The sequence below is a fragment of the Streptomyces sp. NPDC001933 genome (genome assembly GCF_042890955.1).
Classification (GTDB): domain Bacteria; phylum Actinomycetota; class Actinomycetes; order Streptomycetales; family Streptomycetaceae; genus Streptomyces.
In genome coordinates this window covers 1-53,264 of sequence record NZ_JBIASS010000006.1, presented here as the reverse complement: position 1 = coordinate 53,264, position 53,264 = coordinate 1, and the positions used below count along the sequence as shown (strand labels likewise).

Sequence of the window (53,264 nt, the reverse complement as noted above, 5' to 3'; positions counted from 1 at the left end):
GCTCGATCACCGAGAACGTGACGCGCTCCCGGCGCATCGCCGAGGCCTGCGCGCGCAACGGCGGAGCGGTGCTGCGGAGCCTCACCACGGCCAACGAGGTGCGGGACATCGACCGCTTCCGGCAGGCGCTCGGCGAGGAGAAGCTGTCGGCCTGGGGGATCTCGTACGGCACCTACGTCGGCGCCGTGTACGCGCAGAAGTACCCGCAGCACACGGACCGTTGGGTGCTGGACAGCAGCGGCGACCCGAACCCGTCACGCGTCGCGCAGGGCTGGATGGCGAACATGGCGGTGGCGGCGGAGGACCGGTTCCCCGACTTCGCGCGGTGGGCCTCCGACCCGGCCAGGGACGAGGAGGGGCTGCGGCTCGCGCAGCGGGCCGAGGACGTACGGCCGCTGGTGCTGGGGCTGGCGGCGCGGCTGGACCGGGAACCGAGGGAGTCCACCACGCCGGGCGTTCCGCTGACCGGCAACCGGCTGCGCCAGGCGCTCCAGATGGCCATGTACGGCGACGATGCCTTTGCCGGTTTCGCGGGGCTCGTCCAGGCGGCCCGGAGCACCTCGGTGAAGCCCGTGCTGCCTGCCGCCCTCGCCGGGCCGCTGCCGGACGCGGACGCGGCGGTCTCGATGGCCGTGGTCTGCAACGACGTGCGCTGGCAGGGCACCGTCCCCTCGTACCGGCGCGCCGTCGCCGCCGACCGCGCGAAGCATCCGCTGACCGCCGGGATTCCGGTGAACGTCACCCCGTGCGCCTTCTGGAAGGACGCCCCCGCCGAGCAGCCGACCAGGATCACGGACGAGGGACCGTCCAACGTTCTGATGATCCAGGGCCTGCGCGACCCGTCGACGCCGTACTCCGGCGCGCTGAAGATGCGGGCGGCCTTCGGGGACCGGGCCCGTATGGTCGCCGTCGACCACGGTGGGCACGGCATGTACCTGGGCAACGGGAACGCCTGCGGCGACGGCGCGGTCACCACGTTCCTGAACACCGGGACGCGGCCGGAGCGGGACGCGTACTGCGCGGGCTGATCGCGACGCCGGGCCGTGGCCGAGCGGGCGCCCCCGCTCAGTCGCAGCCCGGCGTCACATGTCCGCTGTTCCGGGCCTGTGCCAGCAGGGAGACGACCTCCTCGTCGGAGGTCTGCGTGAAGTCCCGGTACCACTCGCCGACCGCGTAGAACAGGCGCGGCACCGACAGGCACACCACCTCGTCCGCGCTCCGGCGCAGCCGCACGACCGCGTCCGGCGGCGCCACCGGGACGGCCGCCACCACGCGCGCCGGCTGCTGTGCCCGCACCACCCGGCAGGCCGCCTCGGCGGTCGCGCCGGTCGCGATGCCGTCGTCCACGACGATCACCGTCCGGCCTGCGAGCGGGGTACGTACCCGGCCGGCCCGGTACACCTGCGCCCGCCTCACGAGCTCCGCCTCCTCGACCCGTTCGACCGCCGCGAGATCCTGCTTACCGGCCCGCAGCCGGGAGGCGACGTCGTCGTTGATGACCCGGACCCCGCCCTCGCCGATGGCGCCGAACGCCACCTCCTCGTGGTGCGGCACGCCGAGCTTGCGGACGACGATCACATCGAGTTCGGCACCGAGTGTCTGGGCCACCTGGAAGGCCACCGGGACTCCGCCGCGAGGCAGTCCCAGTACGACGGGGTTCTCCCGTTCGAGGTGGCGGAGCGACTCGGCCAGCTGCTGGCCCGCGTCCTCGCGGTCGGCGAACAGCACGGTGGTTCACCCCCAAGCAGGCTTCCCTACCTTCGAAACAACCCCATGTGCGGCACCCCCGCAACTCGGGCAAGGTCGGTTGTATGCGACGAATCGGAGCGGTTCTGATCGATATCGACGGAGTGCTCACGGTGGCGTGGAAACCGCTGCCCGGCACCGTTGCGGCGATGCGGCGCCTGCGCGAGGCGGGTGTCCCGCTGGTCCTGGTCACCAACACCACCTCCCGCACCCGCGCCTCGATCGCCGCGAAACTCGCGGGCCAGGGTTTTCCCGTCACGGCCGAGGACATCCTCACCGCCCCCGCTGCCACCGCGGCGCACCTGCGCGAACACCACCCCGGCGCCCGCTGTCTGCTGATCAACTCCGGAGACATCCGGGACGATCTGACGGGCGTGGCCCTGGTCGACGAGGAGGGCGAGGAAGAGGGTGAGGCGCCGGATGTCGTCGTCATCGGCGGGGCCGGGGACGCCTTCGGCTACGCGGAGCTGAACCGCGCCTTTCGGTATCTGCAGCGCGGCGCCCGGCTCGTGGCCATGCACCGGAACCTGTACTGGCGCACGGCCACCGGGCTCGACCTCGACACCGGGGCCTTCCTCCTGGGGCTGGAGCGGGCGGCCCGGACCGAGGCGGAGATCACCGGCAAACCGGCCGGATCGTTCTTCGCCGCGGCCCTGGCCCACCTCGGCGTCACCGCGTCCGAGGCCCTGATGGTGGGCGACGACATCGAGTCCGACGTGCTGGCGGCCCAGGCCGCCGGGCTCACCGGCGTACTCGTCAGGACCGGCAAGTACCTCCCCGAGACGCACCGTGCGGCCGAGGGCACCCCGGACCACGTGATCGACTCCTTCGCCGACCTGCCCGAACTGCTTGAGCGGCAGGCGCCTCCCTGACGGCTCAGGACACCGGCTTCGTCTTGGGGATCTCGCCCTCGGTCGTGTTGACGTCGATGACGGAGAACGCCGCGCCCTGCGGGTCCGTCAGCGCGGCGAACCGGCCGAACGGCATGGTCATCGGCCCGAACCGCAGGACGCCGCCGCGCTCGGTGGCCTTCGCCACCGCCGCGTCGCAGTCGGCGACCGTGAAGTACACGTTCAGGTGCGGCGGGACCTCGGGCGGGAACTCGTCGCCCATCTTCATCCGCCCCATGACGGTCTTGTCGCCGAGGTTGAACATCCGGAAGTCGACGTGCTCGTCCGCCATCTCCACCATCGAGTACGGGAAGACGGCGGGGAAGAACGCGTCGGACTTCTCGGGCTCCCGGGTGAAGACCTCGGCCCAGCAGAACGCGCCGGGCACCGCCTGCGCCTCGAAGCCCTCGTGGGTGCCGGCCTGCCACACGCCGAAGACGACGCCGCTGGGGTCGCGGGCCAGCAGCATCGTGCCGAACCCGCCGACCTGCATCGGGTCCATCAGGGTCTCGCCGCCGTTGTCGCGGATCTTCGCGGCGGTGGCCTCGGCGTCCGGCGAGGCCAGGTACAGACACCAGGCCGAGTGGCCCTCCTGGCCGGGCATCGGGGGCACCACCGCGGCGACCGCCTTGCCGTCGGCGTACGCCTGCGTGTAGTTGCCGAACTCGGCCGAGGACTCGCCGAACGTCCAGCCCAGCACATCACCGTAGAAGCTCTTCGCGCCCTCCAGGTCGGCGAACATCGCGTCGGCCCAGCACGGTGTGCCCTCCGGTTGTACAGCCATGACCCTGACTCCTTCGCGCTCGGTGGGGGGTGGTCCGGCTTTTCACGCTAGCCAGCGGACCGCCTTCCCGCGCGCCGGGAACACGGGCCCCGGGGCTACCCGGGCGTGCCCCGGCCCTGCGGCGGGTCCACCCGGACCAGGCCCGACTGGTAGGCCATGGCGACCAGCTGCGCCCGGTGCCGGGCGCCCAGCTTCGTCATCGCACGCCCCACGTGGGTGCGTACGGTCAGCGGGCTGACGTGCATCCGGGCGGCGATCTCGTCGTTCGACAGGCCCTCGGCGGCCTGCGCCATGACCTCGCGCTCGCGGGCGGTCAGCATGTCCAGGGACTCGGGCGCGGCGACACCGCCCTCCGGGCGGGCCAGGTAGCGGGTGATGAGGGCCCGGGTGGCGGTCGGGGACAGGAGCGTGTCGCCCCCGGCCACCGTCCGGATCGCGTCCAGGAGCTCCTCGGGGCCGACGTCCTTGCCGAGGAAGCCGCTGGCTCCCGCCCGCAGGGCGCCGGCCACGTAATCGTCGATCTCGAACGTGGTGAGGATGAGGATGCGGGTCTGTCGCAGCGCCTCGTCGCGGCAGATCTCCTCGGTGGCCGCCAGCCCGTCCATGCCCGGCATGCGGATGTCCATCACGACCACGTCCGGCGCGGTGGCGCGGGCCTGCTCCACCGCCTCCCGGCCGTCCGCCGCGACACCGACCACCTCCATGTCGTCGTTCGACTCGATCAGCAGCCGGAAGGTCCCGGCCAGCAGCGCCTGGTCATCGGCCAGCAGTACCCGGATGGTCACCGCGCCGTCCTCTCCTCGTCGTCCTGGTGGGGGTCGGGTTCCGCCGTTCTCAGGGCCTCCAGGGGAAGTTCCGTGGTCACTTCGAAACCGCCGCTCGCCCGGTGCCCGGCGGCCAGCCAGCCGCCCGCGGACAGGGCCCGTTCGCGCATGCCGATGAGGCCGTAGCCCGGCTCGCCCGCCGTGCGGGATTCGTGTCCGTCGTCGGTGATGGTGAGGGAGAGCAGCCGGCGCGTGTAGCGGAGCCGGACCGACGCCGTCGCGGAGCCCGCGTGCTTTGTGACATTGGTCAGTGCCTCCTGCACGATCCGGTACGCGGTCAGGTCCGTGCCCGACGACAGGGCCCGCTCCTCGCCCTCCACCGACACCGAGACGACGAGCCCCGCCCGCTCGAACGAGGCGACCAGCTCCGGGAGCTGGGCCAGCCCGGGGGAGGGTTCCAGCGGCGTCTCAGGGTCGCCCTCGCGGCGCAGCAGGCCCACGGTCGCCTTGAGCTCGCGCAGGGCGGAGGAGGTGGTTCCGGCGAGCTGGTCCATCATGTCCTGCGCCTGCTCGGGGCGGCTGCGCAGCAGGTACGCGGCGGTGGCCGCCTGGGCGTGGGCGAGGGCGATGTGATGCGCGACGATGTCGTGGAGCTCGCGGGCGATCCTGGTCCGTTCCTCGCTCACCCGGCGGCGCGCCTCCTCCTCGCGGGTGTGCTCCGCCAGCTCGGCCCGTGCCTCCACGGCGGCGAGATGGTCGCGCCGGTTCCGTACCGACTCACCGACGGCGCCCGCCAGCAGCACGCACGAGAGGGTACCGACCTGGTCGGGCCGCAGCAGCGCGCCGTGGCCCCAGCCGACGGAGACGAGGGCGAGAGCGACGGCCATCCCGGCCGTGTACGTGACGGTCGTGCGCAGGTCCGTGTGCAGGGCCAGGAGATAGAGCGCGACCAGGGCGGCGCCGACGACGCTGGGGCTGGGGTCGAACCCGATGCGGCCCCCCATGACGCCCAGGACGCCGCCGCACACCGTCGTCACCGCGACCACCGTGCGCGGGAACCTGCGCTGCCCCAGCAGCAGAACGGCGGAGGGCACGACGGCGACCAGGGAGAAGTCGAGCGTCGGGACGCGGACGATCCGGGCGCCGGTCAGGGTGCTGGAGAAGACCGCGAGGAGCCACAGCACCACGGCGATCGCCACGTCGACGGCCCGGGGGTGGCGTCGGGCCCACTGCCACCAGTCGGCGAACACGCGGTCTCTCTCTTTCTCTCTCACGGCGAAGGTTCTGTCCGACTACCCATGGTCCTCGACTCGACGGCCCGCGCGGGCATCACCCACCGCGATGGCCCGCGCGGGGCATCACTCACCGCGACTCACGCGCGTACGGGATCGGGGGCGGGTTCCGACGCCGGCGCCGACGGCCCGCCGTGGCCCAGCTTCTCGCCCTCGACGTCCACCTGGGGCACGACCCTCGCCAGCCACTTCGGCAGCCACCACGCCCGGTCGCCCAGCAGGGCGAGCACGGCCGGGACGATCGTCATCCGGACGACGAAGGCGTCGAAGAAGACGGCCGAGGCGAGGCCGAGGCCCATCATCTTGATCATCGACTCGCTCATCCCGATGAACCCGGCGAACACCGCGATCATGATGACGGCCGCGGCGCCGACGACCCGGGCGCTGTGCCGGAACCCGGTGACGATCGCCTCGCCGGGCCGCTCCCCGTGGACGTACGCCTCCCGCATCCGGGTCACGAGGAAGACCTCGTAGTCCATGGCCAGCCCGAAGACCACACCGATCAGGAAGATCGGCGTCATGCTCATCACCGGCCCGGTCTGCTCGACGCCGAGGGCATCGGCGAGCCAGCCCCACTGGAAGACCGCGACGACCGTGCCGAAGGCCGCCGCCACCGACAGCAGGAAGCCGAGTGCCGCCTTGAGCGGGACCAGCAGCGAGCGGAAGACGACCATCAGGAGCAGGAACGCCAGGCCGACGACGAGCGCGAGATAGGGCAGCAGCGCGTCGTTGACCTTCTGCGACACGTCGATGTTCACGGCGGTCGTGCCGGTGACGAGCATCTTCGCGCCGGTCTCGGACTTCAGGTCACGGGCCTCGTCGCGGATGGTGTGGACGAGGTCCGTGGTGTCCGCGGAGCTCGGCCCGGTGGAGGGTACGGCGGTGAGCACCGCGGTGTCACCGGCCTCGTTGAAGGCGGGGGGAGTCGTGGCGACGATGCCGTCGGTGGCGGTGAGCAGCTTCGCGGCCCGTGCCGCGGCGGCCTTCGGGTCCTCGGCGGTCTTCGCGTCGACGACGACGGTCAGCGGTCCGTTGAAGCCGGGGCCGAAGCCGTCGGCCAGGGCGTCGTAGGCGCGGCGCTGGGTGGTCGAGGTGGACTTCGACTCGTCGCCCGGCATGCCGAGCTGGAGATCGAGCATCGGTACGGAGATCAGGCCGAGGCCGAGGACGCCGAGCACCAGGACCGCGAGCGGCCGGCGGATCACGAAACGGGCCCAGCGGGTGCCCAGGCCGGGTCGGCCGTCCCCGGCACGCCGGCCGCCGCTCCCCTTGCTCCCCTTGCTCCCCTTGCGCTGGGTACGCGGCAGGACGGCATCGTGGAAGAAGCCGAGCAGCGCGGGCAACAGGGTCACCGCGACCAGGACGGCGATCACGACGGTGGACGCCGCCGCGAGACCCATCTTGGTCAGGACCGGGATGCCGACCACGGACAGGCCCGCCAGCGCGATGAAGACGGTGAGACCGGCGAAGACGACGGCGGATCCCGCCGTGCCGACGGCCCGTGCCACGGCCTCCTCGGCGTCGTGGCCCTCGGTGCGTTCGGTCCGGTAGCGCGAGACGATGAACAGGGCGTAGTCGATGCCGACCGCGAGCCCGAGCATCAGGGCGAGGATGGTCGTCGTCGTGGACATCCCGATGGCGACGATCGAGCCCACCCCGACGCCGATGCCGATGATCGCGGTGAGCAGCGGGAGGCCCGCCGCGACGAGCGAACCGAAGGTGATGAGCAGGACGACCGCGGCGGCGGCGACGCCGACGAGTTCCGTCGTACCGCCCAGCTCGCCCTCAGGCAGCAGGGCCGATCCGCCGAGCTCCACGGTCAGCCCCGCGTCCCGTCCCTTCTCGGCGGCGTCCTTCAGCGCGTTCGTGGTGGCATCGGTGAGATCGACGTTCTCCACGTCGTACGAGACGGTGGAGTACGCGGTGGTGCCGTCCTTGCTCACCGCCCCGGCCATCTTGAACGGGTCGAGGGCGCCCTTGACCTGGTCGCCGTTTGCCACGTCCGCGACGATCTTCTCGATGGCCGCCTTGTTCGGGCCCGCCGTGACCTTCTGGCCCTCGGGCGCGACGAAGACGATCCGGGCGTCGGCCGCGTTGGAGTTGCCGCCGGGGAAGCGCTGGTCCAGCAGGTCGAACGCCTTCTGCGCCTCCGTCCCGGGCATCGAGAACCCGTCCTCGGGGGCGGCCGGGGCCTTGGCCGCGGCGAAGGCGCACGCGGCCAGGACCACCACCCAGAGCAGGGCGACGAGCCGGCGTCTCCGGAAGGAGAAGCGGCCCAGCCGGTAAAGGAAAGCAGCCACGAGGAGGCGCTCCAGTCTCTCGAAGGAATGCCTCGATCCTTCGCGAACGGGTGCGTCATCGTCGTCGTGCGGCTGCATGGAGTCGTACGTACTGTCGCTGCAGTACGCGGCCGGTCCGCCCTGCCCCCTGAAGAGGACGCCGCCGGCGTGTGCCGTAGGAGATGAGCAGGCCGACGGAGGCCTGGCGGTGCTTCGCGTCCCTCCCGCGTATCACGGCCTTCCCGCGTATCAGGGGCGGAAGGCGTCAGCGTGTGCGGCGGCCCACTGGGCGAAGGTCCGCGGCGGACGGCCGACGACTTCCTCGACCGCTGAAGTCACCCGGGCCACCGCCTCCGGCACGGTCGCCCACATGTGCAGCATGAACTCGATGCCCTCCTCGGGCCAGCCCTCGGCCCGCCACTGCCGACGTGCCTGATCGTCGGTCAGCTCGGTGAAACGGATCTCACGGCCGGTCGCCGCAGCGATGGCGGACACCTTGTCGGCCGGCGTGAGCGCTTCGGGCCCCGACACGGTGAGGCTCCTTCCCGCGTGGCCGCCCCCGGCAAGCACAGTGGCGACGACGTCGGCGACATCCGTCTCGTCCGCCGAAGCGGTCCTGCGATTCGCGTACGGCTCGCGGACCTCCGCCGTATCGCGGATGACCTGAGCCCACCCCAACGCGTTGGACATGAAGTCGATCGGCCGGACGAACGTCCACTCCAGGCCGCTGTCACGCACCGCTTGTTCCAGTTCTCCTTCTTCGCCGGCCGACAGGACCGTCAGGCGCCGTACGCCCGCCTCGGCGGCCATCGCCATGATCTGCGGCCCTGTGCGCAACGGGGCGTGGTCGTGGCCGGTGGCTCCGAGCAGGTGCACGGCGGAGACGCCGCCGAGAGCCGCTGCCAGTGTCTGCGGCTCCGTGAGGTCGCCGCCCACCACTTCGACGTCGCCGGGCAGACCGGCCGCCCCGGCCGGGGTGCGCGTGAGCGCGCGAACCTCCTGTCCGGATCGCCGAAGTCGCTCGACCACGTGGCGCCCCAGATTTCCCGTCGCACCAGTAACCAGAATCTTCACGTTGCTCCTTGCTGCCGTCTGTTGAGGCGGGCACCGATCCGAGCAGCAGTCGGACGTGCCCGACCGCGGACGACGACAGTAGGCGGCATGTAGGTCAGATCTTGTCCCCGATCCGCTCGCCGCCGGCCCCGCCCCTCTGTGCACATCCGGAGCGCGAGGCCGAGCGGCTGCGCACCTGCCGGCCGCCGCCATCGAGGAGGGCCGGGGCCTGTCCTCGATGGCGGCAGCCTGGCCGACCCCGCCTACCGCCTGCTGCGGGCCTGGCGGCCCGGCCTCACTTCAGGTGCCGGGTGAAGAACTGGGCCGCGGCCTCCCCCGCGAATTGCGGGACGCCGGCGTGCCCGCCCATATTGGCGTGCAGCGTCTTCTCCTCGGAGCCGAAGGCGTCGAACAGCTCCAGGGCCTGCTGCCGCTCGTTCCCTTCGTCGTCCCACTGCAGCAGGACGTGCAACGGAATGGTGACCTGCCGGGCCTCATCGAAGATGGTGCGAGGCACGAAACTCCCGGCGAACAGAACGGCGGCCGAGATGCGCGGCTCGACCACCGCCAGCCGGGTCCCGATGGAGATCAGTCCACCCGAGTACCCGACCGGCCCGCCGATCTCGGGCAGCGCAAGGAGGGCGTCCAGGGCGGCCTGCCATTCAGGGACCACCTTTTCGACCAGCGGGAGGACGAGGGCGTCGACGATCTCGTCGCTGACCGGCTCGCCGGCCTCCAGCGCCCGGCGCAGGTCGGCGCGGGCCTGCTCGACGGCGGGCCAACGGGGCCGGTCGCCGCTACCGGGGAGTTCGATGGTGGCCGCGGCGAAGCCGTCCGCCGCGGAGTGCCGGGCCCGGGCCACCAGCCGGGGGTACATCTTGCCCAGCCCGAGGGGAGGGTGGCCGAGCAGGATCAGCGGCGCCGGTGCGGATGAGGACGCGGATTCAGGCGTCCACAGGATGCCGGGGATCTCGCCGAGGGTGAATTCGCGTTCGAGGACGCCGTCGTCGAGACGCTGTTCGGAAGTGAAGTGCATGGTCGTGCCTTTCGGGAGTGCGCTTGGACGGCGCTCCCGGACGACCTGCCTATCGCCCGACCGTGACCCCGGAGGGGAGCACCCATGTCGATACTGCGTTCACGGGTACCACCTCCTCGTTCTCTCGCACGGCCTCCGGAAAACTAGCAGGTGGCCGCCGTGGTCCGCCAACAGGTTTTTGGCTCCGGGACCCGAGGCCCCGCCCGTGTCAGATATCGGCGTCGGCCGGCAGCGTGGGCACGATCGCCCCGCGAGCGCGCCGCTCGCCCTCCGGTCCGGCCCTCATTGCTTAACCTATCGAGATTCGATAGATTTCCATCGTGACTCGATGAGAGGATGGGGCATGGGAAAGCTGACAGTGCGCGCGCTGCGCGCCGTGCTCGTGGTGGTGCTCACCGGCACCGTGTTCGTACAGGCATTGATGGTGTGGGCGTTGGTCAGCGGGAGTGATCCGGAGGACGGGTCGCTCCCACTGACCCCGCTGCGCGTGATCACGATCCTGGGCATCGGGACGGCCCAGGTCGCCCTGGTCTGTGTATGGCGACTGGTGACGATGGTGCGACGCGGAACCGTGTTCTCCCACGCCGCCTTCCGGTACGTGGACGTCATCATCGGCGCGATCGTTGCGGCTGCTCTCGTGTGGTTCGCGGTCACGGCCCTGAATGCGCCCGGCCAGCGGGACGACCCGGGCGTCAGCCTCATCATGGGCGGGATGGGCGTGGCCATTCTGGGAGTCGCGCTCATCGTGCTCGTACTGCGGATGCTGCTTGCCCAGGCCGTCGCCCGCGACGTCGAAGCAGCGCAGATGCAGGCCGAGTTGGACGAGGTGATCTGATGCCGATCGCCGTCGACATCGACGTGATGCTGGCCAGGCGGAAGATGTCCGTGGGCGAACTCGCAGACCGCGTAGGGATCACGCCCGCCAACCTGGCGGTACTCAAGAACGGCCGCGCCAAGGCGGTGCGCTTCGCGACGCTCGCCGCGCTCTGCGAGGTACTCAAGTGCCAGCCGGGCGACCTGCTTCGCTGGGAGGCCGAGGACAGCGCGGGCGAATGAACCGTGCCTGCTGACGCGTCATCGCCGAGAGACAGCGGACCGATTCTGTCCGCCAGAGGTGTCAGGGTGACGCCATGGACGCAAACGAACTCGACTTGAACCGCACGCTGCGCGAGCAGTTGGAGTTCCACTGGAACCACCAGCTCCGGGCCCGGCTGGAGGGCATGACCGACGACGAGTACTTCTGGTCGCCGGTGCCGGACGCCTGGAGCGTGCGGCTGCGCGGCAGCTCGACGGCGCCCGTGCAGCTCGGCGCCGGGGACTTCACGATGGACTACGCCTCCCCCCAGCCGGTACCCGCGCCCTTCACCACGATCGCCTGGCGCCTCGGCCACGTCATCGTCGGCGTGCTCGCCGCACGCAACGCGGCGCACTTCGGCGCGCCGGCGGCGTCGTACGAGACCTGGGAGTACGCAGGCGGCGCGGCCACCGCGCTCGACCAGCTCCGGACCCAGCTCGACATCTGGCTGGAAGGGGTGCGCGGCCTCGGCGACGCCGGGCTCCGGGTCCCGGTCGGGGAGAAGGAGCCCTTCCCCGAGCTGCCCATGGCCGACCTGGTGCTGCACATCAACCGCGAACTGATCCACCACCTGTCCGAGGTCTGCCTGCTGCGCGACCTCTACCTGCACACGAAGCCCGGCACCTTCGGGGAGCGACACATGGCCGCGAGGACGACACACCTCGACCCCGAAGAACTCCACAACAACCCTGCCTTCACACAGGGCGTGATCACACCCGCCGCCGCCCGCACGGTCCACGTCGGTGGCCAGCTCGGCTCCGACAGAACCGGAAAGCTGCTCGACGGCATCGAGGCGCAGAGCATCCAGGCGATGCGGAATGTGCTGACCGTGCTCGCCGCCGCGGGCACCGGTCCCGAGCATGTCGCCAAACTCAACATCTACCTCGTCAACGGAGTCGACGCGCAGGTGGCGTACGCGGCGTCGCTGTCGGTGTGGGGCGATCACCGCACGGCCATCACGGTCGTCTCCACCGCAGGACACGCTCGACCCGGCGCGCTCGTGGAGATCGACGCGGTGGCGGTCATTCCCGAATAGGGGCGGGCCCATGAATTCGAGGGCCCGTAGCCTTCCGCCATGAGTGATCGATCGACCTCCGGCGGAGACAGCACCGGCCGGGCCAGGGGCACCGCTGGGTATGCCGGGGCGGCGGACGCGCTGGCGGTCCAGTACGAGGAAGTCACCTTCGGCGAGGTCCACCGCGACGTGCTCGGCCTCGTACCCGCTGAGCCTGCGCGGATCCTCGACATCGGTGCGGGTACGGGGCGCGACGCTGCCGCGTTGGCAGCCCTGGGACATGACGTCGTGGCTGTCGAGCCGACCGCGGAGCTGCGGGCGCATGGACAGCGCATCCACGCAGGCAGTGCGATCGACTGGGTCGACGACGTTCTTCCTGAGCTGGCGCTGCGTCAGTGCCGCCGCCCAGGACGGTTCGAGGGGATCTTCGCCACTGCGGTGTGGATGCATCTGGACGCGGGGGAGCGCGGACAGGCGATGGCCAGGATCGCCGCCCTGCTGATGCCCGGCGGCCGGTTCTTCGTCAACCTCCGCCACGGACCTGTGCCCGAAGGCCGCCACATGTTCGACGTGTCCGCTGCCGAGACCGTCGAGCTGGGTGCCGCGCACCGCCTGCGGACGGTCCTGAGCAGCGAGCGTGCCGATCTCCATGGCCGGGACAGCGTCCGGTGGAGCTCTCTCGTGCTCCAGGCGGAGGACTCCCGCGACGCACGCGGCTGAGCCCGGCGGCGCGCCGCGCGGCACGCGGGGCTGCCGGGTTCAGCGCGACGCCGTCCCGAAGTCCTGCGTCCAGTAGTTGCCGGACCGGGCGTGGCCCACGCCCATCTCCTTGAACGTGCAGTTGAGGATGTTGCGCCGGTGGCCGGGGCTGTTCATCCAGCCCGCCACGACGCTCTTGGGGGTGGCGTAGCCGTGAGCGATGTTCTCGCCGTACGCATGCCAGCCGTAACCGGCGCGCGCGATCCGGTCGTCCGGAGCCGAACCGTCGGAGCCCGTGTGGGACATCTTCTTGCGCGCTGCCATGTCCGTGCTGTGGGCCTGGGCGGCCTTCCTCAGCTCCGCGTTCATCTTCAGCGGCGGGCACCCCGCCTTGCGGCGCTCCCTGTTGACGAGCTTCAGCACGCGGGCGGGGGCGCCGGACGCCTCCGGGGCGCTCGTGGAAGCGGCGGGCTTCACGGGCGGGGCGTGGCCGCCGGCCATGGCGGCGGTGGGGATGGTCACTGCCGCCGCTGCGACGACAGCGACGGTCATCGTCCGGTAAGGCGTCTTCCTGTGGTGCGTCCTCATGAATGTGACCTCGCTCGAACGCCCCCGGGGCGGGGCAACAGGGGGAGTACTACCCCGGGCCATGGTGCCGCATGGGCCGATGTCACCGGTGGTGGTGAGGCGCCCCGCCACCGGTCGGGGCGCCGATGAGCATTGTCCGTCCCCCTACCGCCGCCGGGTCGCCGCCGCGACGGTGGCCATGAGTTCCGCGTCCAGTACGGACGGGTCGGCCAGCCGGGTCGGGGCGGCGTACGAGTTGAGCAGTGCCTTGGTCACGCGCAGGGCGGCCTCGGGGCGGCGCACGATGGGCTTGGCCCAGGCGGTGACGGCCGCGTCGAGTTCGCTCTCGGGCACGATGCGCTGGAGGACCGACAGCTCGTGCGCCTCGATGGCGTCGAAGGCGCGTCCGGTGAGGATGAGTTCGCGGGCGCGGGCGGCGCCGACCTCGTGGATGAGCCGGGGCAGTACGCCGCCCCAGGCGGTGGGCAGCCCGAGCGCCAGCTCCGGCAGCCGGAAACCGGCGGTGTCGGCGCCCACGCGCAGATCGCAGGCGAGGGCCAGCGCGAGGCCCGCGCCGATCGCCTTGCCCTGGATCCGGGCGATGGTGACGGCCTGGTTGGTGGAGATCGCCTCGCAGACCCGGCGGGCCTTGTCGCCGGCGATCCGGATGCCCCGCCCGGTGGGGTCCTCGTCGAGCCAGTCGGCGAACTCGGTCCGGTCGCCGCCCAGGCAGAAGTCGTCACCGGCCCCGCTGAGCACCAGCACCCGGACATCGGGGTCCGGCACGGCCAGGACCGTCAGCAGATCGTCCAGCATCGCCTCGGTGACCGCGTTGCCGGTCTCCGGGGTGTCCAGCTCCACGCGCAGGACGGCGCCCTCGCGCTCGGCGCGTACCGTGCTCGGCCGCCGGAACGGGGTCAGGTACTGCGGGAGCGAGAGCTTCATATCGCCACGCCCAGCGAGGTGATCCGCCGGAAGACCAGCCGGGAGGCGTAACCGGCCGGCGAGACGGAGCGCAGGGTGGGGAAGCGTTTCAGCAGCTGCGTCAGGAGCGTGCGCGCCTCCAGGCGGGCGAGGGCCGCGCCGAGGCAGTAGTGCACACCGCCGCCGAAGGTCAGGTGCGTTCCGCCGGTGCGCTCTACGTCGAAGGCGTCCGGGTCGTCGTTGCGCCGGGGGTCGTGGTTGGCGGCGCCGTACATGACGTGGACCATGCTGTCCTTGGCGATCGGCACGCCCGCCAGCACGGTGTCCTCGGCCGCGATCCGGGTGTTGATGTGGATCGGCGGGTCGTAGCGCAGGACCTCGTCGACGGCGGCGTCGATGTACCCGGGGTTCTCCGCCAGCCACGCCCACCGGCCGGGTTCCCGCAGGAGCAGATCCACCATGGCCGACAGCAGCGTGGCGGTGGTCTCCAGCGAGGCGATGGTGACGAACATGGTGAGCCGGTAGAGGATCTCGTCCGCCGTGTCGCGGTCGGGCTCCCGCGCGTCCCAGGTGTGGATCCAGCCGGTGAGGACATCGTTGCCGGGGTTGGCCCGGCGCTGCTTCACGAGCTCGGTGAAGTAGCTGCGCAGATGGAGGGTCGCCTCGGCGGAGACGGCGAGCTGGCTCTTGGTGGGCAGCAGCTCCTGGGCGTGCACCTGGTTGTGGGTGATCTGAAGGATGTGGGCGTAGTCCTCGGGCGGTATCCCCAGCCAGGCGCCGATGGTGCTGATCGGGAGCTGCTCGCTGACCGTGCTGACGAGGTCGGCCTCTCCCCAGCGCAGCTTGTCGGCCAGTTCGTCCAGGAGCTGGGTGACATGCTCCTCGACCTGCGGGGTCAGCCGCTCGATGGTCGACCGGTCGAAGAGGTTGCCCAGGCTGCGGCGCTGGCAGGTGTGCTCGGGTGCGTTGAGCCGGGAGAGCGTCTTGGTCATCTCCTGCGTGGCGACGGCCTCCCAGCGCTCGGTGTCCGCCTGGCGTTCCTGCCAGGCGAAGTCGGGCGCCAGCCAGTTGCGCCCGCGCAGCACCTCGCTGCACGCGTCGAAACCTGTGACGAAGTACGCGTCCCAGGGGGCGCGTACGACGTCGCCCATGTTCCTCAGATCGGCCAGCAAGGGGTAGGGATCAGCCTGCCCCTCGGGCGATTTGAGACGTCTCAGGAGGGAGATGAGGGCACGGCGGTCTATGGGGGGCCTGTCTGTGCCACATATAGCGCTCACGCAGAGTTCCTTGACCTGGGCTCATGGTTACCGGCAGAACCTACCCCTCCGCATATGCCAGCCATGCGTGGATCTTTGTTGCCCGTATCACAGAGAAAGCCTGCTTCGGCCCCTTGCCATCGACCCCTCGTGCCCCAACTTCCTCCTGTGTCACTCCAGTTGCGTGTGCGATAGGCCGGGTTATGCGTACAAGTCGTCCGGCGCACCTTGATCATGTCCGGTGCGTCACACCCTGAAGACGTCCAGGAAGGAACTCCACCAGCCCTTGGTCTTCTTCTGCGGCTCCGCGTGGGTGTGGTCGTGGTGCGCGGCCGACGTCTCGTCCGGGGTGACATTCCGGGACGGAACGGGCGACTGCGTCGCCGATGCCGTGGTGGTCCGGCGGGCCGGGGCGGCGGTGAAGTGCACGGGGAGTGACACCAGGGCACGGTGGAAGGGTCCCGGCCGCCATTCGACCGCGGAGGGATGCACGGCGAGGGCGAGGTCGGGCACGGAGTTGAGGATCTTCTCGATCGCGGTGAGGGCGATGAGCTGCGCGGGGGACTTCGCCGGGCAGACGTGCGGGCCGGCGCCCCAGGCCAGATGGGCGCCCTTGCTCAGGGTCTGGCGGGCGTCGGTGAGCGCGGGGTCGCTGTTCGCGGCGGCGAAACTGATCAGTACCGGGGTGTCCGCCTTCAGCGTCACCCCGCCCAGGTCGACGTCCTGGACCGGGTAGTGCGTCGCGTAGTTGGCTATCGGCGGGTTGTTCCACAGCACGTCGTCGAGGGCGTCCTCGACCAGCATCCCGGTACCCCGCCGGTGCGAGCCCCCGGTGTCGCTGGACAGCATGAGGAGCAACGCGTTGGCGATCAGGTTGCGCTCCGGCTCGACGCCCGCACCCATCAGCATGACGAGCTGGTCCTTGAGCTCCTCGTCCCGCAGCCCCGCCGGGTGCTGGATGAGCCAGGAGGTGATGTCCTCGCCGGGCTGGCGCCGCTTGAGCGCGACGAGCTCCATCAGGCACTCGGTCAGCTCGGCGTTGGCCCGGAGCACGTCCTCGCCGTCGAAGATCGCGGACATGCTGCGGGTCAGCCGGTCGCCGATGTCGCCGGGGCAGCCGAAGAGCTGGTTGAACAGCAGCAGCGGCAGCAGCTTGGCGTAGTCGCCGAGCAGGTCCGCGCTGCCCCGCTCGATGAACTGGTCGATGAGGTAGTCGGCTATCCGCTCCACGTCCCGGCTGAGCCGGGTGGTGCTGAGCCGGCCGAGGCTCTCGGTGACCGCCTTGCGCAGCCGGAGGTGCTCGGTGCCGTCCGTGAACAGGCAGTTGGGCCGGTACGCCATCATCGGCAGCACCGGGCTGTCCAGCGGCACCCGGCCCTCCCGCAGTGCCGCCCACCGCCGCGAGTCCCGGGCGAAGTAGGAGGGGTTCTGCAGCACCCGGAGCGCGGCCTCGTGCTGCACGATCAGGGTGGCCTCCACGCCGGGGGCCAGCTCGATCGGAGCGGCGAGTCCGTGCGCCCGGAATTCGTCGTACACGCGCTGCGGGTCGGCGGCGAACTCCGGCCCGTAGAGCGACGTCTGGCGCCCACCGCGCATCGGGCACCCGGTGGGTGCGCTGTACGGGGTGGATCCCGGCGACGAGTCCATGTGTGATTCCTAGGTGTGAACGCGGACCCGAAGGGCCCGGACGGCGGAAGGTGAACGGGCCCGGAAGCGATGGCCCGACCCGGCCCGTGCGTACGGCGGTCGTACGCACGGCGGTCGGGTGACAGCCTCTCAGGCCACGTGTGCCAGAAGGTGCTGGACCAGGGTGATCAGGGCCTGCGCGGACGACTTCTCGTCCCGGGCGTCGCAGTACACCACCGGGGTGTCCGGCAGCAGATCGAGCGCCTCGCGCAACTCCTCCTCGGCATGCCGGGAGTACGGATCGAAGCTGTTGACCGCGACCGCGTACTCCAGCCCGTACGTCTCGACCAGGTCGATCACCGGGAAGGTGTCGGAGAGACGGGCCGGATCGACCAGCAGCAGCGCGCCGAGCGAGCCGCGGGCCATGTCCTCCCACAGCTCGACGAAGCGCTGCTGGCCCGGCGTGCCGAACAGGTACAGCACCAGTTCGTCGCTGAGCGTCAGACGGCCGAAGTCCAGCGCGACCGTGGTCGTCACCTTGTCGGGCGCGCCCCGCAGATCGTCGATGTGCGCGCCGGCCTGCGTCATCCGCTCCTCGGTGCGCAGCGGAGTGATCTCGGAGAGGGTGCCGATGAGCGTCGTCTTGCCCACGGCGAAGTGCCCGACGACGAGAATCTTCGCCGCACGCCGCACCGCGTCCGGCACATAGATGCTGTCAGCCGAACCGGACGTGGAGTCCATGCAACACCTCTTCGAGGATCTTCCTGTCAACGAGCTGAGCCGGCGGTGGCGCCTTGCGGCGCATCAGATGACCCTGTTCCGCTAAGTCGTTCAGCAGCAGCCTCGCCACCCCGACCGGCTGGCCGAGGTGGCCCGCCACCTCGGCCACCGACAGATAGCCGCCGGAGCACAGCTCCCAGATGGCCCGGACCTCCGGGCTCGGGTTCGGGGGCGGCTGCCGGTCGGGTGCGATGGTGACCAGGGTGACGAGGGAGAGGCCCTCCGCGTCGGGCAGGCCGCGCCCGCCGGTGATGACGTAGGACCGGACGAACCCGCTGTTGACCGCCTGCTCCTCGCCCGGCGTCGTCATGCGTCTATTCCCGCGTCCTGGCGGGGAGGTGTGGTCATCGCCTTCCCCAGTGCGGCGACCTGCTGCTGCATGCGGAAGGACATGGCCTCCATGTCGACGTCGGCCGCTGCGGCCGCCGCCAGGTAGGCGCCGGTGCCCGCCGCGATCAGGAAGATCCAGCCGTGGTCGTACTCCAGCAGCGTCTGCCGCCAGCGGCCCGGGGCCTGGGCCCCGATGAAGGGTGCGACGGCCCGGCTCAGCGACTGCATGGAACTCATCGCGGCCGCCACGGTCTCGGCGTCGTCCCGGCCGATCTCGCTGGAGCTGGCCAGCAGCAGACCGTCGGCGGAGACGAGGATCGCATGCCGCGCGCCGGGAACCTGGAGCACATCGTTGAGTACCCAGGACAGATCGGGGTTCACTGGAACTCGGGTCCTTCCATCGTCGTCATGTCACGCCCGGACCGTGTTCCGCGCTGGAACGCGCCCAGTCGGGAAGCGGTCTCCTCGTTGCTGCGCACCGGCTCCGGCTCGGTGGACGGCACCACCGACACCGGGCTCTTGCGACGACGCTTGGGCAGGCCACCGGCGGTGGTGGCGACGGGCCCGGTGGGCTGCGGAGCGGCGATCGGCTGCGCGACCGGAGGAAACAGCGGTGTCGGGGACGGCGCGGGCGCCTGACGCCGGGGGAGCGCCGCCACTTCCGCTTCGTGGTGGGCGGCGACCGGGGGCGGCGAGGGCACATCGCCGGTTAGCAGCTCGTCGGGCAGAAGGACCACCGCGCGTACACCTCCATAGGGCGATACGGAGTCCACCGAGACCCTGAACCCGTAACGGGCGGCGAGCACACCGGAGACGGCGAACCCGAACTGCGGGGGAATGCCCAGGCTGGAGACGCTGATCGCGGCCTGCGGCGCGAGGAGGGCCGCCGCGCGGTCCTTCTCCTCCTGGCCCATGCCGAGACCGGCGTCGTCGACGATGAGGCAGACGCCCGTCGGAACGGCCTGGATGTTGATCTCCACCGGGGTGCCGGGGGCGGAGTAGTTGGTGGCGTTGGCCAGCAGCTCGGCCAGGACGACCGCGACGGGCTCCACGGCCTTGCTGACGACCGAGAAGTTCACCTGCCCGTTGATCCGCACCCGGTCGAACTGCCGGATACGGCCCTGGGCGCTGCGGGCCACGTCGAAGACGGAGGCAACGGTCTCCCGGCGTCCGAGCCAGCCACCGCACAGCACCGCGATGCCCTGCGCCCGGCGGCCGAACTGGCTGTTGGCGTGGTCGATGGCCATCAGGTCGGCGAGCATGCCGGGGTCGTCGCCGTACTTCCGCTGGGCGTTCTCGATGACCACCTGCTGCTCGTCCGCGAGCCCCTGGAGGGTACGCACGGCGGCCTTGAGGACCGCCTTGGTCTCCTCCTCGGCGTCCCTGCGGACGTCGGCCAGCTCGGTGGAGTGCTGATGCGTCAGACCTGTGTGCGCGACATGGAGTTCGTCACGCTGACGCTGCAGCATGTCGCGTTGCTGGTGTAGTTCGGCGTTCTGTCTGCGAAGCCCGATATTGGTCTTGCGAGCCCGCAGAACGGCACCTACGGCGATCAGCGCGACGACAACCAGTGCCCACAGAAGAGGGCCCTGTGCAAATGTCATGAGACTCACTTCAAGTGCCATGGCTATGGATACGGCTTGACGCTCCCTCATGTGCCGCAGGCGCCGGGCCGGTCGAGCCCAAGCTTGCGCCACCCAGGGGAGGCCCCTCCGGATGTGGGGCCGAGGAGTCCATCCCTCCCGGAATGCCCCCATACGCCATCAGCCCACTGGAAGTAAGATGATCTTAACATCGGTCAGGCGGGCAATTGTCAAGACCGACACGCCAGTTGCACTCTTGACGCGGAATGTTCACAAGCAGGCGCCGTGGCGCCCTTGCTACGGGGCCGGGCGACCGGCCCCCGGCCCCGCGCCGGGATCGGCGAACCGGCGCAGATCCGCCGGAAGCAACTCCAGGATGTGAGCGCGCTCCGCGGCGTCCGGTTCCGGCCCCGGATGGGCCTCGGCCGTCTCCGGTACGGAGATCGGCCGCCGGGCCGCGTCGATGCGGGCTCCGGTCGGGGCCGATGTCCTGTCGGCGTCCCGGCAGAGCTCCTGGCGCTCGTAGTGCCGGGGACAGGGGAGACGGGACGCGTCGCATCGCGGGCGGGCCCACCCGTGATGCGACGCGTCAGGTGTCAACGGGTCAGGACTTGACCAGGGTGATCTGGGTGGTGTTGTCACCGGCGTTCACGGTCACCGGGTAGTCCCGGTCGTCCGCCGAGCCGAAGCCGCGGAACAGCGTGGTGCCGGGTCGGAAGACCGACCCGGGTTCCATCGCGGTGGTGGGAATGGTGACGTTCCACGGAACCGGGGCGCCGGGGGTGCAGTCGACCACCCCGCCCTCGTACCTGCCGACCGCCTCGCCGGTCCTCTGGGTCTGGGCGACCAGGCCCGAGAGCGATATGCGGGCCGGCTTGTTGCAGGTGGCGGTGCCGCCGACGGTGACCTGTCCGGTCTTGGTGTCGACCTTGCCCTCGGGGTTCAGTCCGAGCCCGATGGCCAGCTCGGCCGGAGGCTCGGCGGTGCGGGCGTGCACCTCGCCGCGCAGGGGCAACGTGGAGCCGTTGCAGTACTGCTCGAAGGTGGCGTCGAGCTCACGGACGTAGCCGTAGGGGCCGTAGGAGATGTGGGAGACGGTGAACGAACCGGTGCTGGTGGTGCACCACCGGTCGTCGGCCCCGAACTCCAGCTGGGGATCCTGCGGTTGGGCGTCGGGCCAGCGGGAGGCCCCGGTGTAGGTGGCGCCCTCGGTCAGCTTCTGGCCCTCGGGGGCCTGGAGGTGGAGGGACCAGCGCTTGCCCTCGGGGGTGACGATCGTGACGCCCACGGCGCTCTGGGCGGTGGGCCCCGATACGTCGAACATCTCGACCGACCCGGCCGTGAACTCCTGGGACCGACCGTCGGAGACGAACTCACCCGCCTCGCCGCTGAACGCGAGCGAACCCGAGACCGCTTCGTGGGCCTGTGCGGTGCCGGACAGCGGAGCCGCCGCCACTGCCATGGCCATCGCCGCCGTGAGGACGGCCGCCGCGCGGGCCGCCCTGCGTCCGGTCGTGCTGCTCTTCATCAAGGTTCTTCCTCCTGCGGGAGCGTTGCCCGTCCCGGTGAGCCGGAACGGGGCTGCACACGCGTCACCGAATGACATTGCCGGTCAAGCCGGACGGAGGGGGGCGGCTTCGATCTCCTCGGTGACGCAGGCAGGAAGCTAACAGCGCCCACTGACAGCGCTGATGCAGATGCGGTCAGCCGATGCAGATGACGAGCAGGCAGAGCTGGTCCGGCGGTGTCGCCGTGGGGGCGGGATCCTGGGGCGGCGTGTCCGCCGCGGGGGCGGCCGGAGGGGTGGTCGTGCCCGGGGCGCTGGTGGCGGGCGTTTCGGCCGTCGCGGGCGTGGTGCGTGGCTTCGGGGTCGTCGCCGAGGCGGGGCGGGCCGCGACGACGGGCAGCCGCGTGCGCTTCGTGCCGGCGGTGGACACCGCGACGCTGATCCTCCGCGACGAGCCGCTCGTGGTGGCCGGGTGGGTGTCGGTGCCGGAGCTCTGCGGGGCGCGGGTACTCGGCCGGGTGGACGATGAGTCGGTTTCGGTGGCGTTGTCGGTACCGGTACCGGTACCGGGGGCGTCGGCCCGGTCCGGGGCGGTGGCCCTCGGTTCGGGTGTCGTGGCGGCCGCCTGTGCGTCGTGGCCGGTGGACGGCCGCGAGGACGGCAGTACGGCGAGGGTGAGGCCGCCCCCGACGAGCGCGACGGTCGAGGCGAGCACGGCCCGGCGCCGGTGCTTCTTCCAGCGCGCCAGTTGGCGACGCCGGGCGGCGCGGCCCTGAGTGGTGGGCATGGCGGGAGTGGAAGAAGTGGTGGACGCGGCTGGGACGTCGGGGGCGTCAGCGGCGTCAGGGGTGTCGTCGTCGAAGCCGAAGTCGAAACAGTGCGCCGAGTCCGGATAGGCCGCCTGCTCCGGGAACTCCTGCGCGGGCCAGGCCGCCCCCATCGAAGCGACGGTTGCCGGGGCCGCGCTGTGGCGGTGATGGCCGGAAGGGGCGATGTCCGGTGCGTACGCGCCGCAGCCGGGGCACACCAGGGCCCCGTTGAGGGTCCGGCGGCACGAGGAGCAGTAGTCCATCCGCGATCCTTCTGTGCCGACCGCGCCACCAGGCACTCCGGCGACCTGTTCGAGTTCGCACTCCTGACAGAGCGGGCAACAACGTAACGGCACCCACGGGAGGTTGTGCGTAGCAGGTGTGTTGCTCTCGCGAAGATCTCCGCCGGCGCAGGCGCCAGGCCGGGTTCCATTCGGATTCGGCCACAATGCGAGACGAGCTGTCTTGAATCGTGGATGCGATGTCATGGTTGTACCCTGCACACACATCTGCCGGGGAGGCTGCCGTGCGCCGCTGGATGATGCTCGCTCTCGGGACCGCGGCGCAGACCGTCGCCTGCACCTTCCTCTACGGACTCCCGTACACCTCGGAGACGCTGAGGCGGGACAGCGGGCTGACCCTCGGCGAAGTCGGACTGCTGGTCGCCTGCCCCACCTTCGGCCTCCTGCTGACGCTCATAGCCTGGGGAGCCCTGGCCGACCGGTTCGGCGAACGGGTCGTCATCACCTCCGGTCTGGCCATGACCGCCGTACTCCTGTCCCTGGGAGCCACGGTGAACGGCCTGGTCCCCCTGGGCGTGTTCCTGGCACTGGCCGGGGCGGCGAGCGCATCCGTCTCCGCGGCCAGCGGTCGGCTCGTCGTCGGCTGGTTCTCCGCCCGGGAGCGCGGTCTCGCCATGGGGATACGGCAGACGTCGACCCCGCTGGGCATGGGCATCTCCGCTCTGGTGGTCCCCACGCTCGCCGCGCACGACGGAGTCGAGGGGACCGTCCTGTTCTGCGCGGCGCTGTGCGGTGCCGTCGCCGTGCTCGTCGGCTTGCTGACCACGGACCCGCCCCGCGCCGCGCGGCCGGCGGGAGGGGAACCGGCCGCCAACCCATACCGTCACTCCGGCCTGTGGCGCATCCACGCCTCCAGCGCGCTGCTGTGCGTACCGCAGTTCGCGACGAACGCCTTCGCGATGGTGTTCCTGATCGACGTACGGGGCTGGAGTGCCGTGCACGCGGGTCAACTCCTGGTGCTGTCCCAGGTGTTGGGAGCCCTCTCGCGGGTGGTGGCGGGGCGTTGGTCCGACCGGGTCGGCAGCCGGGTGCGGCCGATGCGGCAGCTGTCGGTGTGCATCGCCGTCGTCATGGGCGCCACGGCGCTGGGCGCGCTCTGGCCCTCGCCGCTGACGGATCTCGCCATGATCGTCGCCTGCGGCATCACCGCGAGCACCAACGGCCTGGCCTTCACCGCCACCGCCGAACTCGCCGGAAGCGCCTGGTCGGGACGGGCCATGGGCGTCCAGAACACCGGCCAGAACCTTGCCGCGTCGCTCACACCGCCGCTGCTGGGCGGGCTCATCGCCTCGGCCGGATACGCGCGTGGCTTCATGCTGGCCGGAGCGCTGGCCGTCGCGGCCTGCTTCGTGATCCCCGCACTCAACGGCCCGAAGACTCACTCCTGACCATCGACGCCACCATTGGTGTACGGGGAGACCGGCCGCTCGAAGAGGGTCTCCAGGACCACCGTGGCCCGCGTCCCGTTGACTCCTTCGATCGCGTATATCCGGCGCAGCACGTCCTGCAACTGCTCGGTGGTCGCGGTCCTGACCTTCACCAGCACCGATGCGCTGCCGGCGATGACATGGGCCTCGACTATCTCGGGGAGGGCGGCGAAGTGCTCCGCCGAATCGCCCATCCAGGACGTGGAGTCGACCGTCACGTACGCGAGTACGCCGTGCCCCACCGCCGCCGGATCGACCTCGACCGCGGTGCGCCGGATCACGCCGCGTTCCCGCAGTTTCCGGACGCGTTCATGAGTGGCCCCGGCCGAGAGCCCGACGGACTTGCTCAGCTCGGCGTAGGGCCGGGTGGCGTCCTGCTGGAGCTGCGCCAGCAGGACACGGTCGATGTGATCCACGACTCTCCAATCCATGTTCGGCAGACATGCGCTCGAACCATATGTCATCTTGCGGTCGCTGCTGGATGCCGTAGATTATTCGGCACCTTCTGGGAGGGATGGACACCATGACCAGCGAACGCCCCCTGCTGTACGAGGCCTTCGACGACCGGTTCCGCACCGGGCGGTGCATGAACGGCGATGCGGGTCTTGAAGTCCTGTACACCGGCTGCCGCTGGGCCGAGGGGCCGCTCTACGTACCTGCCTGGCGGCAAGTGGTCTGGAGCGACATCCCCAACGACCGGATGCTGCGCTGGGACGAGGAGACCGGCGCCGTCGGTGTCTTCCGCCGCTCGGCGGGGCACACGAACGGCAACACCCTCGACCGCGAGGGCCGGCTCGTCACCTGCGAGCAGGGCAACCGCCGGGTGACCCGTACCGAACACGACGGCACGATCACCGTGCTGGCCTCCCACTGGCAGGGCAGACGCCTCAACAGCCCGAACGACGCGACGGTGAAGTCCGACGGCTCGATCTGGTTCTCCGACCCGGACTTCGGCATCACCAGCGACTACGAGGGCCATCGCGCCGAGAGCGAGATCGGCGCCAACAACGTCTACCGCATCGACCCGTCCACCGGCGAAGTGCGCCTGGCCGCCGACTGTTTCGGCGCCCCGAACGGCCTGGTCTTCTCGGCCGACGAGCAGCGGCTGTTCGTCTCCGACACCAGGGCGGGCCTCGTCCGGGTCTTCGACGTGCGCGACGACGGCACGCTGTCGGACGGCGAGATCTTCGCCGCGGCCAAGGCCCGCCCGGCGGCCCGCTTCGACAACCTCCGATTCGACGACGACGGCCGGCTCTGGGTCGCCGCGCTGAACGACGGGGTGCACTGCTACGACCCGGACGGCACCCTGATCGGGCGGCTGGTCATCCCCGAGGCGGTGGCCAACATCTCCTGGGGCGGCGCCAAGCGCAACCGTCTCTTCATCACCGCCGAGACCAGCCTCTATTCGGTGGTCATGAGCGTCACCGGCACCCACCCGACGGGCCCGGGGCAGCGTCCCTGGCCGCCCTCCGCCGGGTGAACCGACACCGCCGCGACCACCTGGAACGGCCCGCGTCCCGTCCGCCGTTCCGTCCGCCGCCCGGGGCCGAAGCGGCGGGTGCCCGACGGGCGGTCACGCCGTTGTCGGCGGGGTGAAGATGCGGTCCAGGTGGTGGCGCAGTACCTCGGCGGCCGATTCCGCCGGCCGCTGGCCCACCAGGATGCTGGTCCCCATGCCGGCCGCCATGGCGAGCAGGCTGATGGCCTCCGTGCGGGCGTCCACCCCGGGATCGGCGAGGCCGGCCTCCTGCGCCTGCCGCAACAGGCCGGTCAGGGCGTCCTCGGCGGCGTCCGGGTTCTTGATGAACGGCTGGGCCGCCAAGGCCTCGTCGGTCACGGACAGGATCGCGTACGAGCTGTAGAGGAGGTGGAAGGTCCGGCCCTCCTCGTCGGTCGGGAGAGAGGTCAGCAGTAGCGCCTCGGCGGTTGCGCGCGGGCCCGGAGCCGTCCCGCCGGCCTGCAGGCGGGCGCCCACCCGTGCGGTGAACCGGTCGGTCAGATGCTGGAGCCCGTAGAGCAGCAGCTTCTCCTTGGTTCCGAAGTAGTACTGCACGAGCCGCAGCGACACACCGGCCTCGGCCGCCACTTCCCGCATGCCGACCGCGTGCAGCCCGCGCCGCCCGGCGACCCGGACGAGCGCCTCGGCGATCTGGTCCCGCCGTTCCTCGTGGTCCACGCGTTTCGGCATGCTCTCGTGTCTCCACCCGTCGGTCGCACCTGCGCGGTCCGGCTTCCCGGACGCCTTCATGGTACCGCTGTACCAAGATAGTGATACGGTCGTATTACGAAGAACGAAGAACGAAGCGCGAAGAGCGAATCACGAAGAACGAGATCCTCACCGGAGGTGCCGCCGTGCCCGAAAACACGACCCGCGTACGCCGTGACATCGGCCGATACGTCAACGACACCCTGCGCGACCGGTACTTCGCCGCCTGCGATGCCGTCTACGCGCTCGGCGCCCCGGCCCGTTCCGAGACGGACGTCGAGACCGCCTTCGGCACGACCCACGTCTACCGCTACGGCCCCACCGACCCGGCAGCCGAGTCCCGCACCCCGGTTGTCCTGATCCACGGCTCCGGCGGCTGTTCCGCGCAGTGGTACCCCAACACCCGCGCGCTCGCCGCCGAGCGCCCCGTCTACGCCCTGGACACCCCCGGCGACCCCGGCCGCAGCGTGCAGCGGGAACCCATGTGGCAGCCCGAGCGCGCCGCCCAGTGGATGGACGAGGCCCTGGACGCTCTGGGTCTGGACCGGGTCCACCTCGTCGGCTCCTCCTACGGAGGCTGGCTCGTCATCAACCAGGCACACCTGCGCCCCGGCCGACTCGCCTCGGTCACCGCCCTCGACCCGGGCGGCCTGGAGAAGGTCGGCCTGCGCTTCTTCGTCTGGATCTTCGCCAGCCTCTTCGCCACCTTCGCGCCCAAGGCGCTGCGCCCCCGCCTGGCGGCCTGGCTGGAACAACCGGTGCTGATCGTCCCGGAGTTGCGCGCGATGATCCGCTCGGGAGTAAGGGCCTTCCGTATCCGCCGCCCCGCGCCCCTGCCCCTGTCCGACGACCAACTGGCCACCATCCGCACCCCGTTCCACCTGATCATGGGCAAGCGCAGCCTCCTGGTGCACCCGCAACGGCAAATGGAACGGGTACCGCGCCTGATCCCCGGAGCCCGAGCCGAAATCATCGCCGCGACCGGCCACGGCCCGCAGATCGACCACCCCGACCTGATCAACGCCCGGATGCTGGACTTCATGAAGGACACGGACGCCGCCACGCCACCCACGAACCACGCCGGTACCGCGGACGTCTGACAGTTTGAGCAGTCGTACTCATGTGCGGCGCCCGGTCCGACCGGCATCTTGGTCAGCAAGCAGCTGACAGGCTGTCTCCCACGGACGGAGCGCTGATGGGCACGGAGCACGGCAGACCATCGGCCGGCCGGCAGATCGCGGCCGGCGCGGCACTGTTCCTCATTGACCTGACAGTCATCGCCTGGCTGGTGTTCCGCTACGGAATGACCGGCTGGGCAGACGCCTACGACAGCGTCAATCCGCCCGACGCGCCCGGGGAGGCGCTGCGGGGAATGTGGATTCTGCTAGGCGGCGCGGTCATCACGGGCGGCGGTCTCCTTCTCCTGCGATGGCGGATCACCGGCATCGTGCAGCTGGTCGTCCTGGGAGCGGGAGGCGGGCTTCTCGCCTACTGCGCCGCCGTCAGCGGGTGACGACGGCGCGATCAGGCGGTCTCCAGGGCGACGGCGCGATCAGGCGGTCTCCAGGACGACGGCGGGGGAGCGGGGCTTCCAGGATCCGTGTGCGGGGCAGCGTGAGGGCGAAGTGCGCTTCGAGGACACCGAGGGCGATGCGGTGCGCATCCTGGGGCGGCAGGTCCTCGCTGGGCAGGCCGGCCGCGTTCAGCAGCCGTTCCACGGGCGCCGCCGTTTCGGGGCCGCGGCGAACCAAGCCATTCGCCGACTTGCCGGCCACGGCTGGCAGGTCGGTCATTCGGAATCCAGCCAGGCCCGATCGCTTTGTGCCATTCGTCGGCAACCTGCCTCCGGTATCGCCGAGGTGCGGTTACACAGGATGGCCGGGGTGGCGCGCAGCCTTCCCGGTGTGGTGATGGGGCGGGCCGGTCGCCGGGGAGGTCTGAGCGCTTGCTGAGCAACTACGTGGGTGCAGTGCTGCTTCCGGCAGCCATCGCCCTGGCCGGCCGATGAGCACCGGCGCGCGCAAGGGGCGGCCGGGAGCGAGCAGACGCCCTGGCGGGGCCGGACGCCCCGGCGCGGCCGGGCGGGCGCCAGTGCGGCGGCGTCCCCGGCCCCGGAAGCGCGGCAAGTCGGGGCAGCGGGCGGACGGTCGGCTGATCGGGGCCCTGGTGGCCGTGGTTCTGGTGGTGGCCCTCGTCGACTGGCTGCTGGCCCATTGGTGGGTCCTGATCGTCGTCGCCGCGCTCGCGGCGTCGGCCGGTGGCGTATGGCTGCGCCGGAAACAGCAGCGGATGCGGTGGGAAGCGGTACGGGTCCGGGGCCTGCGGTACGGGCTGTCCCAGCTGGACGCCCTGCACCACACCCGGTTCGAGGACGCGGTGCGGGACCTGATGAGCCGCGACGGCTGCCGGGACGCGGTCCGGGTCGGCGGTGGCGGGGACCTGGGCGCGGATGTGAAGGCGACCGATCCGTACGGGCGGCGCTGGGTGATCCAGTGCAAGCACCGGCGCGACGGCCTCGCCGGCTCCGCGGTGGGCACGCCGGACTTTCAGGTGCTCAACGGCACCGCACGCCAGGTCCACGGCGCCGATGTCGCGGTGATCGTGACGAACGGCCGGGTGACCGCGCCCGCCGTGACCTTCGCCGAGCAGCAGCGGCTGCACGTGGTCGACCGCCACACCCTCGCGGCGTGGGCGTCCGGCTCACGCCCCCTGTGGGAACTGCTCCGGGCCGTCCCGCCCCCTCGCAGACCGACTGCGTGAAGCCGGGTGAAACCGCGTGGAACTGCGTAGAAGTACGGGGTCCGCGCCCGGACTCGGATGTAGGGCGAACACGTCGAGCGCGCAGTCGGAAAGGGCTGCTCGGGCACCCAGGGCGGCTCGGCCCATGTTCGAACCCGAACGGTAATCTTTTCGACTCGATCGGAAGGTGGCGAACGACCCCGCCCTTACGCCTGACCAAAATATAGAAAATCGGCCGAAAATTGAGAAACATAACATCACGGTCTTTTCCGCGAATAAATTACAGAACCGCGCTCTCCGTCTGGCGTCGACCACGGGCACGACTCTGGGCCGTGGCGGGTGTCGTGACCCTCGGTTTCCTCATCGCGCTGGAGATCGCCGCTCATCACTACGGCCTGCCGGGGCCGCTCGCCAGCCAGGCGAAGGAGGTGGTCGTCGCCCCCAAATCAGGCCCCCTGCTGTACGCCGGCATGGCGTTGATGATGCTGGTGCTCACCTGGCGGGAACGGTTCATCGCGCTCGGCGCCGCGATCGGTATCGACGTCGCCTTCTGGGTGGTCCGGTGGCTGGCCGATGCCGAGGTGACCGACGGCCACCCCTTCGGAAACGGCGCGTTGTGGGTGATCCTGGGCTGCGCGGTCATCGCCGTCACCCGCCGTACCGGCTCGGAACGCGTTCTGCTGCTGAAGGGCGTCGGGCTGGGCCTGCTGCTGGTGGCCGGCCGCAAGACCGGGGACACCTGGCTGCTCATCACTTCCAAGACCCGCCCGGAAGTGCTCGACCAGTACGTGGCGACCGCCGATCACGCGCTGGGCAACCCGTCGTGGCTGGTGGGCCGGCTCGTCACGGCCACCGGCCCGATCGGCTTCAACTTGCTCGACATCGTCTACGGCCAGCTCGCGGTGGCCGCGGTCCTGGTCGCGCTGTACCAACTCCGCAACGTGGCGAACGAGCGCCGCTTCCCGGGCCACCACCTGGTGCGCACCTTCCTGGTGATCGGCCTCCTCGGGCCCGCCTTCTACATGATCTTCCCGGTGGTCGGACCGCTCTACGCCTACGGCACCGGTACCGAGCACTGGACATCCGTCAGCCTGTGGTGGGCGCAATCGCCGCCCACCGGGCAATGGGCGGTGGCCAACCTGTGGCCGGAGACGCTGCCACCGGTCAGTGCCCCGCACCACATGCCGTTCGACGGCATCACCCCGCGGAACTGCATGCCCAGCCTGCACACGGCGTGGGCCACCGCGATCTTCATCCATTCCCGGAAGGGCCCACGTTTCCTGCGGTACGCAGGAACGTTCTGGCTGATCGCCACGCTGACCGCAACGCTGGGATTCGGTTACCACTACGGCGCGGACCTCCTCGCCGGTGTGGTGTTCACGCTCACCATCGAGGCGGCCCTGCGCACGTTCGACCGCGGCTGGGACCGATCGGGGCTCCGGGTGGTCGCCTACGGCGCGACCGTATTCGCCGCGCTCCTGGTGTCCTATCGCTATCTGCCGCTGGAGATGGCGAAGTACCCGTGGCTGGCCGGACCGCTTCTCGTACTGGCGATGGTCTCGGTGATCTACGTGTACGTAAGAACCGTCGCACGGTGGGAACCGAGAACCGCCCCTGTGCGGCAACCGGAATCGCAACCCGAACCGGCTTGAGCCGACTTGAAATCCCTGCCGCACCGGGAGCGCACCGGGGTGCGGCATGAGCACTGCCAGAGCGGGGCCGGGACACCGGTACGCAGCGAAAGCCCCGCGCCCGGCCCCCAGCGCGGGTCCGGGCCGACGGGCCACTCCGCGGCGATCTCTCACCGTCGCGACGCCTACGCGGCCGGCCCGTTGGACGTCCGGCGCGTGGGGGTGGGGTGCCCGGTCGGCACCCCACCTCATGCGTCAGGCGTGGGTGCCGGCCTTGCGACGGCGTACGAGGAACACCGCGCCTGCGCCGATCGCCACGGCCGCGCCGCTCGTGAGGGCAAGCTGCGGCATCGCGGAGGACGAGCCCGTGGCGGCGAGGCTGCCGCTCACCGGACGGGACGCGCTGCTCTGCGTCTTGACGTCCGAGGTGTTCGGCTTGGTGGTGCTGGGCTTGGCGTCGCCGCCCTTGCCGGGCTTGCTGCCCGCTGCGGCGATCAGGAACTCGTAGCCTTCGAGGTCCGGGTTCCCGCCGCAGGTGCCGTTGTCGTTGAAGTAGTCACCGGCGACGAAGGTGACGCCGTTGCCTGCGGGGGCCGAGGCGTCGATCTTGAGGCGCATCTTGATGTCGGCGTGGGCACCGGCCTTCAGCGGGCTGATGGCGTCCATGTAGTGCTTGTTGTCGACGGTCTTCCACTTCGAGGACGAGGCGGAGGACCACTGCAGGTGCACCAGGTCATCGATGCTCTTGAGCCCGCTCCGGTCGGTCGCGTGGACGTAGGCGAACGGAAGCACCTCGTCCATCGTCTTGTCGGTTCCGTTGGTCACCCGGAGGTTGAAGTCGACCTTCGTACCGGCGACGACGGTGGACGGCAGACCCGTGACGACCGTGGTGAGCCTGGCCTCCGGGACGCAGTCCTCACCGTCCTCGCCACCCTCCTCCTTCGCCTTGGCCAGCGCCTCGTCGGCGGCGGTCTTGTCAGCGAGGGCCGCCTTGGTGGCCTTCTGCGCCTGGTCCAGCTTCCGGACCGCGGCGACCCGCTCGTCGTCCCGAGCGTCCAGGGCTTCCACGACCGCGGCATCGGCGGCAGCCTTGGTCTCCTTGGCGGTCTCGGCGTCGGCCTTCGCTTCGGTGAGCTTGGTCGCGGCGGCGGCCTTCTCCTCCTCGGTGGCCGTCTCCGGGAGTGCGTCGACCATGGCCTGGGCGTCGATGACCGCCTGGTCGGCGTCCACCTTCGCGGCGGCGGCGTCCGCCGCCGCGGCCTCGGCGGCCTTGGCGGCCACGGCCAGAGGATTGGTGTCGGACAGGATGGCTTCCAGAGCCGCCTCGGCGGCACTCTCGGCCTTTACGGCGTCGTCGTACGTCGCCTTCGCGGCGGCGGCGGCCTTTTCCAGTTCCGCGATGGACGGCTTGTCCTGCGTCTTGTCCTGCGTCTGCGCTGCCGGCTTTTCGTCGGCGAACGCGGGGGTGACCGACAGCAGGAGAGCAGGCATGGTCACTGCGGCGGCAACAGCTGTGGCAAGAATCGGGCGAATCTTCACAAGAGCCCTTCGGTGTCCGAAAAAGAAGAAGGGGTCGCTGCGGGAGGGGGCACGCAGATGCGACTTGAGGGGATCGTATGGCCGGGCAAACGGTCCACCACCACGAATTCTTCACCTGCTCCGGCCAATACCACAGAACCGCGACCGACAGAAAAGACAAAAGGGTGCAGTTGTGTTCGCCGCCTGCACTTTCGCTGTGATCAATGCCACAGGTCACCGGGTGCGGTGTTCCGCGCACCCTGGCACCACCCGCCCGCCCGGTGGCCATCGCTGAACGATTCGGTGCACCGGTGACCGTGCTGCGCTTCCCCCCGGACGCGGCGGGCCTTTCGTGCAGAACGAGGAGCGGGAGAGGGGCAACGTCTCCGCTGCGGGCGTCAGCGCTTACGCCGCCGTCATGAGGCGGGATGCGAACAGCGCCCGGCTGCGCGCGGAAGGCGCTGCACTCGTGTACGACCCCGGCGACGAGTCCCGGGAGGCCGCCCTCCACCGGGAGATCCACGAGGATGAGGAGGTCGTCGCTGTACGGGTTGTCGGTGGAACGTACTAGCGTTCCCGCAGCGTTCCGTTGCTGTTCGTACGCCTTGAGGAGCCACGATGCCCGGATACACGCCCGAGCTTCCCGCGAAGGGCCTGTGTGCCCCGACGCCGGCGTACGCGGGCCTGCGCGGGGGGCCATCCTCCTCGACCCGGAGCCCGGCGACCCTCTCGTGCGGGAGGGTGCGTCGGGGGGCGAGTTGCCGTGCTCCACGGAGGGCTTCTGTGTTTCTCGTCCGCACCTCTGCATGCCGGTGCCGAGAATGCGATCCCGGAACTGGAAGAGACCGCTGTTGACATCCGCGATCGCAGAACTTTTATATGGCGCCTCTTGGGCTCCTCCTTATTTCTCTATGAGTGCTGCTTTTTTCGGTGATGCAGGAGGATTTGTCCACTGCTCTCCCGGAAGGAATTGCTCGCAGATCGGCCGGTGCAGCCGTGAGTGTGAAGCCATGCGTAATGGGGAGTGAGTGATCCTTTTCGTGGTAGAGTCTCAATGAATTCACAGGACGCCGCGATTAAAAGGGGAATGGCGTGAATACCGAGAAGGTTACGGCTCGACGTCTTACGGCCGAGGAGATTTCAGGCTTGGGCCCCCAGGACGGAATCTTCGTCTCGGCAGGGATGGGTGGCCTTCCTCTCGACTGCTATGCCCCGGCTTTTCTCACGGAGCCGGGCAAAAATTTCGATGGAGGGTCCTTCGCTGCGAGGACGGTTTTCGGTGAGGAGATTCACGTCCTCCCGGACAACGCTGAAGAGGCCGGGATCTGGATTGCTGACAAGGAGGGGGAGGAGATCGAGGTTCTCCAGAGTGCCGGCGTCCTCCTGAACCTTGCGCTCTTCGTGCCCAGCGGGAACAAGGAATCCCTGGAGTCGCTCTACTCCGCCGCGCGGGACGCGTTCGGTGCGGGGGTCGTTCAGCGCTGGAGCGAGGAAGTCGTCGCGGTGCCGGACGTCAAGGTCGACCTGTACGAGGAGCCGGCCCGGGCGCGGAAGAACACGAACAGCCAGAACCGCGACCGCCGCGCCCTGGACATCTACCCGACCCGAGTGCGGTTCCTGGAGCCCAGCGAGGGCTGGAAGTTCATTGTCGAACCGCACAAGGAGATCGTCGACGACACACCGACGATCTGACCTGATGGCAGCCTGGAGGCCACGCCGGATGCACAGGACCGCTCCCGGTGACGGATTCAAGAGGGCGTAGCAACCCGCTGGTCAAGCGGCTGTTGTCAGCAGTTCGGTCAGACGCTCGGCTGGAGTTTCCCAGCCGGGCGTTCTGCGTGGGCGTGAGTCGGATGCCGTCCGGGAGTGAAGGGCCACACGGTGGCGGACATGAACCGGTCAGGCTCCGTAGCGCCGACCGGGGGTCGCTGCGGTGCGCCGCGTGATGTGACCGGGCGGCCAGAGAACAATGAGCCTCATGTCTCATGTCTCGCCGGGTGGTGGTGGTCTGTCTCCGCTTGGCCGGGAGACACCTGCGGAGCGGGCTGACCGCAATCTGGTCGAACTGCTCCAGGAACTGAGGGTCGTACAGACCGGTGTGCAGATCGTCTTTGCATTTCTCCTCGGAGTGGCCTTCACCAGCCAATTTCCGCACCTCGATACCTTCGAGCGCACCACGTATGTGGTGACGTTGCTGCTCACGGTGGTCTCCTCGGCAGTGCTCGCGACTCCGGTCGCACTGCACCGTGGCCTGTTCCACCGGGGTGCCAAGGTCCGGATTGTCGCGCTGTCCGCGCGGCTCGCCGAAATCGGTCTGGTCTTCCCGGCGCTGTCCTTCTGCTCATGGATGTTGTCCTCGGCCGGACCGCCGCTGTCATGGTCACGGCCGCCACACTCGTCATGTTCACCGGCCTGTGGTTCATCCTCCCGAGGGCACTACGTCGCCCAACCCCATGACCTGCGCGCCGCGATCCCGCCGACTGCCAGAGATTCAGGGGCAAGTTGAACAGGCGCGCGCTCGTCTACGCAGAGAGACTTTGCACTTCACAACTCGGGAAGTTGGGACGCCATGTCGGCCGGGTATGCCGAAATGGTGCCGCGCGGCCGTCGCCTTCCTCGTGCCGGCTGACGTGGGCAGTTCGCCAGGACGATCTACCCCGGGCACGTATGCCTTCGGACCGCGAATGCGCACACACGGGAGGAGTGCGAGTGATCCACGTCATGGAAACGTGTCTCGCGATCCGAACCGCCTGTCTTCCCGCATGGTTCATCTGGTGCGCCGAAGGGGCTCCGGCCAGGGCATTCATCGTGGTCCCTTCCACGTGAGGGGATGGCCATCGCACCGTGGTCAGTGAGGCAGTGTGATGCGGAAGCGCAGGCGGCAGATGACCGCCTCGGTGTTGTGGCGGAGGGCGCGGTCCAGGACCGCGCCGCGCTGGTTCTGCAACAGGCGCTGCCATGGCTTGGGCAGGTGCATCTCAGGGATCAGGACCACCAGACGGTCATGGCTGTCCTCGGCGCCGAGAGCGCACAGGTAGTCGACGATCGGCCGCGTCAGTGAGGGAGGCCTCGGCCAGCTGCGCCAGGACGGTCTTGGTCCCGCTCGGCGCGACGTGGAACTTGCTGATCAACACCGACAGGCCGATCAGCATCGCGCCCAGCAGTGCACCAAGGGCGAGCTCGGTGCGTTGGGCCCGTCTGACCCGAGGGCTGCGGAACGTGGGAACGGCATTGGCGATCGCCTCCACTCCTGTCAGAGCCGAGCACCCGGAGGCGAAGGCGCGCAGGAGCAGCAACACCCCAACCGTCTGGACGGCGGAGGAAGCGGTGGGGTGAGTGGGCTGGACAACCGGGTGCGATCGCAGCAGGCCGGCCAGCACCACTGCTGCGATCGCCACGATGAACACCACGGTCGGGGCGATCATCACCTTCGCCGACTCGGCCACCCCGTACAAGTTGACCGCGGTGATCAGAATCAGGACGACGAGGCACAGCAGGACACGTTCGCCGTACAGGCTGGGGAAGGCTGAGGTGAGCGCCGCGATGCCGGCGGAGACCGATACCGCGACATTCAGCACGTAGTCGATGATCAGCGAGGCTGCGGCGACCAGGCTGAGGCGCCGTCCCAGGTGGCGCCCGGCCACCGCATACGCGCCGCCACCGTTGGGGAAGGCGGCGATCACCTGACGGTAGGAGAACGTCAGCGCGGCCAGAAGCACAACGATCGCCAGCGTGACCGGCAAGGTGAAGCCAAGACCTCGGCTGCCGGCCACCGCCAGCACGACCACGATCGCCTCCGGCCCGTAGGCCACGGATGCCAGAGCATCCAGCGACAGTGCCGCCAGCCCCTGCGGCACCGTCAGCCGGTCCCGTTCCCCGTGCTCGGTGCCGGAACCTGGCAGATGGCCACCCGAGCCGTCGGCGTTCTCAGCGCGTGCAGACACCAGGCCCCTCCAGTCCTGTCAGCCGGCCGGATCCAGCCGACTTCAGGGCGCCGGTCTTCCGATATCCCTGCTCAGGGCGCCAGAAGAGCGTTAAGCACACCCGTGTGGCGCTGCCGGTGAGCACCCCTTGCCGGCGGCGGTGCAGGGGTTGGGCATCCTGCCGCGCCACGACAGGCGCAGACGGGGAAAGTGCATCAGGATCCAGAGGCATGAAGACGGTCGCTCTCGGGGTTGCACTGCTCACGTCCATGGCTCTGGCCGCTCCGGGCGTGCTCTGGGCAGCGGGCCGGGGAACTGCCCGGGGGGCGAGGCGCGGGACGTGGCTGCGGTTGCAGGGCTGGGCGTGCCTCGTGCTTCACCTGGCGGTTCTGGCGCACGCAGTCCCCCGCCTGGCGCAGCTGTCCGGGAGAGCCGCCTCCGTCGGCGACGTGGTGGGTCTGGCCCTGCTGGCCACGGCCTCCGGACTGACGCTCGTCTCCACAGCGTGGGAACGCGCCGCCCGTCCCCACGAAGGAGTGCCGTTCCCAGGGGAATTCATCGCAGGGCAGCGCGAGAGCAAATAGTCTGTTTTGTGCCGAGGGTCTGGTCTGCGGGAGACCTCGCCCGGCGGGGTACCACCTGACTCGGAGCCGCGACATGGGCCGGACCCAGGTGGGGTTCCTTCTGGAGGTTTCTGTATGTCCGATTGGCGAGCGCGCGCGACCCGAGCGGGTAAGTGGCCGCTGCGTCCGGGCGGCCACGGGACCGGACCTGGGCTGGACCCGGCCCCCGAGCATTCGATGGATCCACGGGCGGAGCAAGAAGAGCCCCCCGCGTCCCTGGCGCGCAGCGTGGTGGACGCGGGGATCTACCGCGACGGGCGCCGGATCGCAACGCCCTCGACGCTGGAGGAGATCTACGAGCGGCTTCCCGGGGAGCAGGGCACCATGGCGTGGATCGGCCTGTACCGCCCTTCCCCCGCGCAGCTGTGGGAGGCGGCGGAGCAGTTCGGGCTGCACGAGCTGGCCGTCGAGGACGCCATCGTGGCCCACCAGCGGCCGAAACTGGAGCGCTACGGAGACACGCTTTTCGTCGTACTGCGCTCGGCCCGGTACATGGACGAGGCCGAGGAGGTGGACTTCGGGGAACTCCATCTGTTCGTCGGCCCCGGATTTGTCCTGACCGTGCGGCATAGCCAGGCGCCCGACCTGGCTACTGTCCGCAAGCGGCTGGAAGGCGATTCCGAGCTGCTGGCGCTGGGCCCGGAGGCGGTGCTGTACGCGATCCTCGACGCGGTGGTCGACGGTTACGCGCCCGTGGTGGCCGGCCTTCAGCACGACATCGACGAGATCGAGACCGAGGTGTTCGGCGGCGACCCGAAGGTCTCCCGCCGTATCTACGAACTCTCCCGCGAAGTTGTCGAGTTCCAGCGGGCCACCCGGCCGCTCCTGGCCATCATGCGCGGGCTCGAAGCCGGCTTCGAGAAATATGGCACGGACGAGGAGCTTCAGCGCTACCTGCGTGACGTCGCCGACCACGACACCACCGTGGTCGAGCGCGTGGACAGCTTCCGCGAGATGCTCGGCGACATCCTCACCGTCAACGCCACCCTGGTCAATCAGGCCCAGAACGAGGAGATGAAGCAACTGGCCGAGGCCGGCCACGCCCAGAACGACGAGATCAAGAAGGTCTCCGCCTGGGCGGCCATTCTCTTCGCACCCACCCTCATCGGCACCGTCTACGGCATGAACTTCGACCACATGCCCGAGCTGCACTGGATCCTCGGATACCCCTTCGCCATCGCTCTGATGGCCATGGTCTGCGTCGGCCTGTACGTGGTCTTCAAACGCCGCGACTGGCTCTAGCAGCCCGGTCGAGACTGCCTCTGCCTCTTCTTGCGCAAATGTGCAAGTACTGGTTTGCGCTCGGCCCGGCCTGCGCTCCTGCCCATGGAGCACGGCCATGCCCTCGGCCGAGGTGACTTGCGCGCGGCGACAGTCGTGCCCGGCATGAGGGAGCCGGCGGCGGTCATTTGCCGGGCGGCCGCGGCGGGTTCGGTCCCGGGCGGGATCACCAGCAGGTCGCATCGGCCGACGGTTCAGGAGAGCAGGATCATCTTGTCGGCATCCTGTTCGGTGAACCAGCCGACGTGCACGGTGTGCCCGGTGACGGCGACCTTGTGCGGGACGACAGGCCGGCGGGCGGGGTTCACCATGACGCACGTGGTGCGTCCGTAGCGCTCCTCGAGTGCGTCGACCAGGGGCGGAAGCTCGGTGGCGAGGTCACGCGAACGAGGCCACCAGGCGCCGTCCAAGAGGCTGGCGAGGGTGCTCTTCGGCGCCGGCGACAGGCGTGCCGAAAGCGTGGGTGCCAGGGTGGTGGCCATGATTGCGGACCCGTCCCAGGGCCGCCGCGTACTCCGCCCAGTGGTCGGACGAACCGCTCTGACCAGGTGATTTCCCACCGGGCACGTCGTCCGGTCGACAGCCGCGGGCATGACCACCGGCACGCGGAGTACCGTGTGACCACGGCGGTGTCTCGTCGGCCGTGAGGTGTCGGCGGCCCCGCGCAGGCAGGCGGACCATCATGGCCGAATCCGACAGCCCGACCCCTCCCAAGCTCCTTCCGGACGAGATCCACCGAGCGGTGAATCCCGGCACGGCCCTGCTCCGGCTGCGGACGACGCACTCCCGCGAGGGAGTCCTCGACGGCGCGTGGTGGCCCCGCTCCCGGGACGTCGCGGCCGAGCTGCCCGCCCTGATCCAGGCGCTCACCACGCACCTCGGCCCCGTCACGCGGGTCGGCCTGGACGCGGACGCCTGGGAGGAGGTCCCGACTCGTGTCGTTGTCGACGACCGGGTCGTGCACCTGGACTCCTTCCCCGTCGGCGACGACACCGTCCTCATCACCCGTGGCGACAACGACCACTTCGCCCTCCTGGTGGTGCCCCCGGACACGACACCCGACGCGGCACGTGACGCCATGGCCCGTGCGGTCGACGCGGGTAACGTCACCCGGGCCGCCGAGATCCTCGTCGCCACGCTTCCCGAGCGGGTGACCCACCGCCAGGAGTAGGCGTGACACGTCCCTCCGTCATCCCGCCGCCCTTCGGGGATCTTCGGCATGCCGCTTTCTCCAGAGTTTCCTCATCTGTCTGGGCGGACCGAGACGGTGTCGCCCTTCGCCACCTTGCCCGTGCCTAGGGAGGTCTAGACAACGACGAAGCCCCAGATCACTGACCTGGGGCTTAGCGGAAGAGCGGGTGACGAGAATCGAACTCGCGCTCCGAGCTTGGGAATCAGCGGTTCTTGGACAGCCAAAGTGACTCTGGCCTGCATGTTTGGACGGGGCAGACGAGGTTGGTGTGGTCCCTGGGTGCCGTGCTTGACCGCTGTTGTCCGCCCCGAAGGGCACGGATGGGGCACGGCGGCCGAGGGGCGGCCAGCCCCTGTAGCGAACCGCATTCCTGTCGAACGGTCGGCATCCGTCAGGCCATCAGTCCTCGTGCGGGGCCTCAAGCTCGTGAAGCCGTTCCCCGATGTCGTCGGCCCAGGTCTGTGCCCACCGGCGCAGCCCGGCAATAGCCTGCGCGTCGAGTCCGTAGGCGGCGAATTCCGTGTCATCGATCCAGTCGGCTCCGCTCAGCCGCGCTTGAAGCTCGCTGAGGTCGAAGGCGTCGCGGGCATGGCGTCGGCCGAGCTCTTCGAGTTCGACGGGGCTCCAGCGGCTCGTGGCGGCCTGCACATCGATCAGGTCCCTGGCGAGTCCGCGGTCGGCCAAGGCGCGGACCTTGGTGCCGACGACATCTTCGAGGGACAGCACCAAGCCGTGTTCGGTGTGTACGGGTGGTCGCCAGAGTGCTTCCTTGAGGATGTCGACCTCGCACTCTTCGCGGCTGGCAGGGTCGGTGACGATCAGGCGTGCGGACAGTGGGTCTGTCTCCAGGGCTTCTACGTGCCATCCGCGCCGCTCCAGTCCGGTGCGCACGACGGTCGCGATGTCCTCCATGGGATCTGGGTTCTCGGTCGCGACATCGAGGTCCTGGCTGAGCCGGTCGACCAGGCCGTGTGCTTGGACCGCGTAGCCACCGGTGAGCACCAGAGGGTAATCACCGCCCACGGCGAGCACATCTGCAAGCAGGCGGCGGTGCAGTTCTGTGAGGTTCACGCAGCGGCCTGAACGCTGTGAGCCAGCTCGTCGAAGGAGCTCTCCCAGACCTCACGGACATCACGGCTGACCAGTGTGCGCAGTGTGGGCCACAGGCCGACGAGAAGGTCGCGATCGAGGTACTGGACCAGGTCGTCGTGCTGCCCCTCGGCCAGGACGATGCGGTAGTAGCTCATCCGCAGCCGGGGCTGATCGAGGTCGAACGTAGTGAGCCCCGACCATGCCAGGTGGAGCGGCAGGCGTACCGGGCCGTGCCGGGGACCGGCAAGCTCGGAGAGCGCTGCGGGCAGGCGCCGGGCGAACTTGGCACGACGGAGATCGGAAAGACGAGGCTGTGATGCCATACATCGATTATCCAGGAAGAGCCGACGATGAGCCGCTCGGTCCGCATCGATCCACCCCGCCACGACCACGGCAGAAACGAAAAAGCACGTGAAAACGGGCACGTGAACGTTCCTGCGGCCCGGTCTCCTTCGGCGTCGGGCGGGATGCGACAGAGCCCGGCCGGAGTGTTGCGTACCGGCCGGGCTCCGGGCGTGCGGTGCCCTGGTCAGAGCTCCTCGTCGTGCAGGTCCTCTTCGCGCAGCAGGTCGTCCTCGCGGCGGCGCGAGCTCTCCTTCTGCCCGGGCTTCCGTCCCTGTTCACGGGCCTGCCTGCCCGGTCGGGGCTGCGCGGGGTCTCCGGGGCGATGGTGTTCCTGCGCCTCGCGGCCCCGGCCCTTGCCCGGCTCCTGACGCTTGTCCTGCGTACCGTCCATGACGGCGCTCCTCATTGATGCGTGGGGGTACGGATTCCTCTCGGATCACGCTGCCACGCACAGCGAAGGTCCGCATGATGGCGACTGCGAAGCGAGGCACACGGATGACGCCCCGCCTGTCGGCCTCACAGCAGAGGGCGACTGACGGCAGCGACTCGGAATTTTGAGTAGCGTCCAGAACCAACCCGACGCGCCACGAGGGCACTTGTGGCACACGAGGGCACGCGGGCCCCGAGGGGTATGGACAGCAAACAAGCCTCAGGCATGTGACCTGGGGCTTTGCAGTGGAGCGGGTGACGAGGATCGAACTCGCGCTCTGAGCTTGGGAATCAACCAGCGCGTGATCGCCAGACATGTTCCTGAGCAGCGGAAACGCTGCACAGGTGTGTTGCCGGCCGACGGCCGGACGGTGCCCTGTGGTGACCGCTTTTTCCCCTACGAATGGCACGTAGTGGCACGCGGGGTGTGTCGGATCGGCTTGAGCCGTGCGTCTGGGTTCGGAGGGGACGAGGGGCGGCTGGCGTACCCGGATCCGGAATGGGTGGGCGGGCTTTTCGGGCAGTTCGCCGGTCAGCAAGCTCGTTCCGGGCCCTGGGCGACTGCGGGAGATTCCGAGAGCGACAATTGTGGGTGGGTGCCGTGCTGGTCGGTCCATGGAGTCGGGTCGCGAGGTCCTGTCCGGTGGACCGGGTGCCGAGCCGGCGGGAGACGACGATGAACGGCTCGGTCCGTGTCGGACAAGTTGTCGGGGTACCACTGCGGATGCACTGGAGCGTGCCGCTGCTGGTCGTTCTGTTCGCGTACGGTCTTGGCCGCCAGACCCTCCCCGCATGGACTCCAGGGCGCTCGGATGCGGTTTACACCTTCGCGAGTGCAGTGGGGGCCGTGCTGCTCATGGGCAGCCTCCTGCTCCACGAGACGGCACACGCTGCGATTGCCCGCAGGAAGAAGGTCGCGGTACAGGACGTGACGCTGTGGGCGCTGGGCGGGATGACCCGGATGGGGCGACCGCCGACGGCCGCGGTGGCTTTCGCAGTGGCGATCAGCGGGCCGCTCACCAGCCTGGCCATCGGAAGCGCCGCGCTCGGAGCGGGAATCGGGCTGCACGCGATGTCCGGCTGGGCGGTGCCCGCCGCCGTTCTGGTGTGGCTCGGCTGGGCGAACCTGTTCCTGGGCGCATTCAATCTCCTTCCCGCTGCTCCGCTCGACGGCGGAAGGGTGGTGCAGGCGCTGTTGTGGTGGCGTACCGGAGACCGGGAACGTGCGGATCGGGCGGCCTCCCGAAGCGGTCAGGTCGTGGGCGGGCTGCTGATGGCCTTCGGCTGGATCTCCTTCCTGCGCGGGGCGCCGGGCGGGCTGTGGCTCGTCTTCGTCGGTCTCTTCATCACGGTCGTCGCCGGCGCGGAACGGCAGCGCGCCGTGATCCACACAGCGCTGCGGGGCATCAAGGTCGCCGATGCCATGTCCAGCCCGGTGACCACCGGCGCCGACTGGCTGACCATCCGGCAATTCATCGACGAGGTGGCAGTGAACTCCCGCCATTCCGCCGTGCCGCTGCTCGATTTCGAAGGCCGTCCCAGCGGGATCGTTCAGATACGCAAGCTTGCCCGGATACCGGGAGCGCGCCGGGAGGCGTTGCGCGTGCGCGAGGCGGCGATCCCGCTGTCGCAGTGCGCGGTTGCCGCCCCGAGTGATCTTCTGAGTGAGGCTCTCGACAAGCTCCGCCCGGGTACTGGCATGTGCATTCTCGTCGTGGACGGGCACCATCTGGTGGGGATCGTCACCGCGAAGGACATTTCACGGCTGACCCGGCAGCACGCGCTGGGGGGCCGAGGGACAGACTGAGCCCTGCGCGACCTCGTAGCGGAAGCCCGCTCCGATTGTCAGGGCCGTCCGTGCCGGAAGTGCACGAACCAGTTCTGGGCTGCAGTCCGGCAGGGCGAAACCATCTGAACGGAACACTCTGCGCCGCTGCCGACGCGCACGTCTACGCGTACGGGACCGCCGCACAGGACGCGGTCGGCGGGGTCCGCATCGATGTGGGCCCAGGTCGGCCGGCCTCCGTGAGAGGGGCGTCCCGGACCGTGCCCGCCTCCTGACCCCGGGGCTCCTGGACGCCTTCGCCCCGGAGGGGACCGATCCGCCGGCTGCGAGGCGGCCACATGGCGTCGGGCGCGTGGGCCTTATGGCGACCGTCGTCGCAACGGCCCCAGCGCATTCACTCCGCCAGGGCCGCCCTTCCGGATCGTCACACGTGAGAGTGCTCGATCCACGTTTAATTGTACGACTGCGGGCCGGACGGACCGGGAGGGGAGAGCGGGCCATCGGGCAGGCCCCGTCCCCCTCGTTCGTGTGCGCGCAGGGGGCCGTGCAGGTCGTACGTGCCGGGCTGAGCGGTGGACGGCTCGTACGACCTGCACGGACAGTCCGGCTCAGTCGCGTTCTTCTTCTTCGGCCTCCATGCGGCGGATTCCCTGGTGGGTCAGGGAGACCATCGCGGGTGTGTTGCCCGGTTCCCAGTCGACAGTGATCAGGCCCTCGCCGGTGAGGTAGGTGCAGGCGGCGGCCAGGTCTTCCTCCGGGATGCGCAGGTCGTTCCGCAGCTTCCGCCCAGGGACTCCGAGGAGACGGTTGCCTTCGGTGGCTTCGTGGAAGGCGGTCGGACCCGCTCGCGGTAGATCTGCCGCTCGCGGAGGGTCGCCATGATCGAGTCCTTTCGTGCATGCGAAGGTCCGGTGCTCCTCAGACTTCGTCGCCGTGGGCGCCGGTGTGCGCGGACGGCCTGCTGGTGGTGAGCCAGGAGAGGGCAGGTCCTGCGGCGGATTCGGTGTCCACGGTGAGATGGAGCCGGGTGCCGCCTGCGGCGGCGGGGTAGCTGCGCTGTTCCGTTCCGGCGAAGCAGCGGCGGATTACTTCGGCGACCGCGCGGGCGGCTTCGGGAGTTGCGGCGACGATCCGGATCTCGGCGTGTCCTGCCTGCGGCAGGGGCTCCTTCTCGACGGGGTACAAGGCGGTGTGTTCCGTTCGGGGCGAAGCGAGAGGCCGACGGGTGGGTCGTCCCGGGTGCCGGGCGCCCCACCCGCGGCCTTCGGTCGGAGGAGTGGTCTGAGGTCAGGGCCGGATGCCCGTGAGCCTGCGGCTGGAGGCCTGCCCTGTCGAGCTGTGGTGGCTGTGCCCGTGGCTGTGGCCGGGTGGCCGACTGAGGGCCGGGAAGGGATCGCTGAAGTGGTAGACCGCGATGCGTGCGTCGTGCTGGGCGTTGAGCCGGTGGATCAGGAGCATGCCGAGCGCGATCAGGAGGACGCCTGCCGCGAGCGTGATCAGGGTCTCCATGTCGTCATCTCCGCGTGTTCCCCGGCAGGGGAATCATCCGCGCGCCGACGACCGGGTGCCGGAGAGGCAGCAGGGCGGACCCGCCATCGGTCTCCCAAGCCTCCTGGCTGCTTCGGGCGTCCCGCATACGGCGGCCGGTCGCGGCTTCGTCGGACATCAGCACACCGGCGGTGAGGACGCTGCCGGGGACGGCGGCGGCGCTCATCAGCCGGGCGGCTGCGGCGGGCTCGGTCTCGGGTGGGACCACCAGCAGGTCGCAGCGGCCTGCGGTGCAGGAGAGCAGGATCATCTTGTCGGGATCCTGTTCGGTGAACCAGCCCACGTGCACGATGTGCCCGGTGACGGGAACCTTGTGCGGGACGACGGGCCAGCGGGTTGGATTCACCATGGCCCGCGTGATGCGTCCCCAGCGCCCTTCCAGCGCTTCGACCAGAGACGGAAGCTCGGTGGGCAGGTCCCGCGAGTAGGGCCACCAGGCACCGTCCAACTGGCCGGCGAGAGTGGTCTTCGGCGTCAGGGAAATCCGCGTCGGGAGCGGGGGCACAAGCGCCCGTGCCACTCCGCGTTCGACGGTCGTGGTCATGATGCGGACCCGTCTCCGGGCCGCCCTGCAGGGCGGCCCAGTGTCTTGATCGCCGGAAACGACGTCCGCGTGGGAGCGGGTGTACGAGGTACTCCCGGTGCTGTCAGCGTACTCCGCCCAGCGGTCGGACGAACCGCTCTGACCAGGTGATTTCCCACCGGGCACGTCGTCCGGCCGACAGCCGCGGGCATGACCACCGGCACGCGGAGTACCGTGTGACCACGGCGGTGTCTCGTCGGCCGTGAGGTGTCGGCGGCCCCGCGCAGGCAGGCGGACCATCATGGCCGAATCCGACAGCCCGACCCCTCCCAAGCTCCTTCCGGACGAGATCCACCGAGCGGTGAATCCCGGCACGGCCCTGCTCCGGCTGCGGACGACGCACTCCCGCGAGGGAGTCCTCGACGGCGCGTGGTGGCCCCGCTCCCGGGACGTCGCGGCCGAGCTGCCCGCCCTGATCCAGGCGCTCACCACGCACCTCGGCCCCGTCACGCGGGTCGGCCTGGACGCGGACGCCTGGGAGGAGGTCCCGACTCGTGTCGTTGTCGACGACCGGGTCGTGCACCTGGACTCCTTCCCCGTCGGCGACGACACCGTCCTCATCACCCGTGGCGACAACGACCACTTCGCCCTCCTGGTGGTGCCCCCGGACACGACACCCGACGCGGCACGTGACGCCATGGCCCGTGCGGTCGACGCGGGTAACGTCACCCGGGCCGCCGAGATCCTCGTCGCCACGCTTCCCGAGCGGGTGACCCACCGCCAGGAGTAGGCGTGACACGTCCCTCCGTCATCCTCGCCACTCGACCAGGGCGAGCGTGGCATCGTCCGAAGTGGCGTTGCCGCGTGCCCGCTTGAGGGTGTGGGAGAGATCCCGTGCCACCGCGCGGACCTGCCGTTCCGCCTTCTCCAGTTGGTTCACCCAGTCGATCAGCTGGTCCTCGCCGAACTCTTCCTGTCCGCTCTCGTGTTCCTCGATCAGCCCGTCGGTGAAGCAGAGGACGCGATCTCCCGGTTCGAGCGTCACTTCGCTGACCTGCGGCTGTGCTCCTCCGAAGCCGACGGGCAGGGTCGTGGGGCTGTCCAGGCGGCCTACGACGCGGTGCCGGCGGATCAGTATGGGGGCGGGATGCCCGGCGTTGACCCACTGGAGGCGGCCGGTGTTCGTGTCCAGCCGCATCATCTGCGCGGTCACGAAGTGGTCGGGCGCGAACTGCTCGGCCACGGCCCGGTCCATGAAGAGGTAGATCTCGGACAGTCCGACGCTGATCCGGCGGGCGTGCCGGTACGCACCGATGGCCACCGTGGCCATCGTGGCCGCGTCCAGACCGTGACCCATGGCGTCGATCATGGCGAGGTGGAAGGTGTCCCTGTTCAGGGCGTAGTCGAAGCTGTCGCCCGCCACGTCGTAAGCGGGCTCCAGAACGCCGGCGATGGTGACGCGCGGCGTCACCATCGACAGAGGCGGCAGCAGCGACCACTGGATCTCGGCGGCGACACTCATCGGTTCGCTGCGGCGGGTGCGGGAGAAGAGATCGGTGTGGCCGTTCTTGGTCTGCATCATGTCGGCGATCAGACCGGCGATCCTGCGCAGGAGGCGGCGGTCGTCGTCATCGACGGCGTCGAGCGTGACAGCCAGGACACCCGACGGGTCGCCCTCGTCCGGCAACGGCAGCAGGACCCGTACGCCGTCGGGCAGCGCGAGTTCGACCGGGCGCGAGGTGAGGAAACACCGCCCGGCCTCGGAGCCGTCGATGGACTGCGGTTCGCCGCCCGCCAGCCCCTCGCCCGGCAGGGGGACCAGCCTCTGCTGCCCGTAGTCCTGGAGCAGGATCTGCGGATCCCGTCCCCCCAGCCGCGCCACCGTGTTGGCCAGGATCGGCCCGACCAGATGGGGCGGCAACTCGTGGGCCCGGTCCAGGAGCCCGCCCAGCAGCCCCTCTCCGAAGCTCTCCGAGTGATCCGGATCCCTGGGCGATCCGACTGTCATCCCGTTCCCTTCCGCAGGGCGACGGAGGAGCCGTTCAGCGCCTGCGCCGCGGCCCGGCGGGCACGGGAGCCAGGCCCGTTACCGGCGATCTCGCCACCAGGATGCGCCTCGGAGACAGGACGCGCCACACGGGTGCCGCCGGAGGCCGCTCCCACGCCGCATGCCACCGGCGCCGAGTGCGCCGGACGAAGCGGAACGAGGTCCTTGCCTGTCGGGCATCGACATCTGGGAGGTCAAGACGATGAAGAGGGACCAGCTAGCCGCCCCCCGATGTGGCATCAATGGCACGCGAATGGCGCGCGGGCCCCGAGAGGTCCAGACAACAAACAGGCCCTGGTCGCCGACCAGGGCCTTCATCATGGAGCGGGTGACGAGAATCGAACTCGCGCTCTGAGCTTGGGAATCAACGGTTCTTGAACGGCCGTATTGGCTCTGACCTGCATGTTTGGTCGAGACGTGCGAGGTTGGAGTGGTCTCCGGGCGCCGTACATGACCGCTGTTGTCCGCTCCGCTGGGCACGGATGGGGCACGGGTGGCGGCAGTGCAACAGAACCTGCCGAGGTGCATGCTCCGGGTGGGCTGGAGGGTCAGAGAGGGATGATGCGGACCTGGCTGCCGCAGAGCTTGGCCATGTCGTCGCTGTCGGACGTCAGCAGGGCGACGGGTTTCGGCTGGCGGAGCGCTACCTCGGCGACCGTTGCGTCGATGGCGTACTTGTGTCCGTGCAGCCCGGCGCCTTTGAGGAGCTCCGCTGCCGCTTTGGCTGCTCGCTCGGTGACCGGTTCTACCTTGATACGGGACAAGGCCCAGTTCAGGCGGGGGATATTGGTACGGGAATGGCTGACTTCCACGATGGTGTTCGCCCCGATCACGAGGTCAGCTCCCATGTCGTGGAAGACCTGCAACATCGCGAGGAACTTGCGATCCTGCGTGAGCCAGGCGGAGAGTCCTTCCGAGTCCAGGACAACGGTTTCGATGCGCTCGCTCACGCGGCGTCCGCGCCCTTGGAGGAACCGACGGCGCCAAAGATCTTCGCGTGGGCCTCGGCGAGCTCCTCGTCGCTGAAGTCTCCATGCTCTTCCTCGTGCCGGCGAAGGTCGTCGCCCAGAAGCTGGTGCCGGATCTGGCGGGCCACGGCTTCCGCTACATAGCCGGAGACGTTGTCCGTGAGCTTGCGGAGCTCCGCCACCTGATCGCTGGGGAGCGTGACGGTGATGCGAGTCGTTGAGGACATGTAGCAAGCGTACTGGAGTATGCGCGCAAGGGCTTGCGTATTGCTGCCCTATCGCCACTCTCGGTGACACTGGCCGCACAATGTGGACGGGGCGTCACACGTTGCGACGTTGCCTCCCCTCTTCGGCCTCGACGAGCGGTGCGACCTGTAGGAACCGTGGCGGCCTCTCCGTCGACAGGCAAGGCGCGCGCTTCGTGTGCCAAGGGGGATGGCGCATGGTTGGGGTCATCGGCGTGGATCTCGATAGGGTGCGTGATCACCAATACGGCCTCGGCACCCCGACCGCCGCCCTGCTGTACGTGAACTCAGCCCAGGCCGCCCCGCGTACGCCGAGAGTCTGCGGAAGCTGCGCGCGATGGGCATCCTGATCGGCTCCTACGAACCCCACCGGCCCAAGGCAGCGGCGGAGCGCACCGCTTCCACTGGGAGGAAGCCCTCGGCCTGCTCACTCTCAAGCACCCGTGATTCCCAAGCTCAGAGCGCGAGTTCGATTCTCGTCACCCGCTCCATCAGCAGAAAACCCCAGGCCAGCAGTCTGGGGCTTCTTTGTTGTTCAGTGACACGGATCCCGGGGGTGGCTCTGACCTACAAGGTTGTCCGGAGTGGGGTAGTTGTCTGTACCCCCTGGGAGCCGTACGTGACCGCTGTTCTCCGCTCCGAAGGGCATGGATGGGGCACATCGACGGCAGGTCATCGACCTGAGGTTTCTTGCCGGAGCGGGTGACAGCACGCGGAGGCCGCCCGTGGTGCAGACGCTGCGGTGGCGCAGGCGTCAGGCCCAGAAGGCTTGGTGACGACGATCTGTGGGTCGGCGTGGCGGCGCATGAAGGTGTAGATGGGCCAGCCGCGTCCGCCGGCCAGGTCGACGTTGTGGGGGCCGCCCGGGCTCGTGGAGGACAGCGGTCGGACGGTCATCCAGTGCGGGAGCGAGGCATCGGCTTCGATTCCCCGGAAGTACGGGTCTTCAGCAGTGACCAGTTCCGCGCGGGCACTCATGACCAGGTCGCTGCCTTCGGCGGGCATGCTCTGAAAGTCGTGCTGCGCCTGCTTCGTCCAGCCCATTCACGGTACAGTCCCTCGCCTGCCCGGAGCGCACCGCGAAACTGCCCAGGTAGCGGGCCCGCTCCGAGTCCGATGCCGCAGCTGAAAGCCTGTGGCGGTGTAGCAGTGGGTCCGGCATCATCCCCATGTGATTGTGATGCACCCCGTTCTGGAGATCTCCGCTGCCGACGACTTCGCGCTCTGGCCGGTTGGCGAGCACGAGTCATATGGCTACCTCGTGCTGAACGGGGAGCTCACTCCGGCGGAGGTAGGCACGGCGGTTATGCGGATCGCCGACTGCAACGACTTCGAGCCGGAGGTGGAGCATGGGCCGTGCCCGACCGACCCGCTCGGCACATTCCTGCACGGGCTGCTCACCATGCCTGACCTGTTCGCCGCCGGCGGGTTCCGGGTGACCGACACCACCACCGACACCGTCTTCGTCGAGCCGGGCTGCTGCAACGGCCTGGAGACCTGGCGGGACTGGCTGGACGTGCTCGACGACACCGGCTGCGCCTACTTCGGCCACGATCCGTCCTCGGTGGCCGAACGCGTCGGCGACAGTGTCCGGCTAACGCTCGACGCCCATGGGACGGACGGCAGCCCGGTGATCGAGCTGTCGGTAGACCAGGTACGCAGGCTCGTCGCGGGCGCCCAGCAGGATTTGCAGGACTTCCTCAGCCTTGCCGGAACCTGGGCTGAACAACACCTGCCAGCACACGCTGCCGCCGTCACTGCCGCCCTGGCACGGGCACTGGACGACCTGGCGCCCACACAATGACCAGCTTCCTGACCCACCGAGCGCACGTGCACGACGCCCGTCTCCCCCTCTGCCGCCGGCACAGCGCGCTGCGGACCTGCATCACCCTCTTTGCTCCGCACGGCTTCCGGGCGACGTACCACCACCTCACGCTCAGCGCCGCGATCCCCCGCCGGCTGGAGGCGGACCCGGACGCGCTGGTGCGCGCGGTGGAGGAACTGCATGAGGCGCGGGTGCTGTGGCTCGCGCGGGCGGAGGAGTACGCCGCGCAACGCCGGGCGGAGAAGCGGGCGGGGCGGCGGGCTGTAGTGAATCCGCGACCGTGGTGGCTGCGGAGCTGGTGGGAGGGCCCGAACCGCGCCTGGTACGAAGCCCCGTTTCGCCATCCGTCGCTGCGGCTGCCCGAGTACGTCCGGCGACAGAACGCAATTCTGGACGGCGCCGATCTCCCCGGCTGCCCCGCCTGCGGGAACGAGAGACCGCCGGTGTCGAACTCGACCGGGCACGGCTGGGTGGATCTGTGCCGTGGGTGCGCGTGGGTGCTGGCGCCATGTCCGTGCGGGCAGCGGCACCGGTTCGTCCCGGAGACGCCGTTCAACTGGAAAGGGATCTGGCAGCGGGCGCACATGAGCGATGACGGCATGCCGAACCCGCATTGGCCTGCGGGCTAGCCGGTTGGATGCGGCACGGGGGGCTTGAGTGTGGCTGATCAGCTGGGTGGCGCGCGCTCTTCAGATCGTTGCCCGCCGCGCAGGTGCTCGTTGCCCGGCGCTCCTCGTAGCGAAGAGATATCGCGGACGCTGCCGAGAGGTCGCCGGCTGGTCACCACACGTCGATGGACCAGACGTCGCCCCTCTGATGTCCGTCTGGATCTGGGTCGCCTGACCCGTACGGGGCAGGGTCGGCGACGACGTGGATGCGGGCGGCGGACGCGGATACGCGGTAGCAGGCCATGTCACTCGACGTGTTGTGCTTGTCGAGTTCGATCGTGTGGCCCAGGGCCAGGATGGCGGTCTGTAGTTCCTTGAAGGGGACTCTGGGTGCGAATTCCCCGTATTCCCGCGAGACCGGGGACGGCACGGTGCTCGGGGACTGGTCGTACAGCAGTCGTTGGATCTTCACGCCGAAGCCGAAGCACGACATCTGCCCTTGCCGCCCTGGCTGGTCCGGCGAGAAGTTGATCTCCACGAGTCCGTAGTCCCGCCGCAGCAGGCCCCCACCGGGAACATCGAGGCATGTCACCCCCAGGGCGGCCTCCCAGGCTTCCGGGTCGGCACCGAGGCCAACTCCCAGGACCTCACCGCAAACGGCGACGTGAGCGCAGAAGTCCAAAGCGGGCATTCGCCAACTCCCTCAACTATCGGGACAGGACACCACTTGCTGATCTCCGCACAGGACAGGCGGATCAGCCCCCAGTATTCGGTGATCGTACAGAGCAGCCAGTCATGGCAGTCGCCGGGTGAGTTCGTCGCCGTCGTCGAAGTCGAAGTCCCAGGCGGGACGTGTCTTTCAGAACAGCCGTGGTCTTCCCTCCTGGCAGAACCGGGTTTCGCTCACCATGTCCCGTCAGCTAATCCGGAACCCGCGCGTGGGACCGCCGCAGCCATCAGCTGGCATGCAGGTTCCGGCTTACCAACGTTCAGGATTTCGGGAGCCCGCGCGCTTCCGGCCTCGACGACTTCAAGAACCTCAACGACACCCACGGCCACGCCGCCGGGGACGTCGCCCTGGCCGTCAACGCCGAACGCCTCGCCGCCTGGTGCGGCCGTCACGGCATCGCCGGACGCCTCTGCGGAGACGAGTTCGTCGCCATCGCCCACCGGGCCCCGGACCTCGACAGCATCCACCGCGCCGACCTTGAGTGGCGGCAGGAGGGCGCGAGCGGCGGGTCGACCTGGGGCGCACCGTCCGCGAGAAGGCCGAGGGGAAGCCTTCTGGTGCGGATCTGGTGCGGGACCCTTGAACTGGTCCAGGCAACAAAGAAGCCCCCGGCCACTGGCCTGGGGCTTTTTCATGGAGCGGGTGACGAGAATCGAACTCGCGCTCTGAGCTTGGGAATCACCCAGTACTTGAGGGACAGGTAGCCGCTGACCTGCGAGAACGCCATCGAGCGGCGGTTCCCGCTGGCTCCGATGAACGCTGCTACTGACCGCTGTTCACCGCCTTCACTGGCACGTTGTGGCACGCCCGGGGTGGAGTTCGGCTGCGGGGGAAACAGATGGCGTCGCCGAGGGCTGTCACCACAGCTGCGAGGGAGAGGTTGAGCAGGGGATGCGCCCCTGGTGCCGCGGTGGGTTTCAGGCCGGGCGGAGCCCGTGGGCAGGGCGGTCGCATCGAGGGTGGGGCGGCGGAGACCTCAAGGAGCCGATCGTCGACGTGGTATGCACCCCGGGCGATCGGCTCCTCTTCGCTGCCGCCAGGGTTCGAAGGAGCGTTGCTAGGCTGACGCAGGTGCTTCAACTAACCGGTGCAGGAGCGGCGTTGACGATGACGGAATCGGGGATGCGATGAGCGGCGCAGGAGGGCATCCACGACTTAGGGCTTGCCGGGAAACAAGTCGTGGCTTCCAGCTGTGGGGCTCGTTGTTCTGGTATGGGGAGACCGGAGGGGATCGAGAGTGTCCTGGCGGCGAAGTTCCAGGCGTTGTTGCCGCATCTGGACGAGCGTCAGCGTCGGCTGGCCATAGGGGCGGAAGCGCTGTCGCTGGGGCATGGTGGGATCAGGCTCGTCGCTGCCGCGGCCGGGGCTCGGGAGGGCACGGTCTCGCGCGGAGTGGCTGAACTGGAGTCTGGCCAGGTTCTGGTGGGGCGGGTCCGTCGTTCTGGTGGGGGTCGAAAGAGGGCTGTGGACCTTGATCCGGGGCTGCGGCAGGCACTGCTTGCGTTGGTCGAGCCCGACGAGCGGGGCGATCCGATGTCGCCGCTGCGCTGGACAACGAAGTCGACCCGGAAGCTGGCAGCGGCGCTGACCCGGCAGGGCCACCAGGTCTCTGCCGACACGGTCGCCGGCCTGCTGAGGGAGGAAGGCTTCAGCCTTCAGGCCAACGCCAAGACCATCGAGGGTACTCAGCACCCCGACAGGGACGCCCAGTTCCGCTACCTCAACGAGCAGGCACGAGACCACAGGGACTCCGGTGACCCGGTGATCAGCGTGGACAGCAAGAAGAAGGAGCTGATCGGCGACTACAAAAACGCCGGACACGAATGGCAGCCCGCAGGGCAGCCTGTGAGAGTCAAGACGCACGACTTCCCCGGCCAGACCAAGAAGGCAATTCCGTACGGAATCTATGACACGGCGGCGAACACCGGCTGGGTCAGCATCGGCACCGATCACGACACCGCGGCGTTCGCCGTCGCCTCGATCCGGCACTGGTGGCAGGCCCGCGGCCGGCACGACTACCCCCGCGCCCGCCGACTGCTGATCACCGCCGACGGCGGGGGATCCAACGGCTACCGCACCCGCGGCTGGAAGACCCAGCTCGCCAACCTCGCTGCCGAGACCAGCCTTGAGATCACGGTGTGTCACCTTCCACCCGGCACCTCGAAGGTCGGGTAGCCGGAGGGATTCGCACCCTCCGGCTCCCACAGATCCGTACGTGACGATCTCTCGTCATACGGCTCTTGTCGTCCTGATCACCAGGC

The 53,264-nt window shown here is 69.6% G+C and carries 56 protein-coding genes and 6 pseudogenes (1 of these 62 running past the window's edge); 25 read left to right on the top strand and 37 right to left on the bottom strand.

Annotated elements, in window-relative coordinates; translation table 11 throughout:
• Window positions 1–1,028, top strand: the 3' portion of a protein-coding gene (locus ACFYY7_RS16620) for an alpha/beta hydrolase (protein WP_388662127.1). 478 nt of this gene lie to the left of the window's left edge; only the last 1,028 of its 1,506 coding nucleotides appear in the window; its start codon lies off the left edge, out of view; the stop codon is at window positions 1,026–1,028.
• 73 nt (window positions 1,029–1,101) lie between these two features.
• Here the strand turns inward: ACFYY7_RS16620 and ACFYY7_RS16615 are convergent.
• Window positions 1,102–1,728: pseudogene (locus tag ACFYY7_RS16615) on the bottom strand (phosphoribosyltransferase); the annotation flags it as partial.
• A gap of 83 nt (window positions 1,729–1,811) precedes the next feature.
• Between ACFYY7_RS16615 and ACFYY7_RS16610 the strand changes: the two are divergent.
• Window positions 1,812–2,618: an HAD-IIA family hydrolase gene (locus tag ACFYY7_RS16610; RefSeq protein WP_388662125.1), complete on the top strand. Its 807-nt coding sequence runs from the start codon at window positions 1,812–1,814 to the stop codon at window positions 2,616–2,618.
• 4 nt (window positions 2,619–2,622) lie between these two features.
• Here ACFYY7_RS16610 and ACFYY7_RS16605 read toward each other — a convergent pair whose 3' ends face one another.
• The 6 genes from ACFYY7_RS16605 to ACFYY7_RS16580 all read right to left on the bottom strand — a co-directional run bounded on the left by ACFYY7_RS16605 (window position 2,623) and on the right by ACFYY7_RS16580 (window position 9,844).
• Entirely contained in the window at window positions 2,623–3,420 is a 798-nt protein-coding gene (locus ACFYY7_RS16605; RefSeq protein WP_388662123.1) for a VOC family protein, read from the bottom strand.
• A 95-nt stretch (window positions 3,421–3,515) separates the two neighbouring features.
• Complete coding sequence (locus ACFYY7_RS16600) at window positions 3,516–4,205, bottom strand: response regulator (RefSeq protein WP_388662121.1); 690 nt, start codon at window positions 4,203–4,205, stop codon at window positions 3,516–3,518.
• Window positions 4,202–5,458, bottom strand: a complete 1,257-nt coding sequence (locus ACFYY7_RS16595) for a sensor histidine kinase (RefSeq protein WP_388662119.1) — start codon at window positions 5,456–5,458, stop codon at window positions 4,202–4,204. The genes ACFYY7_RS16600 and ACFYY7_RS16595 overlap by 4 nt, the downstream gene beginning before the upstream one ends.
• Before the next feature lie 98 nt (window positions 5,459–5,556).
• Window positions 5,557–7,776 (bottom strand): MMPL family transporter, encoded by a 2,220-nt coding sequence (locus ACFYY7_RS16590; protein WP_388662118.1) that lies wholly within the window; start codon window positions 7,774–7,776, stop codon window positions 5,557–5,559.
• A gap of 228 nt (window positions 7,777–8,004) precedes the next feature.
• Window positions 8,005–8,829, bottom strand: a complete 825-nt coding sequence (locus ACFYY7_RS16585) for an NAD(P)H-binding protein (RefSeq protein ID WP_388662117.1) — start codon at window positions 8,827–8,829, stop codon at window positions 8,005–8,007.
• A 274-nt stretch (window positions 8,830–9,103) separates the two neighbouring features.
• On the bottom strand, window positions 9,104–9,844 hold the full coding sequence (locus ACFYY7_RS16580) for an alpha/beta hydrolase (RefSeq protein WP_388662115.1): 741 nt from the start codon (window positions 9,842–9,844) through the stop codon (window positions 9,104–9,106).
• Window positions 9,845–10,187: 343 nt separating this feature from the next.
• Here ACFYY7_RS16580 and ACFYY7_RS16575 point away from each other — a divergent pair, with 343 nt between their 5' ends.
• From ACFYY7_RS16575 to ACFYY7_RS16560, 4 genes are all read left to right on the top strand, one after another.
• A complete protein-coding gene (locus tag ACFYY7_RS16575) occupies window positions 10,188–10,679 on the top strand; it encodes a DUF2975 domain-containing protein (protein WP_388662113.1) in 492 nt (163 codons plus the stop codon).
• A complete protein-coding gene (locus ACFYY7_RS16570) occupies window positions 10,679–10,900 on the top strand; it encodes a helix-turn-helix transcriptional regulator (RefSeq protein ID WP_181648025.1) in 222 nt (73 codons plus the stop codon). The genes ACFYY7_RS16575 and ACFYY7_RS16570 overlap by 1 nt, the downstream gene beginning before the upstream one ends.
• A 74-nt stretch (window positions 10,901–10,974) precedes the next feature.
• Window positions 10,975–11,955 (top strand): DinB family protein, encoded by a 981-nt coding sequence (locus ACFYY7_RS16565; RefSeq protein ID WP_388662111.1) that lies wholly within the window; start codon window positions 10,975–10,977, stop codon window positions 11,953–11,955.
• 39 nt (window positions 11,956–11,994) lie between these two features.
• On the top strand, window positions 11,995–12,654 hold the full coding sequence (locus ACFYY7_RS16560) for a class I SAM-dependent methyltransferase (protein ID WP_388662109.1): 660 nt from the start codon (window positions 11,995–11,997) through the stop codon (window positions 12,652–12,654).
• A gap of 39 nt (window positions 12,655–12,693) precedes the next feature.
• Here ACFYY7_RS16560 and ACFYY7_RS16555 read toward each other — a convergent pair whose 3' ends face one another.
• The 10 genes from ACFYY7_RS16555 to ACFYY7_RS16510 all read right to left on the bottom strand — a co-directional run bounded on the left by ACFYY7_RS16555 (window position 12,694) and on the right by ACFYY7_RS16510 (window position 22,278).
• On the bottom strand, window positions 12,694–13,221 hold the full coding sequence (locus ACFYY7_RS16555; RefSeq protein ID WP_388662107.1) for a CAP domain-containing protein: 528 nt from the start codon (window positions 13,219–13,221) through the stop codon (window positions 12,694–12,696).
• 144 nt (window positions 13,222–13,365) lie between these two features.
• Entirely contained in the window at window positions 13,366–14,145 is a 780-nt protein-coding gene (locus ACFYY7_RS16550; RefSeq protein ID WP_388662105.1) for an enoyl-CoA hydratase/isomerase family protein, read from the bottom strand.
• Window positions 14,142–15,275, bottom strand: a complete 1,134-nt coding sequence (locus ACFYY7_RS16545; RefSeq protein WP_388662657.1) for a cytochrome P450 — start codon at window positions 15,273–15,275, stop codon at window positions 14,142–14,144. The genes ACFYY7_RS16550 and ACFYY7_RS16545 overlap by 4 nt, the downstream gene beginning before the upstream one ends.
• Before the next feature lie 351 nt (window positions 15,276–15,626).
• Window positions 15,627–17,027, bottom strand: coding sequence for a cytochrome P450 (locus ACFYY7_RS16540; RefSeq protein ID WP_388662104.1), 1,401 nt, complete (start codon window positions 17,025–17,027; stop codon window positions 15,627–15,629).
• A 129-nt stretch (window positions 17,028–17,156) separates the two neighbouring features.
• Window positions 17,157–17,747, bottom strand: a complete 591-nt coding sequence (locus ACFYY7_RS16535; protein ID WP_351254215.1) for an ATP/GTP-binding protein — start codon at window positions 17,745–17,747, stop codon at window positions 17,157–17,159.
• Window positions 17,722–18,096, bottom strand: coding sequence for a DUF742 domain-containing protein (locus ACFYY7_RS16530; RefSeq protein ID WP_072487820.1), 375 nt, complete (start codon window positions 18,094–18,096; stop codon window positions 17,722–17,724). Before ACFYY7_RS16530 ends, ACFYY7_RS16535 begins: the two co-directional genes overlap by 26 nt.
• On the bottom strand, window positions 18,093–18,497 hold the full coding sequence (locus tag ACFYY7_RS16525) for a roadblock/LC7 domain-containing protein (RefSeq protein ID WP_388662102.1): 405 nt from the start codon (window positions 18,495–18,497) through the stop codon (window positions 18,093–18,095). Before ACFYY7_RS16525 ends, ACFYY7_RS16530 begins: the two co-directional genes overlap by 4 nt.
• Window positions 18,494–19,720 carry an ATP-binding protein gene (locus tag ACFYY7_RS16520; protein WP_388662099.1) on the bottom strand — a complete coding sequence of 409 codons (1,227 nt, stop codon included), beginning with the start codon at window positions 19,718–19,720 and terminating at the stop codon, window positions 18,494–18,496. Before ACFYY7_RS16520 ends, ACFYY7_RS16525 begins: the two co-directional genes overlap by 4 nt.
• 583 nt (window positions 19,721–20,303) lie before the next feature.
• Entirely contained in the window at window positions 20,304–21,227 is a 924-nt protein-coding gene (locus ACFYY7_RS16515; RefSeq protein WP_388662098.1) for a hypothetical protein, read from the bottom strand.
• Between the two features lie 175 nt (window positions 21,228–21,402).
• Window positions 21,403–22,278: a hypothetical protein gene (locus ACFYY7_RS16510; protein WP_388662096.1), complete on the bottom strand. Its 876-nt coding sequence runs from the start codon at window positions 22,276–22,278 to the stop codon at window positions 21,403–21,405.
• Between the two features lie 263 nt (window positions 22,279–22,541).
• On the opposite strand from ACFYY7_RS16510, the gene ACFYY7_RS16505 reads away from it, so the two are divergent.
• Window positions 22,542–23,705, top strand: coding sequence for an MFS transporter (locus tag ACFYY7_RS16505; protein WP_388662094.1), 1,164 nt, complete (start codon window positions 22,542–22,544; stop codon window positions 23,703–23,705).
• On the opposite strand, the gene ACFYY7_RS16500 is transcribed toward ACFYY7_RS16505, so the two are convergent.
• Entirely contained in the window at window positions 23,696–24,160 is a 465-nt protein-coding gene (locus ACFYY7_RS16500; RefSeq protein WP_388662092.1) for an Lrp/AsnC family transcriptional regulator, read from the bottom strand. The genes ACFYY7_RS16505 and ACFYY7_RS16500 overlap by 10 nt on opposite strands.
• Window positions 24,161–24,267: 107 nt before the next feature.
• Between ACFYY7_RS16500 and ACFYY7_RS16495 the strand changes: the two genes are divergently transcribed.
• Window positions 24,268–25,224, top strand: coding sequence for an SMP-30/gluconolactonase/LRE family protein (locus tag ACFYY7_RS16495; protein WP_388662090.1), 957 nt, complete (start codon window positions 24,268–24,270; stop codon window positions 25,222–25,224).
• A gap of 93 nt (window positions 25,225–25,317) precedes the next feature.
• On the opposite strand, the gene ACFYY7_RS16490 is transcribed toward ACFYY7_RS16495, so the two are convergent.
• Window positions 25,318–25,932: a TetR/AcrR family transcriptional regulator gene (locus tag ACFYY7_RS16490; RefSeq protein ID WP_388662088.1), complete on the bottom strand. Its 615-nt coding sequence runs from the start codon at window positions 25,930–25,932 to the stop codon at window positions 25,318–25,320.
• 164 nt (window positions 25,933–26,096) lie between these two features.
• Here ACFYY7_RS16490 and ACFYY7_RS16485 point away from each other — a divergent pair, with 164 nt between their 5' ends.
• Window positions 26,097–27,050, top strand: coding sequence for an alpha/beta fold hydrolase (locus ACFYY7_RS16485; protein WP_388662086.1), 954 nt, complete (start codon window positions 26,097–26,099; stop codon window positions 27,048–27,050).
• 95 nt (window positions 27,051–27,145) lie between these two features.
• A complete protein-coding gene (locus tag ACFYY7_RS16480; protein WP_388662084.1) occupies window positions 27,146–27,463 on the top strand; it encodes a DUF6234 family protein in 318 nt (105 codons plus the stop codon).
• Here ACFYY7_RS16480 and ACFYY7_RS16475 read toward each other — a convergent pair.
• A complete protein-coding gene (locus ACFYY7_RS16475; protein WP_388662082.1) occupies window positions 27,453–27,743 on the bottom strand; it encodes a hypothetical protein in 291 nt (96 codons plus the stop codon). The two genes, ACFYY7_RS16480 and ACFYY7_RS16475, sit on opposite strands and share 11 nt — an antisense overlap.
• Before the next feature lie 298 nt (window positions 27,744–28,041).
• Here ACFYY7_RS16475 and ACFYY7_RS16470 point away from each other — a divergent pair, with 298 nt between their 5' ends.
• Window positions 28,042–28,710, top strand: coding sequence for a restriction endonuclease (locus ACFYY7_RS16470; RefSeq protein ID WP_388662080.1), 669 nt, complete (start codon window positions 28,042–28,044; stop codon window positions 28,708–28,710).
• A gap of 311 nt (window positions 28,711–29,021) precedes the next feature.
• On the top strand, window positions 29,022–30,341 hold the full coding sequence (locus tag ACFYY7_RS16465) for a phosphatase PAP2 family protein (protein WP_388662078.1): 1,320 nt from the start codon (window positions 29,022–29,024) through the stop codon (window positions 30,339–30,341).
• Between the two features lie 234 nt (window positions 30,342–30,575).
• On the opposite strand, the gene ACFYY7_RS16460 is transcribed toward ACFYY7_RS16465, so the two are convergent.
• Window positions 30,576–31,859 (bottom strand): LAETG motif-containing sortase-dependent surface protein, encoded by a 1,284-nt coding sequence (locus tag ACFYY7_RS16460; RefSeq protein ID WP_388662076.1) that lies wholly within the window; start codon window positions 31,857–31,859, stop codon window positions 30,576–30,578.
• Between the two features lie 331 nt (window positions 31,860–32,190).
• Between ACFYY7_RS16460 and ACFYY7_RS16455 the strand changes: the two genes are divergently transcribed.
• The 3 genes from ACFYY7_RS16455 to ACFYY7_RS16445 all read left to right on the top strand — a co-directional run bounded on the left by ACFYY7_RS16455 (window position 32,191) and on the right by ACFYY7_RS16445 (window position 34,344).
• Complete coding sequence (locus ACFYY7_RS16455) at window positions 32,191–32,409, top strand: hypothetical protein (RefSeq protein ID WP_388662074.1); 219 nt, start codon at window positions 32,191–32,193, stop codon at window positions 32,407–32,409.
• A 521-nt stretch (window positions 32,410–32,930) separates the two neighbouring features.
• Complete coding sequence (locus tag ACFYY7_RS16450; RefSeq protein ID WP_266731592.1) at window positions 32,931–33,530, top strand: hypothetical protein; 600 nt, start codon at window positions 32,931–32,933, stop codon at window positions 33,528–33,530.
• A 286-nt stretch (window positions 33,531–33,816) separates the two neighbouring features.
• Window positions 33,817–34,344, top strand: a complete 528-nt coding sequence (locus tag ACFYY7_RS16445; RefSeq protein ID WP_388662072.1) for a DUF6328 family protein — start codon at window positions 33,817–33,819, stop codon at window positions 34,342–34,344.
• A gap of 342 nt (window positions 34,345–34,686) precedes the next feature.
• Here ACFYY7_RS16445 and ACFYY7_RS16440 read toward each other — a convergent pair whose 3' ends face one another.
• Window positions 34,687–34,833 carry a hypothetical protein gene (locus ACFYY7_RS16440; protein WP_388662070.1) on the bottom strand — a complete coding sequence of 49 codons (147 nt, stop codon included), beginning with the start codon at window positions 34,831–34,833 and terminating at the stop codon, window positions 34,687–34,689.
• Between the two features lie 64 nt (window positions 34,834–34,897).
• Window positions 34,898–35,740: pseudogene (locus tag ACFYY7_RS16435) on the bottom strand (APC family permease); the annotation flags it as partial.
• A 251-nt stretch (window positions 35,741–35,991) separates the two neighbouring features.
• Here ACFYY7_RS16435 and ACFYY7_RS16430 point away from each other — a divergent pair.
• Both ACFYY7_RS16430 and ACFYY7_RS16425 read left to right on the top strand, forming a co-directional pair.
• Entirely contained in the window at window positions 35,992–36,345 is a 354-nt protein-coding gene (locus tag ACFYY7_RS16430) for a hypothetical protein (protein ID WP_388662069.1), read from the top strand.
• 114 nt (window positions 36,346–36,459) lie between these two features.
• Window positions 36,460–37,626 carry a magnesium and cobalt transport protein CorA gene (locus ACFYY7_RS16425; protein ID WP_388662067.1) on the top strand — a complete coding sequence of 389 codons (1,167 nt, stop codon included), beginning with the start codon at window positions 36,460–36,462 and terminating at the stop codon, window positions 37,624–37,626.
• On the opposite strand, the pseudogene ACFYY7_RS16420 reads toward ACFYY7_RS16425, so the two are convergent.
• A pseudogene (locus tag ACFYY7_RS16420) lies at window positions 37,623–38,147 on the bottom strand (DUF5994 family protein). The gene ACFYY7_RS16425 and the pseudogene ACFYY7_RS16420 overlap by 4 nt on opposite strands.
• Before the next feature lie 200 nt (window positions 38,148–38,347).
• On the opposite strand from ACFYY7_RS16420, the gene ACFYY7_RS16415 reads away from it, so the two are divergent.
• A complete protein-coding gene (locus ACFYY7_RS16415; protein WP_388662059.1) occupies window positions 38,348–38,836 on the top strand; it encodes a DUF5994 family protein in 489 nt (162 codons plus the stop codon).
• 420 nt (window positions 38,837–39,256) lie between these two features.
• Here the strand turns inward: ACFYY7_RS16415 and ACFYY7_RS16410 are convergent, their stop codons facing one another.
• From ACFYY7_RS16410 to ACFYY7_RS16400, 3 genes are all read right to left on the bottom strand, one after another.
• The gene (locus tag ACFYY7_RS16410; RefSeq protein WP_376415954.1) at window positions 39,257–39,928 is read right to left on the bottom strand and encodes a nucleotidyl transferase AbiEii/AbiGii toxin family protein; all 672 of its coding nucleotides are present in this window, start codon (window positions 39,926–39,928) and stop codon (window positions 39,257–39,259) included.
• Window positions 39,925–40,272 (bottom strand): transcriptional regulator, encoded by a 348-nt coding sequence (locus ACFYY7_RS16405; protein ID WP_388662065.1) that lies wholly within the window; start codon window positions 40,270–40,272, stop codon window positions 39,925–39,927. The genes ACFYY7_RS16410 and ACFYY7_RS16405 overlap by 4 nt, the downstream gene beginning before the upstream one ends.
• A 206-nt stretch (window positions 40,273–40,478) precedes the next feature.
• Window positions 40,479–40,685: a hypothetical protein gene (locus tag ACFYY7_RS16400; RefSeq protein WP_388662064.1), complete on the bottom strand. Its 207-nt coding sequence runs from the start codon at window positions 40,683–40,685 to the stop codon at window positions 40,479–40,481.
• 714 nt (window positions 40,686–41,399) lie between these two features.
• Between ACFYY7_RS16400 and ACFYY7_RS16395 the strand changes: the two genes are divergently transcribed.
• Complete coding sequence (locus tag ACFYY7_RS16395; protein WP_388662063.1) at window positions 41,400–42,530, top strand: site-2 protease family protein; 1,131 nt, start codon at window positions 41,400–41,402, stop codon at window positions 42,528–42,530.
• 587 nt (window positions 42,531–43,117) lie between these two features.
• On the opposite strand, the pseudogene ACFYY7_RS16390 reads toward ACFYY7_RS16395, so the two are convergent.
• The 4 genes and pseudogenes from ACFYY7_RS16390 to ACFYY7_RS16375 form a co-directional block, all read right to left on the bottom strand.
• Window positions 43,118–43,389 (bottom strand): annotated as a pseudogene (locus tag ACFYY7_RS16390) (hypothetical protein).
• A 38-nt stretch (window positions 43,390–43,427) separates the two neighbouring features.
• Entirely contained in the window at window positions 43,428–43,694 is a 267-nt protein-coding gene (locus ACFYY7_RS16385; protein WP_388662062.1) for a hypothetical protein, read from the bottom strand.
• Between the two features lie 102 nt (window positions 43,695–43,796).
• Window positions 43,797–44,018, bottom strand: a complete 222-nt coding sequence (locus ACFYY7_RS16380) for a hypothetical protein (protein WP_388662061.1) — start codon at window positions 44,016–44,018, stop codon at window positions 43,797–43,799.
• A 4-nt stretch (window positions 44,019–44,022) separates the two neighbouring features.
• Window positions 44,023–44,601, bottom strand: a complete 579-nt coding sequence (locus ACFYY7_RS16375) for a DUF5994 family protein (RefSeq protein WP_388662060.1) — start codon at window positions 44,599–44,601, stop codon at window positions 44,023–44,025.
• 280 nt (window positions 44,602–44,881) lie between these two features.
• On the opposite strand from ACFYY7_RS16375, the gene ACFYY7_RS16370 reads away from it, so the two are divergent.
• The gene (locus tag ACFYY7_RS16370; protein WP_388662059.1) at window positions 44,882–45,370 is read left to right on the top strand and encodes a DUF5994 family protein; all 489 of its coding nucleotides are present in this window, start codon (window positions 44,882–44,884) and stop codon (window positions 45,368–45,370) included.
• An 18-nt stretch (window positions 45,371–45,388) separates the two neighbouring features.
• On the opposite strand, the gene ACFYY7_RS16365 is transcribed toward ACFYY7_RS16370, so the two are convergent.
• From ACFYY7_RS16365 to ACFYY7_RS16355, 3 genes are all read right to left on the bottom strand, one after another.
• On the bottom strand, window positions 45,389–46,588 hold the full coding sequence (locus ACFYY7_RS16365; protein ID WP_388662058.1) for a PP2C family protein-serine/threonine phosphatase: 1,200 nt from the start codon (window positions 46,586–46,588) through the stop codon (window positions 45,389–45,391).
• A gap of 587 nt (window positions 46,589–47,175) precedes the next feature.
• Window positions 47,176–47,577 (bottom strand): PIN domain-containing protein, encoded by a 402-nt coding sequence (locus tag ACFYY7_RS16360; protein WP_388662056.1) that lies wholly within the window; start codon window positions 47,575–47,577, stop codon window positions 47,176–47,178.
• Window positions 47,574–47,822, bottom strand: a complete 249-nt coding sequence (locus ACFYY7_RS16355) for a hypothetical protein (protein WP_388662054.1) — start codon at window positions 47,820–47,822, stop codon at window positions 47,574–47,576. Before ACFYY7_RS16355 ends, ACFYY7_RS16360 begins: the two co-directional genes overlap by 4 nt.
• Window positions 47,823–48,091: 269 nt before the next feature.
• Between ACFYY7_RS16355 and ACFYY7_RS16350 the strand changes: the two are divergent.
• Window positions 48,092–48,287: pseudogene (locus ACFYY7_RS16350) on the top strand (flavoprotein); the annotation flags it as partial.
• Between the two features lie 225 nt (window positions 48,288–48,512).
• On the opposite strand, the gene ACFYY7_RS16345 reads toward ACFYY7_RS16350, so the two are convergent.
• Window positions 48,513–48,884 (bottom strand): hypothetical protein, encoded by a 372-nt coding sequence (locus ACFYY7_RS16345; protein ID WP_388662053.1) that lies wholly within the window; start codon window positions 48,882–48,884, stop codon window positions 48,513–48,515.
• Window positions 48,885–49,020: 136 nt separating this feature from the next.
• Between ACFYY7_RS16345 and ACFYY7_RS16340 the strand changes: the two genes are divergently transcribed.
• Both ACFYY7_RS16340 and ACFYY7_RS16335 read left to right on the top strand, forming a co-directional pair.
• Entirely contained in the window at window positions 49,021–49,644 is a 624-nt protein-coding gene (locus tag ACFYY7_RS16340; RefSeq protein WP_388662655.1) for a hypothetical protein, read from the top strand.
• A 26-nt stretch (window positions 49,645–49,670) separates the two neighbouring features.
• Window positions 49,671–50,294, top strand: coding sequence for a hypothetical protein (locus ACFYY7_RS16335; protein ID WP_388662052.1), 624 nt, complete (start codon window positions 49,671–49,673; stop codon window positions 50,292–50,294).
• A 151-nt stretch (window positions 50,295–50,445) separates the two neighbouring features.
• Here the strand turns inward: ACFYY7_RS16335 and ACFYY7_RS16330 are convergent, their stop codons facing one another.
• A complete protein-coding gene (locus tag ACFYY7_RS16330) occupies window positions 50,446–50,964 on the bottom strand; it encodes a hypothetical protein (protein WP_388662050.1) in 519 nt (172 codons plus the stop codon).
• Between the two features lie 212 nt (window positions 50,965–51,176).
• On the bottom strand, window positions 51,177–51,470 hold the full coding sequence (locus ACFYY7_RS16325; protein ID WP_388662048.1) for a hypothetical protein: 294 nt from the start codon (window positions 51,468–51,470) through the stop codon (window positions 51,177–51,179).
• Between ACFYY7_RS16325 and ACFYY7_RS16320 the strand changes: the two genes are divergently transcribed.
• On the top strand, window positions 51,351–51,707 hold the full coding sequence (locus tag ACFYY7_RS16320; RefSeq protein WP_388662653.1) for a hypothetical protein: 357 nt from the start codon (window positions 51,351–51,353) through the stop codon (window positions 51,705–51,707). The genes ACFYY7_RS16325 and ACFYY7_RS16320 overlap by 120 nt on opposite strands.
• 508 nt (window positions 51,708–52,215) lie before the next feature.
• Window positions 52,216–53,169 (top strand): annotated as a pseudogene (locus ACFYY7_RS16315) (ISAzo13 family transposase); the annotation flags it as partial.
• Between the last annotated feature and the right edge of the window lie 95 nt (window positions 53,170–53,264).

Coding starts and splice junctions, on each gene's coding strand:
- ACFYY7_RS16520 (WP_388662099.1), bottom strand. CDS start 19,720: ATGACATTTGCACAGGGCCCTCTTCTGTGGGCACTGGTTGTCGTCGCG.
- ACFYY7_RS16490 (WP_388662088.1), bottom strand. CDS start 25,932: ATGCCGAAACGCGTGGACCACGAGGAACGGCGGGACCAGATCGCCGAG.
- ACFYY7_RS16535 (WP_351254215.1), bottom strand. CDS start 17,747: ATGGACTCCACGTCCGGTTCGGCTGACAGCATCTATGTGCCGGACGCG.
- ACFYY7_RS16355 (WP_388662054.1), bottom strand. CDS start 47,822: ATGTCCTCAACGACTCGCATCACCGTCACGCTCCCCAGCGATCAGGTG.
- ACFYY7_RS16425 (WP_388662067.1), top strand. CDS start 36,460: ATGTCCGATTGGCGAGCGCGCGCGACCCGAGCGGGTAAGTGGCCGCTG.
- ACFYY7_RS16565 (WP_388662111.1), top strand. CDS start 10,975: ATGGACGCAAACGAACTCGACTTGAACCGCACGCTGCGCGAGCAGTTG.
- ACFYY7_RS16495 (WP_388662090.1), top strand. CDS start 24,268: ATGACCAGCGAACGCCCCCTGCTGTACGAGGCCTTCGACGACCGGTTC.
- ACFYY7_RS16545 (WP_388662657.1), bottom strand. CDS start 15,275: ATGGGCGACGTCGTACGCGCCCCCTGGGACGCGTACTTCGTCACAGGT.
- ACFYY7_RS16515 (WP_388662098.1), bottom strand. CDS start 21,227: ATGAAGAGCAGCACGACCGGACGCAGGGCGGCCCGCGCGGCGGCCGTC.
- ACFYY7_RS16575 (WP_388662113.1), top strand. CDS start 10,188: ATGGGAAAGCTGACAGTGCGCGCGCTGCGCGCCGTGCTCGTGGTGGTG.
- ACFYY7_RS16375 (WP_388662060.1), bottom strand. CDS start 44,601: ATGACCACGACCGTCGAACGCGGAGTGGCACGGGCGCTTGTGCCCCCG.
- ACFYY7_RS16555 (WP_388662107.1), bottom strand. CDS start 13,221: ATGAGGACGCACCACAGGAAGACGCCTTACCGGACGATGACCGTCGCT.
- ACFYY7_RS16430 (WP_388662069.1), top strand. CDS start 35,992: ATGAAGACGGTCGCTCTCGGGGTTGCACTGCTCACGTCCATGGCTCTG.
- ACFYY7_RS16540 (WP_388662104.1), bottom strand. CDS start 17,027: ATGGACTCGTCGCCGGGATCCACCCCGTACAGCGCACCCACCGGGTGC.
- ACFYY7_RS16475 (WP_388662082.1), bottom strand. CDS start 27,743: ATGACCGACCTGCCAGCCGTGGCCGGCAAGTCGGCGAATGGCTTGGTT.
- ACFYY7_RS16560 (WP_388662109.1), top strand. CDS start 11,995: ATGAGTGATCGATCGACCTCCGGCGGAGACAGCACCGGCCGGGCCAGG.
- ACFYY7_RS16330 (WP_388662050.1), bottom strand. CDS start 50,964: ATGCCCGCTTTGGACTTCTGCGCTCACGTCGCCGTTTGCGGTGAGGTC.
- ACFYY7_RS16395 (WP_388662063.1), top strand. CDS start 41,400: ATGAACGGCTCGGTCCGTGTCGGACAAGTTGTCGGGGTACCACTGCGG.
- ACFYY7_RS16370 (WP_388662059.1), top strand. CDS start 44,882: ATGGCCGAATCCGACAGCCCGACCCCTCCCAAGCTCCTTCCGGACGAG.
- ACFYY7_RS16345 (WP_388662053.1), bottom strand. CDS start 48,884: ATGGGCTGGACGAAGCAGGCGCAGCACGACTTTCAGAGCATGCCCGCC.
- ACFYY7_RS16605 (WP_388662123.1), bottom strand. CDS start 3,420: ATGGCTGTACAACCGGAGGGCACACCGTGCTGGGCCGACGCGATGTTC.
- ACFYY7_RS16480 (WP_388662084.1), top strand. CDS start 27,146: ATGGGCACGGAGCACGGCAGACCATCGGCCGGCCGGCAGATCGCGGCC.
- ACFYY7_RS16530 (WP_072487820.1), bottom strand. CDS start 18,096: ATGACGACGCCGGGCGAGGAGCAGGCGGTCAACAGCGGGTTCGTCCGG.
- ACFYY7_RS16340 (WP_388662655.1), top strand. CDS start 49,021: ATGCACCCCGTTCTGGAGATCTCCGCTGCCGACGACTTCGCGCTCTGG.
- ACFYY7_RS16550 (WP_388662105.1), bottom strand. CDS start 14,145: ATGAAGCTCTCGCTCCCGCAGTACCTGACCCCGTTCCGGCGGCCGAGC.
- ACFYY7_RS16445 (WP_388662072.1), top strand. CDS start 33,817: ATGTCTCATGTCTCGCCGGGTGGTGGTGGTCTGTCTCCGCTTGGCCGG.
- ACFYY7_RS16380 (WP_388662061.1), bottom strand. CDS start 44,018: ATGGAGACCCTGATCACGCTCGCGGCAGGCGTCCTCCTGATCGCGCTC.
- ACFYY7_RS16405 (WP_388662065.1), bottom strand. CDS start 40,272: ATGGCATCACAGCCTCGTCTTTCCGATCTCCGTCGTGCCAAGTTCGCC.
- ACFYY7_RS16510 (WP_388662096.1), bottom strand. CDS start 22,278: ATGGACTACTGCTCCTCGTGCCGCCGGACCCTCAACGGGGCCCTGGTG.
- ACFYY7_RS16415 (WP_388662059.1), top strand. CDS start 38,348: ATGGCCGAATCCGACAGCCCGACCCCTCCCAAGCTCCTTCCGGACGAG.
- ACFYY7_RS16570 (WP_181648025.1), top strand. CDS start 10,679: ATGCCGATCGCCGTCGACATCGACGTGATGCTGGCCAGGCGGAAGATG.
- ACFYY7_RS16580 (WP_388662115.1), bottom strand. CDS start 9,844: ATGCACTTCACTTCCGAACAGCGTCTCGACGACGGCGTCCTCGAACGC.
- ACFYY7_RS16365 (WP_388662058.1), bottom strand. CDS start 46,588: ATGACAGTCGGATCGCCCAGGGATCCGGATCACTCGGAGAGCTTCGGA.
- ACFYY7_RS16400 (WP_388662064.1), bottom strand. CDS start 40,685: ATGGACGGTACGCAGGACAAGCGTCAGGAGCCGGGCAAGGGCCGGGGC.
- ACFYY7_RS16610 (WP_388662125.1), top strand. CDS start 1,812: ATGCGACGAATCGGAGCGGTTCTGATCGATATCGACGGAGTGCTCACG.